General features: G+C 64.8%; 57 protein-coding genes (2 of these 57 cut by a window edge). 32 read left to right on the top strand and 25 right to left on the bottom strand.

Annotated elements, in window-relative coordinates; all coding sequences use genetic code 11:
- The 7 genes in view from VE26_RS02040 to VE26_RS02010 are tightly spaced (at most 35 nt apart) and all read left to right on the top strand, a layout consistent with a single transcriptional unit that may run on beyond the window.
- A protein-coding gene (locus VE26_RS02040) for an aldo/keto reductase (RefSeq protein ID WP_046103552.1) crosses the window boundary here: on the top strand, positions 1-774 show its 3' portion. It extends 42 nt beyond the left edge of the window; the window shows 774 of its 816 coding nt (coding positions 43-816); its start codon lies off the left edge, out of view; the stop codon is at positions 772-774.
- 24 nt (positions 775-798) lie between these two features.
- On the top strand, positions 799-1860 hold the full coding sequence (locus tag VE26_RS02035; RefSeq protein ID WP_046103551.1) for an ABC transporter ATP-binding protein: 1062 nt from the start codon (positions 799-801) through the stop codon (positions 1858-1860).
- A 10-nt stretch (positions 1861-1870) separates the two neighbouring features.
- Positions 1871-2626 carry an SDR family NAD(P)-dependent oxidoreductase gene (locus VE26_RS02030; RefSeq protein ID WP_046103550.1) on the top strand — a complete coding sequence of 252 codons (756 nt, stop codon included), beginning with the start codon at positions 1871-1873 and terminating at the stop codon, positions 2624-2626.
- Between the two features lie 35 nt (positions 2627-2661).
- The gene (locus VE26_RS02025; protein ID WP_046103549.1) at positions 2662-3414 is read left to right on the top strand and encodes an RraA family protein; all 753 of its coding nucleotides are present in this window, start codon (positions 2662-2664) and stop codon (positions 3412-3414) included.
- A 9-nt stretch (positions 3415-3423) separates the two neighbouring features.
- Positions 3424-3921, top strand: a complete 498-nt coding sequence (locus VE26_RS02020) for a 2,4'-dihydroxyacetophenone dioxygenase family protein (protein ID WP_046103548.1) — start codon at positions 3424-3426, stop codon at positions 3919-3921.
- The gene (locus VE26_RS02015) at positions 3899-4660 is read left to right on the top strand and encodes an SDR family NAD(P)-dependent oxidoreductase (protein ID WP_046103547.1); all 762 of its coding nucleotides are present in this window, start codon (positions 3899-3901) and stop codon (positions 4658-4660) included. Before VE26_RS02020 ends, VE26_RS02015 begins: the two co-directional genes overlap by 23 nt.
- Before the next feature lie 25 nt (positions 4661-4685).
- Positions 4686-5156, top strand: a complete 471-nt coding sequence (locus VE26_RS02010) for a heme-degrading domain-containing protein (RefSeq protein WP_244465605.1) — start codon at positions 4686-4688, stop codon at positions 5154-5156.
- Positions 5157-5222: 66 nt separating this feature from the next.
- Here the strand turns inward: VE26_RS02010 and VE26_RS02005 are convergent, their stop codons facing one another.
- Positions 5223-5837, bottom strand: a complete 615-nt coding sequence (locus tag VE26_RS02005) for a biotin transporter BioY (RefSeq protein WP_046103545.1) — start codon at positions 5835-5837, stop codon at positions 5223-5225.
- Positions 5838-5995: 158 nt separating this feature from the next.
- Between VE26_RS02005 and VE26_RS02000 the strand changes: the two genes are divergently transcribed.
- Positions 5996-6871, top strand: a complete 876-nt coding sequence (locus VE26_RS02000; RefSeq protein ID WP_160297782.1) for an MBL fold metallo-hydrolase — start codon at positions 5996-5998, stop codon at positions 6869-6871.
- 28 nt (positions 6872-6899) lie between these two features.
- Here the strand turns inward: VE26_RS02000 and aroC are convergent, their stop codons facing one another.
- Positions 6900-8015: a chorismate synthase gene (gene aroC, locus VE26_RS01995; protein WP_046103544.1), complete on the bottom strand. Its 1116-nt coding sequence runs from the start codon at positions 8013-8015 to the stop codon at positions 6900-6902.
- A 53-nt stretch (positions 8016-8068) separates the two neighbouring features.
- Entirely contained in the window at positions 8069-8689 is a 621-nt protein-coding gene (locus VE26_RS01990; RefSeq protein WP_160297781.1) for a histidine phosphatase family protein, read from the bottom strand.
- A 121-nt stretch (positions 8690-8810) separates the two neighbouring features.
- Between VE26_RS01990 and VE26_RS01985 the strand changes: the two genes are divergently transcribed.
- Both VE26_RS01985 and VE26_RS01980 read left to right on the top strand, forming a co-directional pair.
- Complete coding sequence (locus VE26_RS01985) at positions 8811-10235, top strand: FAD-binding oxidoreductase (protein WP_046103543.1); 1425 nt, start codon at positions 8811-8813, stop codon at positions 10233-10235.
- An 83-nt stretch (positions 10236-10318) separates the two neighbouring features.
- Positions 10319-10882 carry a hemerythrin domain-containing protein gene (locus tag VE26_RS01980; protein WP_046103542.1) on the top strand — a complete coding sequence of 188 codons (564 nt, stop codon included), beginning with the start codon at positions 10319-10321 and terminating at the stop codon, positions 10880-10882.
- Here VE26_RS01980 and VE26_RS01975 read toward each other — a convergent pair.
- Positions 10879-11628, bottom strand: a complete 750-nt coding sequence (locus VE26_RS01975) for an SOS response-associated peptidase (protein ID WP_046103541.1) — start codon at positions 11626-11628, stop codon at positions 10879-10881. The two genes, VE26_RS01980 and VE26_RS01975, sit on opposite strands and share 4 nt — an antisense overlap.
- Positions 11629-11696: 68 nt before the next feature.
- On the opposite strand from VE26_RS01975, the gene VE26_RS01970 reads away from it, so the two are divergent.
- From VE26_RS01970 to VE26_RS01955, 4 genes are all read left to right on the top strand, one after another.
- Positions 11697-12098, top strand: a complete 402-nt coding sequence (locus VE26_RS01970) for an NUDIX hydrolase (protein WP_046103540.1) — start codon at positions 11697-11699, stop codon at positions 12096-12098.
- An 8-nt stretch (positions 12099-12106) separates the two neighbouring features.
- Positions 12107-12499 carry a TIGR02301 family protein gene (locus VE26_RS01965; protein WP_046103539.1) on the top strand — a complete coding sequence of 131 codons (393 nt, stop codon included), beginning with the start codon at positions 12107-12109 and terminating at the stop codon, positions 12497-12499.
- 93 nt (positions 12500-12592) lie between these two features.
- Entirely contained in the window at positions 12593-12868 is a 276-nt protein-coding gene (locus VE26_RS01960; protein ID WP_046103538.1) for a hypothetical protein, read from the top strand.
- 62 nt (positions 12869-12930) lie between these two features.
- Complete coding sequence (locus tag VE26_RS01955) at positions 12931-13482, top strand: hypothetical protein (protein WP_052715605.1); 552 nt, start codon at positions 12931-12933, stop codon at positions 13480-13482.
- A gap of 19 nt (positions 13483-13501) precedes the next feature.
- On the opposite strand, the gene VE26_RS01950 is transcribed toward VE26_RS01955, so the two are convergent.
- Together VE26_RS01950 and VE26_RS01945 are read right to left on the bottom strand one after the other, a co-directional pair.
- Positions 13502-14356 (bottom strand): GGDEF domain-containing protein, encoded by an 855-nt coding sequence (locus VE26_RS01950; protein WP_046103537.1) that lies wholly within the window; start codon positions 14354-14356, stop codon positions 13502-13504.
- Between the two features lie 106 nt (positions 14357-14462).
- Positions 14463-15788: a dihydroorotase gene (locus VE26_RS01945; protein WP_046103536.1), complete on the bottom strand. Its 1326-nt coding sequence runs from the start codon at positions 15786-15788 to the stop codon at positions 14463-14465.
- Between the two features lie 66 nt (positions 15789-15854).
- Between VE26_RS01945 and ygfZ the strand changes: the two genes are divergently transcribed.
- The 3 genes from ygfZ to VE26_RS01930 all read left to right on the top strand — a co-directional run bounded on the left by ygfZ (position 15855) and on the right by VE26_RS01930 (position 17912).
- Positions 15855-16679: a CAF17-like 4Fe-4S cluster assembly/insertion protein YgfZ gene (ygfZ, locus tag VE26_RS01940; RefSeq protein WP_046103535.1), complete on the top strand. Its 825-nt coding sequence runs from the start codon at positions 15855-15857 to the stop codon at positions 16677-16679.
- A gap of 69 nt (positions 16680-16748) precedes the next feature.
- Complete coding sequence (locus VE26_RS01935; RefSeq protein WP_046103534.1) at positions 16749-17366, top strand: HD domain-containing protein; 618 nt, start codon at positions 16749-16751, stop codon at positions 17364-17366.
- A 99-nt stretch (positions 17367-17465) separates the two neighbouring features.
- Positions 17466-17912, top strand: coding sequence for a hypothetical protein (locus VE26_RS01930; protein WP_046103533.1), 447 nt, complete (start codon positions 17466-17468; stop codon positions 17910-17912).
- Here the strand turns inward: VE26_RS01930 and VE26_RS16945 are convergent.
- From VE26_RS16945 to VE26_RS01915, 3 genes are all read right to left on the bottom strand, one after another.
- The gene (locus tag VE26_RS16945; RefSeq protein ID WP_084619856.1) at positions 17909-18970 is read right to left on the bottom strand and encodes a cell wall hydrolase; all 1062 of its coding nucleotides are present in this window, start codon (positions 18968-18970) and stop codon (positions 17909-17911) included. The genes VE26_RS01930 and VE26_RS16945 overlap by 4 nt on opposite strands.
- A gap of 259 nt (positions 18971-19229) precedes the next feature.
- Positions 19230-19775 carry a hypothetical protein gene (locus VE26_RS01920; protein WP_152658681.1) on the bottom strand — a complete coding sequence of 182 codons (546 nt, stop codon included), beginning with the start codon at positions 19773-19775 and terminating at the stop codon, positions 19230-19232.
- A 72-nt stretch (positions 19776-19847) separates the two neighbouring features.
- Positions 19848-22118, bottom strand: a complete 2271-nt coding sequence (locus VE26_RS01915) for a putative PEP-binding protein (RefSeq protein ID WP_052715603.1) — start codon at positions 22116-22118, stop codon at positions 19848-19850.
- A gap of 117 nt (positions 22119-22235) precedes the next feature.
- Between VE26_RS01915 and ispH the strand changes: the two genes are divergently transcribed.
- Entirely contained in the window at positions 22236-23207 is a 972-nt protein-coding gene (gene ispH / locus VE26_RS01910) for a 4-hydroxy-3-methylbut-2-enyl diphosphate reductase (RefSeq protein WP_046103531.1), read from the top strand.
- Positions 23204-23674, top strand: coding sequence for a ribonuclease HI (gene rnhA, locus VE26_RS01905; RefSeq protein WP_046103530.1), 471 nt, complete (start codon positions 23204-23206; stop codon positions 23672-23674). The genes ispH and rnhA overlap by 4 nt, the downstream gene beginning before the upstream one ends.
- A 37-nt stretch (positions 23675-23711) precedes the next feature.
- Here rnhA and VE26_RS01900 read toward each other — a convergent pair whose 3' ends face one another.
- From VE26_RS01900 to VE26_RS01885, 4 genes are all read right to left on the bottom strand, one after another.
- A complete protein-coding gene (locus VE26_RS01900; protein ID WP_046103529.1) occupies positions 23712-24692 on the bottom strand; it encodes a DUF808 domain-containing protein in 981 nt (326 codons plus the stop codon).
- A 58-nt stretch (positions 24693-24750) separates the two neighbouring features.
- Positions 24751-26775 carry a glycine--tRNA ligase subunit beta gene (gene glyS / locus VE26_RS01895; protein WP_046103528.1) on the bottom strand — a complete coding sequence of 675 codons (2025 nt, stop codon included), beginning with the start codon at positions 26773-26775 and terminating at the stop codon, positions 24751-24753.
- Positions 26776-26808: 33 nt separating this feature from the next.
- On the bottom strand, positions 26809-28662 hold the full coding sequence (locus VE26_RS01890; protein WP_046103527.1) for a DUF2207 domain-containing protein: 1854 nt from the start codon (positions 28660-28662) through the stop codon (positions 26809-26811).
- A gap of 146 nt (positions 28663-28808) precedes the next feature.
- Positions 28809-29363, bottom strand: coding sequence for a LemA family protein (locus tag VE26_RS01885; RefSeq protein WP_046103526.1), 555 nt, complete (start codon positions 29361-29363; stop codon positions 28809-28811).
- Between the two features lie 311 nt (positions 29364-29674).
- On the opposite strand from VE26_RS01885, the gene rnk reads away from it, so the two are divergent.
- Complete coding sequence (rnk, locus tag VE26_RS01880) at positions 29675-30091, top strand: nucleoside diphosphate kinase regulator (RefSeq protein WP_046103525.1); 417 nt, start codon at positions 29675-29677, stop codon at positions 30089-30091.
- 83 nt (positions 30092-30174) lie between these two features.
- Here rnk and VE26_RS01875 read toward each other — a convergent pair whose 3' ends face one another.
- From VE26_RS01875 to VE26_RS01860, 4 genes are all read right to left on the bottom strand, one after another.
- Entirely contained in the window at positions 30175-31098 is a 924-nt protein-coding gene (locus tag VE26_RS01875; protein WP_046103524.1) for a glycine--tRNA ligase subunit alpha, read from the bottom strand.
- Positions 31099-31179: 81 nt separating this feature from the next.
- The gene (locus VE26_RS01870; RefSeq protein ID WP_046103523.1) at positions 31180-31416 is read right to left on the bottom strand and encodes a hypothetical protein; all 237 of its coding nucleotides are present in this window, start codon (positions 31414-31416) and stop codon (positions 31180-31182) included.
- 9 nt (positions 31417-31425) lie between these two features.
- A complete protein-coding gene (locus VE26_RS01865; RefSeq protein ID WP_244465604.1) occupies positions 31426-32268 on the bottom strand; it encodes a S49 family peptidase in 843 nt (280 codons plus the stop codon).
- A gap of 47 nt (positions 32269-32315) precedes the next feature.
- A complete protein-coding gene (locus tag VE26_RS01860; RefSeq protein WP_052715602.1) occupies positions 32316-33041 on the bottom strand; it encodes a tRNA1(Val) (adenine(37)-N6)-methyltransferase in 726 nt (241 codons plus the stop codon).
- A 148-nt stretch (positions 33042-33189) separates the two neighbouring features.
- Here VE26_RS01860 and VE26_RS01855 point away from each other — a divergent pair, with 148 nt between their 5' ends.
- On the top strand, positions 33190-34209 hold the full coding sequence (locus tag VE26_RS01855; RefSeq protein WP_046103521.1) for a polyprenyl synthetase family protein: 1020 nt from the start codon (positions 33190-33192) through the stop codon (positions 34207-34209).
- Position 34210: 1 nt separating this feature from the next.
- On the opposite strand, the gene VE26_RS01850 is transcribed toward VE26_RS01855, so the two are convergent.
- The 3 genes from VE26_RS01850 to VE26_RS01840 form a co-directional block, all read right to left on the bottom strand.
- Positions 34211-35092 carry a 4-(cytidine 5'-diphospho)-2-C-methyl-D-erythritol kinase gene (locus VE26_RS01850; RefSeq protein ID WP_046103520.1) on the bottom strand — a complete coding sequence of 294 codons (882 nt, stop codon included), beginning with the start codon at positions 35090-35092 and terminating at the stop codon, positions 34211-34213.
- 6 nt (positions 35093-35098) lie between these two features.
- On the bottom strand, positions 35099-36832 hold the full coding sequence (locus tag VE26_RS01845; RefSeq protein ID WP_152658679.1) for a tetratricopeptide repeat protein: 1734 nt from the start codon (positions 36830-36832) through the stop codon (positions 35099-35101).
- 130 nt (positions 36833-36962) lie between these two features.
- Complete coding sequence (locus VE26_RS01840) at positions 36963-38615, bottom strand: electron transfer flavoprotein-ubiquinone oxidoreductase (protein WP_046103519.1); 1653 nt, start codon at positions 38613-38615, stop codon at positions 36963-36965.
- 66 nt (positions 38616-38681) lie between these two features.
- Between VE26_RS01840 and VE26_RS01835 the strand changes: the two genes are divergently transcribed.
- From VE26_RS01835 to VE26_RS01820, 4 genes are all read left to right on the top strand, one after another.
- A complete protein-coding gene (locus VE26_RS01835; protein ID WP_046103518.1) occupies positions 38682-39488 on the top strand; it encodes a uracil-DNA glycosylase in 807 nt (268 codons plus the stop codon).
- A gap of 108 nt (positions 39489-39596) precedes the next feature.
- Positions 39597-40925 (top strand): MFS transporter, encoded by a 1329-nt coding sequence (locus tag VE26_RS01830; RefSeq protein ID WP_046103517.1) that lies wholly within the window; start codon positions 39597-39599, stop codon positions 40923-40925.
- The gene (gene moaB, locus VE26_RS01825) at positions 40903-41439 is read left to right on the top strand and encodes a molybdenum cofactor biosynthesis protein B (protein ID WP_046103516.1); all 537 of its coding nucleotides are present in this window, start codon (positions 40903-40905) and stop codon (positions 41437-41439) included. The genes VE26_RS01830 and moaB overlap by 23 nt, the downstream gene beginning before the upstream one ends.
- 104 nt (positions 41440-41543) lie before the next feature.
- Positions 41544-42368 carry a VOC family protein gene (locus tag VE26_RS01820; RefSeq protein ID WP_046103515.1) on the top strand — a complete coding sequence of 275 codons (825 nt, stop codon included), beginning with the start codon at positions 41544-41546 and terminating at the stop codon, positions 42366-42368.
- Between the two features lie 74 nt (positions 42369-42442).
- On the opposite strand, the gene VE26_RS01815 is transcribed toward VE26_RS01820, so the two are convergent.
- Positions 42443-43918, bottom strand: coding sequence for an MDR family MFS transporter (locus VE26_RS01815; RefSeq protein WP_152658678.1), 1476 nt, complete (start codon positions 43916-43918; stop codon positions 42443-42445).
- 356 nt (positions 43919-44274) lie between these two features.
- On the opposite strand from VE26_RS01815, the gene VE26_RS01810 reads away from it, so the two are divergent.
- A complete protein-coding gene (locus tag VE26_RS01810; protein ID WP_052715601.1) occupies positions 44275-45414 on the top strand; it encodes a PA0069 family radical SAM protein in 1140 nt (379 codons plus the stop codon).
- Positions 45415-45426: 12 nt separating this feature from the next.
- On the opposite strand, the gene VE26_RS01805 is transcribed toward VE26_RS01810, so the two are convergent.
- Positions 45427-46101, bottom strand: a complete 675-nt coding sequence (locus tag VE26_RS01805) for an HAD family hydrolase (RefSeq protein WP_046104903.1) — start codon at positions 46099-46101, stop codon at positions 45427-45429.
- Between the two features lie 52 nt (positions 46102-46153).
- A complete protein-coding gene (locus VE26_RS01800) occupies positions 46154-46732 on the bottom strand; it encodes a hypothetical protein (RefSeq protein WP_046103513.1) in 579 nt (192 codons plus the stop codon).
- A 62-nt stretch (positions 46733-46794) separates the two neighbouring features.
- On the opposite strand from VE26_RS01800, the gene VE26_RS01795 reads away from it, so the two are divergent.
- The 3 genes from VE26_RS01795 (at position 46795) to VE26_RS01785 (ending at position 49086) form a co-directional block, all read left to right on the top strand.
- Positions 46795-47172 (top strand): DUF4180 domain-containing protein, encoded by a 378-nt coding sequence (locus VE26_RS01795; protein WP_084619852.1) that lies wholly within the window; start codon positions 46795-46797, stop codon positions 47170-47172.
- Between the two features lie 2 nt (positions 47173-47174).
- Positions 47175-47867, top strand: coding sequence for a ribonuclease HII (locus VE26_RS01790; protein ID WP_046103512.1), 693 nt, complete (start codon positions 47175-47177; stop codon positions 47865-47867).
- A gap of 82 nt (positions 47868-47949) precedes the next feature.
- Positions 47950-49086 carry a site-specific DNA-methyltransferase gene (locus tag VE26_RS01785; protein ID WP_084619850.1) on the top strand — a complete coding sequence of 379 codons (1137 nt, stop codon included), beginning with the start codon at positions 47950-47952 and terminating at the stop codon, positions 49084-49086.
- A gap of 110 nt (positions 49087-49196) precedes the next feature.
- On the opposite strand, the gene VE26_RS01780 is transcribed toward VE26_RS01785, so the two are convergent.
- Together VE26_RS01780 and VE26_RS01775 are read right to left on the bottom strand one after the other, a co-directional pair.
- Positions 49197-50249, bottom strand: a complete 1053-nt coding sequence (locus VE26_RS01780) for an A/G-specific adenine glycosylase (RefSeq protein WP_046103511.1) — start codon at positions 50247-50249, stop codon at positions 49197-49199.
- Between the two features lie 25 nt (positions 50250-50274).
- Positions 50275-51069 (bottom strand): alpha/beta fold hydrolase, encoded by a 795-nt coding sequence (locus tag VE26_RS01775; protein ID WP_046103510.1) that lies wholly within the window; start codon positions 51067-51069, stop codon positions 50275-50277.
- A gap of 103 nt (positions 51070-51172) precedes the next feature.
- Between VE26_RS01775 and VE26_RS01770 the strand changes: the two genes are divergently transcribed.
- From VE26_RS01770 to VE26_RS01760, 3 genes are all read left to right on the top strand, one after another.
- Positions 51173-51688: a DUF721 domain-containing protein gene (locus VE26_RS01770; protein WP_160297780.1), complete on the top strand. Its 516-nt coding sequence runs from the start codon at positions 51173-51175 to the stop codon at positions 51686-51688.
- An 89-nt stretch (positions 51689-51777) separates the two neighbouring features.
- Complete coding sequence (locus VE26_RS01765) at positions 51778-52551, top strand: DsbA family protein (protein WP_052715599.1); 774 nt, start codon at positions 51778-51780, stop codon at positions 52549-52551.
- Positions 52552-52710: 159 nt separating this feature from the next.
- Positions 52711-55571 carry the 5' portion of a chromosome segregation SMC family protein gene (locus tag VE26_RS01760; protein ID WP_046104899.1) on the top strand. It continues 604 nt past the right edge of the window, so only the first 2861 of its 3465 coding nucleotides appear in the window; it begins with the start codon at positions 52711-52713; its stop codon lies beyond the right edge, outside the window.

The following is a 55571-nucleotide window of genomic DNA, read 5'->3' as shown; positions in this document are numbered from 1 at the left end:
TTCGGCCGCACCGGCGACGCTGGCATCGCCGCCATCGAGACGGCGCTCGATATCGGCTACCGCCATCTCGATACTGCGCAGAGCTACGACACCGAACGCACCGTGGGCGAAGCGTTCCGCCGCTCGGGGCTGGCCCGCGACGCGGTGTTCATCACCACCAAGGTCGCCGACACCAACCTTGCTGCCGCCGACTTCATGCCCAGCGTGCGCAGGAGTCTCGACACGATCGGCGTCGACCAGGTCGATCTGCTTTTGATCCACTGGCCCGTCCCCGAAGACGTCGTCGCCTTCGAAAGCTACATGCAGGCCCTCAAGCAGGCACAGGACGACGGCCATGCCCGTCTGATCGGCGTTTCCAATTTCACCATCGAGCATCTCGAACGCGCCGCAAAGCTGCTGGGTCAGGGTGCGCTCGCCACCAATCAGGTGGAAATCCATCCCTGGCTGCAGGTGCCGATCCTGCGCGATTATGCCCGATCGGCCGGATTGCAGCTCACCGCCTACCAGCCGCTGGTCAAGGGTCAGGTGGCCGAGGACGAGGTGCTCAAGGCCATTGCCGCGACGCTCGGGACGACGCCCGCCGCCGTCGCGCTCGCCTTCCTCATGGCCGAAGGGCACATCGTCATTCCCGCCTCCAGCAGCCGCGGCAATCTCGAGAACAATTTCAGGGCGACCGCGGTGAGCCTGTCGGGTGAACAGATGGACGCCATCCGCGGCCGCAATCGCGGTTATCGCCACATCAATCCGGCCAAGTCCCCCCGCTGGGACGATTGAGCGGCATTTCGAAAGGAAATTCAGATGGGTTCGGTCTCTATTCGTAATGTCCGCAAGTCCTATGGCGCCGTCGAAATCCTGCATGGGGTGTCCATCGACATTGCCGACGGGGAATTCGTGGTCCTGGTCGGCCCATCGGGCTGCGGCAAGTCCACCCTGCTGCGTATGCTGGCAGGGCTCGAGGAAATCAGCGGCGGCGAAGTGGCCATCGATGGCCGCGTGGTCAATGCGCTCCACCCCAAGGAGCGCGACATCGCCATGGTGTTCCAGTCCTATGCGCTCTATCCGCATATGACGGTTGCGCAGAACATGGGCTTTTCGCTCAAGCTCGGACGCGCGCCCAGGGAAGAAATCCAGCGGCGCGTGGCCATCGCGGCCGACATGCTCAGCCTTAAACCCTACCTCGACCGCTATCCGCGCCAATTGTCGGGCGGACAGCGCCAGCGCGTCGCCATGGGTCGCGCCATGGTGCGCGACCCCAAGGTCTTCCTGTTCGACGAGCCGCTGTCCAATCTCGATGCCAAGCTGCGCGTGCAGATGCGGTCCGAGATCAAGCAGAACCACCAGCGCCTCAAGACCACCACCGTCTATGTGACGCATGACCAGATCGAGGCCATGACCATGGCCGACCGCATCGTGGTCATGCATGACGGTATCGTCGAGCAGATCGGCACGCCGCTCGAACTCTACGACTTCCCCAACAACCTGTTTGTTGCCGCCTTTATCGGTTCGCCGTCCATGAACCTGCTGGGGGGCAAGCTTTCGGGCACAGGCTTCGTCGCGGCGGACGGCAGCACCATTCCCCTGCCTTTCGCGCCGGCAGCCCATGCCGGCAAGATGATGACGCTTGGCATCCGCCCGGAACATTTCGTCCTCGATCCGCAGGGCATCGGCGCCGAGATCATCACCGTCGAGCCCACCGGCTCGGAGACGCAGGTGGCCATGCGCCTGGGCGGCCATGACGTGGTCGGCGTCTTCCGCGAGCGCATCACCCAGCAACCGGGCGAGATGCTGCACGTGACCCTCGACCCCCAGCGCATCCACCTCTTCGACGAGAACGGTCTGCGCGTCAGCCGGGACCAGTAGGAGCGCGCCCATGGCCATCTATCCCGATCTGGCCGGCAAGGTCGTGCTCATCACCGGGGGTGCCAGCGGTATCGGCGAGGCCATCGTGCGCGCCTTCGCCCAGCAGGACGCCAGGGTGGGCTTCGTCGACATCGATGCTGCTGCCGGTACGGCACTGGCAGCCGAGCTGACGGCCTCCGGCCGGACGGTGCATTTCCAGTCGCTCGACCTGCGCGACATTCCCGCGCTCGAGGCCGGCATCGAGGCGATCCGGGAGGCCCTGGGCCCGATCAACGTCCTCGTCAACAATGCCGCCCACGATGAGCGCCATCCGGCCCAGGACGTGACGCCGGACTATTTCGACGACCGGATCGCGGTCAATCTGCGCCATCAGTTCTTCGCCAGCCAGGCCGTCCTGCCCGACATGAAGGCGGCCGGGGGCGGCGCGATCCTGTGCATGAGCTCGATTTCCTGGATGGCCGGTTTCGGCGGCATGCCGATCTATACCGCCTCGAAATCGGCAATCATCGGCATGGTGCGCTCGCTGGCCCGCGATTTCGGCCCCGACAATATCCGGGTCAACGCCATCACCCCGGGCTGGATCGTCACCCAGCGCCAGCTCGACCTCTGGCTGACGCCCGAGGCCGACGCGGAGCGCAATGCCCGCCAGTCGCTCAAGCGCCGTCTCTATCCGGATGATGTCGCAAGGCTTGCCCTGTTTCTCGCCTCCGAGGATGCGAGCGCCCTTACCGCACAGAACTACATCGCCGATGGCGGCTGGGTCTGAGCCCATTTCCTTTTCCTATTGAAAGGCCCTTGCAAGTGCAGTCCCCTTCCGACATCCGCGACATCAACCGTCCCCCCCGCGCCCAGTGCGATGCCCTGGCGATCATCGGCACCGCCACCGCCAGCAGCGAATTGAGCCTCATGGGCATTCGCGACGCACAGATCCATGGGCCCCGGCCGCTCAGGACCGGTCGCTCGGTCGCCGGCCCCGCGCTGACGCTGCAGATGATGCCCAAGCGCGAGGACCTTTACGGCTCCAACGAATACGACAATCCCGAGCGGCAGCTGCACCGGCATGTGCTCTATCCCGCCCAGGCCGGCGACATGGTCGTGGTCGATGCGCGCGGCGACATGGCCAGCGGCATTTTCGGCGAGATGATGCTGACCTATCTGGCCGGACGCGGCGGCGCGGGCGTTGTGGTCGATGGCTGCATCCGCGATTCCGCCAAGGCTGCCGAGCTCGACCTGGGCATCTGGGTCAAGGGCGTCACCCCCAATTATCATGCCCAGACCAATCTCATTCCCTTTGCCGTCAACGTACCGGTCGCATGCGGCGGCGCCCTGGTCATGCCGGGCGACATCATCGTGGCCGATGACGACGGCGTGGTGGTCGTGCCTGTCGCCATGGCCGACGCGCTGATCGAGCAAGCCAGCAAGCACGCCGATTGGGAGGAATTTGCGCGCTTCCGCCTCTCCCAGGGCGCGGACCTGCGCAAATATTATCCGCTGACCGCCGAGGTCGAGGACGAGTACCAGGCCTGGCGCGCAGCCCAGTCCGCACGCAGCTGAGGGCGCGCCATGTATGCGAACATGACCGGATCGGCCCATCCCCTCGCTCCGCCGGAAATTGCCGTCAAGGCGATACCGGAGGATGAGCGGGTCTGGGTCCCCCAGGCCGAGGGCGTGTGGTTCCGGCCGCTCATGCTCAATACGCTGGTCGGGCAATGGTGCAATCTGCTGCGGGTGCGACGCTCCGGCGTGCTCTCGCGGCACCTGCACCCCAATCCCGTGCATGGCTATGTCATCAAGGGCCGCTGGCATTATCGCGAGCACGACTGGGTGGCCGAGACCGGCTCCTATGTCTTCGAGCCGCCGGGGGAAATCCACACCCTCCTCGTGCCGGAAGATGTCGAGGAGATGATCACCTTCTTCAACATTACCGGCTCGATGGTCTATCTCGACGAAGACAACGCCCATATCGGCTACGAAGACGTCTTCACCAAGATCGACATGTGCCGCGCCCATTACCAGCGCGTCGGGCTCGGAGCCGATTATGTCGACCAGCTCATCCGCTGATTACGGCTGGGCGAGGGACTGGTTCGCCGGCAGGAGCGTGCTCGTCACCGGCGGCACGTCCGGCATCGGGCAGGCGGTCAGCCGGGCCTTCCTCCGCGCCGGTGCACAGGTGAGCGCCACTGGCATTGCCCAGCGCGAACTCGATGCGCTGGCCGATGATGCCGACTTCGCCGCGGCGAGCCTCTCCGTCCTCGATGTCCGGGACAATTCCGCCATTGCCGCAGACCTTGGCGGACGCGCGCGGCTCGATATCCTCGTCAATTGCGCCGGCATGATCCGCCGTGGCGAGGAACTCGATCCGGCCGTGTTCGAACAGGTGCTCGATGTCAATCTCAACGGCACGATGCGCATGTGCGCTGCGGCGCGCCCCCTGCTCGCGGCCAGTTCGGGAAGCATCGTCAATCTGGCGTCGATGCTGTCGTTTTTCGGCGGCGGCCTCGTGCCGGCCTATTCGGCCAGCAAGGGCGGGATCGCGCAATTGACCAAGTCGCTGGCCATCGCCTATGCGCCCGAAGCCATCCGCGTCAATGCCGTCGCCCCGGGCTGGATCGAGACGCCGCTGACGCAGCCGCTGCGCGACGATGAGAGCCGCGCCGGTCTCATCCTCGCCCGCACTCCGCTCAAGCGCTGGGGAGGCCCAGACGAGGTGGCCAATGCCGTGCTCTTCCTCTGCTCGCCGGCGGCCTCCTTCATTACGGGCTCCACCCTGGTCGTCGATGGCGGCTATTCGATCACCTGAACCCACTGTCGCAAGGACACCTATCGTGCATCCCACGCCCAGCATGGACGCCCTTCTCGAAGAACAATCCCGCCTCGTGCTGAAACGGTTCGACTATGCCCTCGCCTGGCAGATCGGCGCTTCGATCCAGTCGATGGCCGCCGAGCGCAACCTGCCCATCGGCATCGAGGTCGCCCATGGCGCGAGCCCGGTCTTTCTCGCCATCATGCCCGGAGCCACGCCCGACAATGTCGACTGGGTGCGCCGCAAGCGCGCCGTGGCGCTGCGCTTCCACCAAAGCTCGCTCTACATGCGGCTCTTGTGCGAGAGCAAGGACGTCAATTTCCACACCCGCTATCGCCTGCCGGAGGCCGATTTCGCCGCCAGCGGCGGCAGCGTTCCGATCGTGGTCGGGACGGTGGGCGTGGTCGGCGCGGTGTCGGTCAGCGGCCTGCCCGATGTCGAAGATCATCGCCTTGTTATCTCGGCCATCAGCGCATTGCGCGACGCGGCCTGAACGCCGTCCAGACAAAAAAGGGCCGGTGTTTCCACCGGCCCTTTGTCATGTGTGGTGTCGGATCGATCAGCGCTTGGCGCCGAACAGGCCCCAGAGACCGGTCACGGTCAGCGCCGCAAAGGCCATCTTGAGCGCGTCCCAGACCAGGAAGGGTTGCACGGCCTTGGCAAAGGCGGAGGCCAGCACATTGGACTGGTCCACCCACTGGGCGGCGCCGGCCATGGCGACCAGCCAGGCAAAGCCGAAGGCATAGAGCACAGCCGTGCCCGCCAGCATCGCGCCGAACAGGGCGAAGGGCCGTCCGGAAGCGCCACGATCGGCGGCGAAGCCGACAATGGCGGCCTGTGCCAGGAAGCCGAGCAGGAAACCGCCGGTCGGGCCGACGAGATAGGGCAGACCGCCGCCGGTGGCAAAGACCGGCAGGCCGAACGCGCCCTGGGCCAGGTAGAGCGCCACCGTGGCCACGGCGATGCGCATGCCGAAGGTAGCGGCCAGCGCGGCAATGGCAAAGCTTTGCAGCGTCACCGGCACCGGCCAGACCGGCACGTTGATCTTGGCGGCGGCGGTGATGAGCAGGGTGCCCAGAACGACGATTGCGCCATTGATCGCCAGCTTGGCGACATTGCCCTTGGGCTGGAATGCGCCGAGCAGTGTATTCGGCGTGGTCAAAGTCACGGCCATTTCGTACCTTCCATGCTTAGTGGAAATGTCCGCGCCCCTCGTGACGCCGGATCATTCCGTCCCTCGCTTCATACTTTCTCGTGACATCCTGCGCAATGGCAAGCTCCGCCCCAGCCCCCCGCTTTGACACAGACTTTCGCCCCGAGGTCGGCACGCCCGTGGCCCAGGCGCCGGGCATCGTGCGGATCACCGCGCCCAATGCATCGGCCTATACCTTCACCGGCACCAACAGCTTTCTCCTCGGCGAGGAGCGGCTCGCTCTGGTCGATCCGGGCCCGGTCGACGTCATGCATGCGGCGGCGCTCGAAAAGGCCATTGCCGGCCGTCCCGTCGATTGCATCCTCCTCACCCATACCCATCGCGACCACAGCGCCTCGGCGTCGCGCTGGGCCAAAGGACTTGGAGCGCCGCTCTGGTTCGGCGGCCCGCATCGTCTCTCCCGCCCCCTGCGGCGATTCGAGTGCAATCCGATCCGGCGCTCCTGCGACTGGGATCTCGTGCCCGACCGGACCTTGCAGGATGGTCAATCCATCATGGCCGGCGACATGGAGATCGTGGTGCATGCCACGCCCGGTCATTGCGCCAATCACCTGGCCTTCGGCATTGCCGGAACGCCGATCCTGCTCTCGGGCGATCACGTGATGGGCTGGAATTCGACGCTGGTTTCGGTGCCTGATGGCGCAATGGCCGATTATCTGGCTTCGCTCGATAAGGTCGTCGCCCTGCCCTACGAGACCTATCTGCCGGCCCATGGCGGCCCGATTGCCGATGGTCCCGCCTATGCACGTGCCCTCAAGGCCCACCGGCAGATGCGCAACGGGCAGGTGCTGGAAGCCATTGGGCGCGGCGAACAGACCCTGGGCGCCATTGTCGATGTCATCTATCCCACCCAGCCCGCCAAGGTGCGGCTGGCGGCCCGGATGACCATGATGGCCCATGTCGAATATCTCGAAGGCCTGGGCCTGCTCGAAGTCCGGCGCGGGTTTTTCGGCATGCGCCTGGCGCTGACGCCGACAGGGCGAAACCAAGTCTAGGCACCTGTCGCCGGCGAGGCGAACGGGGCTAGTTGCGCTGGAAACCCACGCCGGCTTCCCGGCCCGTCTGGCCGCGATGGCGCAGCATGTGGTCGGCCAGCACCAGCGCCATCATTGCCTCGCCGACCGGCACGGCACGGATGCCGACGCAAGGGTCGTGCCGACCCTTGGTGATGATGTCGGCGTCCTCGTTGGCGCTCGTCACCGTCTGGCGCGGCGTCAGGATCGAGGAGGTCGGCTTGACCGCAAAGCGGCACACCACCGGGTCGCCATTGGAAATGCCGCCCAGAATGCCGCCGGCCTTGTTCGACAGGAAATAGGGCGCCTCCGGTCCGGCGCGCATTTCATCGGCATTCTCGACCCCGGTGAGGCTGGCGGCCTCGAAGCCGGCGCCGATTTCCACCGCCTTGACCGCGTTGATGCTCATCATGGCCGAAGCGAGATCGGCGCTGAGCTTGCCATAGACCGGCGCGCCCCAGCCGGGCGGCACGCCCTCGGCCACCACCTCGATTACCGCCCCCACCGAATTGCCGTCCTTCCGGATGCCGTCGAGGTAATCCGCCCAGAGCGCGGCTGCCTTGGCATCGGCACAGAAGAAGGGGTTTTCGCCCACCTGCGCCCAGTCGAAATTGTCGTAGTCGATCTTGTGCGGACCCACCTGCACGAGGCTGGCGCGGATGGTGATGCCGGACAGTACCTGCCGCGCCACCGCGCCCGCTGCGACCCGCGCCGCCGTTTCGCGCGCCGAGGTGCGACCGCCGCCCCGATAATCGCGGATGCCGTATTTCTGGTCATAGGTGAAGTCGGCATGGCCCGGGCGATACTTGTCCCGGATTTCCGAATAATCCTTGGAGCGCTGGTCGGTGTTCTCGATCATCAGCGAAATGGGCGTGCCGGTGGTGCGCGGCCCGTCGGTACGCTCGTCCTCGAACACGCCCGAAAGGATGCGCACTTCGTCGGGCTCGCGTCGCTGGGTCGTGTATTTGCTCTGGCCCGGCTTGCGGCGGTCGAGGTCGCGCTGGATGATTTCGGGGGTCAGCAGAATGCCCGGCGGGCAGCCATCGACCACGACGCCCAGCGCCGGCCCATGACTTTCGCCCCAGGTGGTGAACCGGAAAAGATGCCCGAACGTGTTGAAAGACATGGCGCTGCCCCCTGGCTTAGCGGCTTTCTAGGCAGGCGCGGCCCGCAGGTCAATCAGAGGTCGGCGGCCCCGAGCAGTTCCAGGCGACCGGGCGTGAAGTGCATGATCACGTCCTGGGGCGGCGCCCAGTTGATGACCTCGGCGATTGGCGCCCGCTCGATCAGGACGCGCAAGGCCCGGGCGATGCCGCCATGCGCCACCACCACCGACGGGCCCTTGAGCACGCCGGCAAATTCGGTCAGCCGCGCTTCCACGTCGCGGTAATTCTCGCCGTTTTCGGGCCGGAATTCCCAATAGGTTTCATCGCGCGCGCCGGGCGCCACGGCCATGTTGGCGGGCAATTCGTCGTGCAGGCTGCCTTCGAGCACACCGAAGCTGATTTCCATCAGCCGCACGTCATATTGCACATCGGGCAGGTGCTGGGAAAATCCCAGCCGTACCCTGTCCATGGTTTCGCGCGTGCGCCCCAGCGGGGAGGCGTGCCATTCAAAGCTGGTGGGGTCGATGCCGCGCGCCGCGAACAGGGCCGCCAAGGTCTTGCCGTTCTGGCTAGCCTGGCCTCTGCCCTTGTCGTTGAGGGGAATATCCTTGCGCCCCTGATAGCGGCGCTCGGCGTTCCAGGGCGTTTCACCATGCCGGATGAAGTAAATTTCCGGCCAGACAAGGGTGGTCATGGCATCTCGCGCGGCGTCGTCGCGCGTCCTCATGCTGGAGTCGACCTGTTGCTTGTGGCACATGGTGTTACGGGCGAACAAGGTCGCCGCCCGCATATCTGTCCAGCTTTCCGGATTTGTCATGCCCCTCAGCACCGCCGAAATCGCTTCCGCCCTTGCCGACCTTGTCGGCAGCGACAATCTGGTGACGGATGCGACCCATATGGGGGCCTGGCTCAACGAGCCGCGCAAGCGCTTTCATGTGCCCGCCGCTGCCGTGGTCACCCCGCCCGATCTTGCCGCCGTGCAGGCCGTGATGGCCTGGGCGCATGCGCATGGCGTTGCCATCATCCCCCAGGGAGGCAATACCGGCCTCGTCGGCGCACAGGTGCCCCGCTCGGGCGGCGAGGTGATCCTCAGCCTGCAAAAGCTCGACCGCATCCGCTCGCTCGACCTGGCCGCCGGGGTGATGGTTGCCGAGGCCGGCGTCATTCTCGAAACCGCCCACAAGGCAGCCGAGGACGCCGGGGCCATGTTCCCGCTCTGGCTGGCCTCGCAGGGCTCGGCCCGTATCGGGGGCGTGCTGTCCTCCAATGCCGGGGGCGTCAATGTCCTGGCCTATGGCAATGCGCGCGAACTCACCCTCGGCGTCGAGGCGGTGCTGGCCGATGGGCGGCTTTATCGCGGGCTCAACGCCCTCAAGAAGGACAATACCGGCTACGATCTCAAGGACCTCCTGGTCGGTGCCGAGGGCACGCTCGGCATCATCACCGCCGCGAGCCTCAAGCTTTATCCGCTCCCCGAGGATTATGAGACCGCGCTCGTCAACGTCGCCTCGCCGCAGGCGGCGCTCGAGATGTTCCAGCTCATGCGCCAGCGCGCCGGCGCGCGCCTCAATGCCTTCGAGCTGATCCCCTGGATCGGGCTCGATTTCCAGCTGCGCCACAACATGCTCGACCGCGACCCGACCGCCAGCGCCTCACCCTGGTACGCGCTGATCGAGCTTACCCGCATGGCCGGCACCGCGCCCGGCGCCTTGCAATCGAGCCTCGAAGCCGCGTTCGAGGCCGGCCTCATCTCCGACGCCGTGCTCGCCGAAAGTCTTGCCGACCGCACCCGCATGTGGGCCTTTCGAGAACAGATGAGCGAGTGCCAGTCCCGCGAAGGCGCCTCGATCAAGCACGACGTTTCCGTGCCCATCGCCGCCATCCCGGCCCTCATCGCCGAAGGTTCGGCTGCCGCCGAAAAGCTCGTGCCGGGCATTCGCCCCGTGCCTTTCGGCCACATGGGCGACGGCAATATCCATTTCAATTTCTCCATGCCGCTGGGCGCCGATCCGAAGGCCTTCATGGCCGAGTTCGACGAGGCCATGCACGAAGCCATCTACGAGGTCGTGCTGCGCCATGGCGGCTCGGTCTCGGCCGAGCACGGCATCGGTCAGCTCAAGGTGGACCTGCTGGAGCGGGTCAAGGACCCGGTGGCGCTCGAGATGATGCGCGCCATCAAGACCGCGCTCGATCCCAAGGGCATTCTCAATCCGGGCAAGATGCTTCGCGCCGCGCCATAAGACTGACGGCAGCGCTTGTCCGCACCCGGTCACTCCCCTGTGCCTTCTTGATCGCGGGCGCACATCGCCCCATCTGTTGGCCCATGCTGCTCAAAGACATACAATTTCTCGACGACGCCACCCGTCCCGCCATTCCGGCCCTTCCCGGTATAACCGAGGCGCAGAAGCGTCCCGGCCAGCACCTGCGCATGATCCACGATCACCTGCGCGAGAACATGGAGGTGCTCGGGCGCCTGATCGAGCGCGCCGCGGCCGGCGAGGCGACACCCGACCAGGTCCGCGCCGAGACCGCCGATCTGGTCATGGTTTCCAATTATCGCCGGTTCGGCACCCTGTGCGGGCAATATTGCCAGTTCGTGCATGGCCACCACTCGATCGAAGACCAGATGATCTTCCCGTCGATCGCGGCGAAAGGCCCGGCCTTCAAGGCCATTGCCGATCGGCTCCAGGCCGAGCACGTCATCGTGCACCAATTGCTCGAACAGCTGATCGACGCGCTGATCCGGCTCTCCGAGGCCCCAGGTCGCAGCAATTTCGACGACGCGGTCAGCGTGTTCCGTGCGCTCGAAAAGGTGCTGCTCAGCCATCTCGGCTACGAAGAAGAGGCCATCGGCGACGCGCTGGGCTATTTCGACATCGGCGTCTAGAACAGATCCATCTGTCCGCCGCCGCCGGCAACCTTTTTCGTCCGCGCCGGCTTGGCCTCCGGCATCGGCGCCTCGTCGCTCACCGGCTCGATCAGCCCCGGATCATCGTCGCGCGCCGAATTGACCCGCGTCGAAACGGGATGGAATTTCAGCACGCCATCGGCAAGCGGCAGCGCCAGTTGCGCCGCCTCCCTTGCCCGCACCTCTCGTACATTGAGCCAGGCATCCTGACTCTCCGCGTCGAGCAGGATGGCCGGCATGCGATCGTGCACGACCGACAATTGCGCGTTGGCCGGAACGGTGATGGTGGCCACCGAATCCACCTCTTCCCCCTCCGGCCCGCTCCAGGTGGCATATAAACCCGCCAGGGCCAGGGGCTGACCGTCGGCGCGGGTGATGTAATAGGGCCGCTTCTGCTTGTCGGGCCCCGTATGCCATTCGTAATAGCCGCTGGCCGGCACGATGCAGCGACCATGCTTGAGCGGGTCGCGAAAGGCGGGCTTGTCGGCCATGGTCTCGGCCCTGGCATTGACCAGCAGCGGGAATTCGCGCGGATCCTTGACCCAGGACGGCACGAGGCCCCAGCGGGCAAAATGCGGCTCCCGCCGCCCCTCGCCTTCCCAGATGGCCACGATGGGCTGGGTGGGGGCGATGTTGAAGCGCGGCACCATGTCGATCGACTTGAGCAGCTTGAACAGCGCGACCATCATTTCGGGCGGCAGGGTCGAGGCATAGCGTCCGCACATGACGTGTCTCCTTTACCAATGCAGAGGTAATCTCTTGCAGGACGAATCGCAAACCCGGCTCCCCCGCCATGAATGACCAACCCAATGCAGCCAGTGTCGGCATCGTGCGCCACGGCAAGATCCTGCTGATCAAGCGGGCGCTCGCCCCCTACCAGAACCTGTGGACCTTTCCTGGCGGCCGCATGGACCCGGGCGAAACCATCGAGCAATGCGCCATCCGCGAAGTCCAGGAAGAACTCGCCCTGACGGTGCGCAATCCGCGCCATGTCGTCACCCAGGCGCTGGGCCGGGACGGCACCTATCGGCTGGCCGTCTACACCACCACCGATTATATCGGCACGATTCGCCCCAGCGACGAGATCGCCGACCACAAATGGGCCGATCCGGGCATGCTGCTGGCCCTGCGCACCACGTCCCGCCTCGATGACGTGATCACGCAATGCTTTCGCGTCCTCGGCCAGAACTGGTAGAAGGCGACATGACCGTCGCTGCCCGACCCCTTTTCCAGTTCTGCCGCCCGCTTCTTGCGCTGGGGCTCGCCCTTGCCTTTTCGGCTCCAAGTCTGGCGGTGGACCCGCCCTATCAGCGGCAGATGGAACGACTGTCCGAAATCATGGGCAGTCTCTATTTCCTGCAGCCGCTCTGCAAGGCCGGCACCGAGGACTGGCGGGCGCAGATGGCGGACCTGATCGAGCTGGACGAGCCCGACGAGGATCGCCGCCAGCGTCTCGCCGGGGCCTTCAACGGCGGCTACACCGCCTTTTCGCGCTTCCATCGCAATTGCACGCCGGCCTCGCGCGAAGCGCTGACACGGCTATTGTTCGAGGCGCAAAAGCTCTCCCGCGAGATCCATACGCGCTTTGCCGAATGAAGCGTTAACGCCCTGGTAGAATTGCCTACAGCGCATTAACCTTTGCATTACTTCTGCCGCGCCCGCCCCGGATACGCATGTTATGCGGGAGCCATGAGCACCACCAAATCCATCTTCTCGCCCGCATCCGGCCTTGGTCCGTTCGACCATCAGGCCGAGCGTCAACTGGCGCTCGAATATCTCGCCGAGGCCTGGAACAGCGCGGAAGAAGATGGCCTGGAAAGCGCGTCGCTGGCCCATGCTTCGCTTTTTGCGGCCCTTGCCACCTTCGTGCGCCTGCATGGCGACGAGGCCACTGCCGATCTTATGGAGCAATTGCCCGAGCGGATCCGCAATGGCGAGTACAATCTCGAGCGCATCCTGCAATAGGCTTTCGCCTTATCCTCGACGCATGCCCGCCCTAGCGTTTCCTCCACACAGGAGAATCGCCCATGCGCAAAACCCTCGTCCTCGCAGCCAGCCTTGCTCTTTGCCTGCCCGCCCTCGCGCAGGAGACAGCGGAGACCCCGCAATGGCCCGAGCCGGAAATCAGCGATGACATTTCCGCCCTACCCGAGCCCGTTCGCGCCAAGCGGCAGGCTTTGATCGATGCGGCGCGCAGCGGCGATATCGAAGAGCTTCGCGCTTTGGTCGAGGCGCAGGCATCGCCTCCCAATGTGAGCTTCGGGAACCCCGAGGACGCCGTCGATTATCTCAAGGACGCGTCCGAGGACGATGATGGTCGCCAGATCCTGGGCCTGCTGATCGACCTCTTCGATCAGCCCTATGCCTTCTATCCCGACAGCGGCGGGCAGACCAATTACATCTGGCCGTACCTCGCCGAACTTCCTCCCGATTCCCTGACGCCAGAGCAGCAGGTCGACGCCTATCGCCTGCTCGACAGCGCCCAGATCGAGGAGCTCAAGCAATTCGGCGCCTGGTATTACTGGCGCACCGTGATCAACGAGGCCGGTGACTGGTCCGCCTTCGTGGCTGGCGATTGAGCCTGCGGCGCCTGCACGCCTAGAGACTGGCGCCCACGACCTGGTTCCGGCCACGCGTCTTGGCGTCGTAGAGGTTCTTGTCGGCGGCGCGGAGCATTTCGGCAAATGTTTCCACGGCCGGGTCGCCGCGATGCACGCCAAAGCTGGCCGTTATCGTGTGCGGCTCGCCCCCCAGGCTCGGCCGCCAGCCCTCGATGGCGCTGCGGATGCGTTCGGCGGCCAATAGTCCGAATTCGAGACTGTCGTCCGTGGCCACCACGCAGAACTCCTCGCCGCCGATCCTGGCGATGAGGTCATAGGGCCGCAACTGGCGCTGCGTCACCTCGGCCACGATCATCAGCACTTCGTCGCCCGCAGCATGGCCGAAGCGGTCGTTGATGTCCTTGAAATGGTCGAGGTCGAAAGCGATCACCCAGACCGCCTGGCCACGTCGCGTGGCGCGGTTGATTTCGATGGAAACCGCATTCTGCAGCCAGCGTCGATTGCCCAGCCCGGTGAGGGAATCGCTGTTGGCCTGCCGCTTGAGCACGGCGAGCGAGCGCTCGTGGGATCGCACCAGCCCCAGCACCTTTTCGGCCAGCCGCTTGATCCCGTCGCTGCCGCGCACTTCGACGAAGGGCTCGATCCCGTCCTGTTGGTAGCGATCCACCGCCCGGATCAGCCGGTCGATCGGACTGACCAATTGATAGACCGCCAGGAACGAAAGTACCGCTCCCAACAGCGTCGCCAGCAGCGCCACCACGAGGATCGGCAGCGGGTCGGATGGCCGCCCCAGCCCCAGATAGACGATGAGCGCGATCAGCGGCAGGTGGATGGTCAGGAAACAGACCAGGAAAACCTTGGCGGCCAGGGAATTGCGGATGATTGACGGCATGGGAACGACATTGCTTGCGCTGGTGTTGGCGCGAAGCTACCCCCGCCCGGTTAGGTCGATCCTTCCCCTTACGATAAAATTGTATCCATTGCGCCGCGCCGGGGGTCTACCCGGCCAGAGCCTCGAGGAAGCGCATGGGCTGGCCCTTGTTGGGGGTCAGCAATTCGCCCTGCCACATCACTTTGTGGCCGCGCACCACCGTGCCCACCGGCCAGCCGGTCACCGTCACCCCATCATAGGGCGTCCAGCCGGCGCGGCTTTCGATCCAGTCATTGGTGATGGTTTCGCGCCGCTTCATGTCGACGATGGTGAGGTCGGCGTCGTAGCCCACGGCGATCCGGCCCTTGTTGGCGATGCCGAACAGGCGATTGGGCCCGTGACTGGTCATGTCGACGAAACGCTGCAGGCTCAGCCGCCCGGCATTGACGTGGTCGAGCATGGTCGGCACCAGCGTCTGCACCCCGGTCATGCCCGAATGGCTCTGCGGATAGGGATGATCCTTTTCCTCGCGCGTATGCGGCGCATGGTCGGAGCCAAGGATGTCAGCAACGCCATTGGCGACACCCTTCCAGATGCCCTCGCGATGATCCCGGTCGCGCACGGGCGGGTTCATCTGCGCATAGGTGCCCAGCCGGGTATAGGCCGTTTCATCCAGCGTCAGGTGGTGCGGGGTCACCTCGACGCTCGCCACGTCCTTGTGGTCGGCCAGATAGACCATCTCTTCCTTGGTCGAAATATGCAGCACATGGATGCGCTTGCCGGTCTTGCGCGCCAAGTTCACCAGCCGCGTCGTGCAGCTCATCGCCACTTCCGGCGAGCGCCAGACCGGATGGCTGGACGGATCGCCCTCGACACGCAGGCCCTTGCGGTCTTCGAGCATGTATTCGTCTTCCGAGTGGAAGGCGGCGCGGCGTGAAATCGCCCGCAGGATCGCCTCCACCCCCGCATCGTCCTGTACCAGTAGCGAGCCGGTGGACGAGCCCATGAACACCTTGACGCCCGCGCAGCCCGGGAGCTTTTCCAGAACGGCAAGCTCGCCGACATTTTCGTGGGTGCCGCCGATATAAAAGGCGAAGTCGCAATGCATGCGATCGGTACCGGCGGCGATCTTGGCCTCGAAGGTTTCGCGCGTCGTGGTCAGCGGATTGGTATTGGGCATTTCGAACACGCCCGTCACCCCGCCCATGACCGCGCCGCGCGAGCCGCTTTCGAGGTCTTCCTTGTGCGTCAGGCCGGGCTCCCGAAAATGCACCTGAGTATCGATCACGCCGGGCAGGATGTGGAGGCCGCTGCAATCGACGATCTCGGCGGCGCTGCCCTCGATGGTGCCGAGCGCGGCGATCCGTCCATCCTTGACCGCAATGTCGGCCAGGCCCTCGCCATCATGGTTGACCAGCGTGGCGTTCTTGAAAATCACGTCGTACTGGGCCATGTCTCGGTTCCTGCTGCTGGTCATGTCCGGCCGGTTTAGCATGGGTGCTCCGAGAGGCAAGCCACCATGATTGTTCATCTGCGCGCCGACCGCGCCCTGTTCCGGTTTTCCGGCCCCGATGCTCACAAGCTGGTCAACGACGTGGTGACCGGCCATGTACCCCATCAGGATGAGGAAAGCGCCGCCGCTTGGGCGCTGCTCTCCCCGCAGGGCAAGATTCTCGCCGAAGGCCTTTCCATTTGGCGTGAGGACGCGCTCTGGCTGGACACCCACATGTCGGTCGCCGACGACTTCTTCAAACGCATGCGCATGTACAGGCTGCGCGCCAAGGCCGAGATCGAGGATCTTCGCGAGAGCCACCGCGTCGGCTTTTCCGCCAAAGCCGTGCCCGGCGCGGCGCGCAACCGGCTTGGCCCGGTCGAGCTTGGCCACCATGTCATCGCCCCTCTCTCGGATACGACCGACTGGTCGAGCGATGAGCGCCCCTACAACGCCGCACGGATCGAGGCGGGCATCCTGCATCAGGGCAATGACTTTCCGGCCAATGATACATTCGCCCACGATATTGGCCTGGACATCCTCGAGGGCATCGACTTCGTCAAAGGCTGCTATGTCGGCCAGGAGGTCGTGTCGCGCATGAAGCATCGCGGCACTGCTCGCCGCCGACCCGTCCTCGTCACCGGCATCGATGCCCCCTCGGGCAGTCCGATCCTTGCCGGCGGGCGCGAGGCCGGCACGACCGGTCAGGTGCTCGATGGCAAGGCTGTCGCCATCGTCCGCCTCGACCGGGTTACCGATCCGGCCGACGTCACAATCGCTGAAAAGCCGGTCAGCCTGGCCTTGCCCTCATGGGCCACGTACCAGTTCGGTGAAACAGTCGCGGAAGAATAGCGCCGCATTCTCGAATCGACCGCATCTGCTAGTGTCGGCGCTCACAGTCTGCTAACCAAGTCGCCTCAGATGTCACGTCAAAGCTCCCGCGCCTGGCAGCGCATGCTGTCGGGCCGCCGTCTCGACATTCTCGATCCCTCTCCGGTCGATGTCGAGCTCAGCGACATTGCCCATGGCCTGGCGCGCGTCGCCCGCTGGAACGGCCAAACCCTTGGCGATTATCCGTTTTCCGTCGCGCAGCACTCGGTTCTCGTGCTCGAATTGTTCCGCGCCACCCAGCCCGCCGCGACCCCGGTGGCGCAATTGCAGGCGCTTTTGCACGATGCACCCGAATATGTGATGGGTGACATCATCTCGCCGTTCAAGGCGGCCATGGGCGGCAATTACAAGGATGTTGAAAATCGTTTGTTGTCAGCGATTTACCTGCGCTTCTCCTTGCCCGCCACCATGCCCGCTATACTGGTGAAACAGGTCAAGAAGGCCGACCAGGAGGCCGCCTATTTCGAAGCCACCCACCTTGCCGGGTTCGAGCCGGCCGAGGCGCGGAAATTCTTCGGCGAACCGGGCCAGCCAGCCTTTGACGTCGAGGCCTTCGACCGGCTGATCCGGCCCTGGCCGACGCATCAGGCACATGATCGATTTATCCAGGTTTTCGAGGACATTACGCGATCTATCCCCGGCCGCTGAATTAACCATAACAAGGGATTAAGGTCGCGGCGCAGGAGCGGTATGGTTACTGATCCATTAAGGCCTATGTGCCGAATTGGAACAGATCGGATCGCCGAAATGAACCTGCCGACCCGCCAAATGCTCATGGGCATGACCCTGGGCGCGCTCTGCGCCACCGGCCTTGCCGCCATCGGTCCGGGCTATGTTCTGGAAGCTTTTGCCGACGAAATGCCGGCCGGCTTCAATGCCGACAAGCTCGTCCGCTTCGGCGACCGCGACTACGAAGTGGCCTATGCCGACTGGGTGTCCACCGACCCCTTGTCTACCGCAACGGTCAAGAAGATCGAGGCCGGAAAGGTGAGCTATGTCAGCATTACCACTACCGCCACCGGCACCTACTCGACCGACGCCCTGACCTCGCCGCACGTGCTTTATCCCGGCATCGACGTGCGGGAAGCCAATCCAACCGGCAATTTCTTCGCCTTCTGGTCCGGCGGCAGCTGGCAAGGATTTGCCAGCCAGCGCGGCAATTCCTTCATCTCCATATCGGGCCCGGCTCGCTAGCCAAACAGCCAGCCGCGCTTGAACTTGTAGAAGACGTGCAGGCCGATCTGGGTGACCTTGTCCATGCGGGGTGCCCAGGCGGGGCGAACGTAAGTGGCATGGTAATGGGTCGCGTCGCCGACTTCGGTCAGGTAGAGCTCGCCGGTCGTCACCTTGCTGGCAATATCCTCGGCCTGATCCCAGGGCTTGCGCTCGTTGACCACTTCGGGAATGCCGTCACAGGCAAAGGAGAACTGGCAGGCATTCTTGCGGTGCTGGTTCTGGAAAACCACGCCGCAGATCGTGTCGGGATAGCGATGGTCCTTGGTCCGGTTCATCACCACCTGCGCCACGGCAACCTGGCCGCGATAGCTTTCGCCACGCGCTTCGAAGTAGATGGCCGTCGCCAGGCACCAGAGCTCCCGATCGGAGACCTTGAGCTCTTCGGGCTCGAGCGACCGGGCCGTGACCGGCTCGTTGGCACGGGCATAGGCAAGCTGCTCCGGCATGGTTTCGGGCATGGTCACCTGCCCCAGATTGTCGCGGCTGCCCGGAGCGATGCCGGCAATGGCGTCGAGCGCGGCGGCGGCATTGGGATGAAGCGAGGCCACCGACATGCGTGGCCCTTCGTCCTCGGCTGTCGCGCCAGCATCGGCGAGGCTGGACTGGCCGAGCGCGGCGGCATCAGCCGGACTGCGCAGGGCCGCAAGACGCGTCCGGGCATTCTCGAAGCTCTTGGCAATGGTGAGGGCGTCAACGACCGGGCGGACGCGATCACCCTTTTGGGCGCGATTGGGTCCGGCAAATATCTCCGAGGCGAAGAGATGGTCGACCGAACCGGTAATGACCGGATCGACGCCCGAGAAAGTGAGGCTGGCCAGGGCCAGGTCGGGTGCGGGCTGTCCCGGCACACCATACTCGCCGAGGGGACCGGAACCGGGGCCGAACGCGCCAGTGGCGAGGCCCAGATAGGCAAGGGACGCGACACCGCCCAATGTCAGAGTCCTGACAAGGGCTAGTCCCAGGCGAACCGCTCTAGCCCGGTGCACATGCACCTGGGGCCGGTGGGAAAGGGCCATAAAAGCTACTCAACGCTACAAAACACAACTCAAGCGCGGCAATTGTGACGCTCAAATGCCGCTGAGCGTGATCATCTCTTATTAGGGTTAGCGGGGAGTAAATGCTGTTCCGGGCCGCGAAAGGGCGTCGATGTGGCAAGGATTGGGCAAGCGGCCAATAGAACTGGTGCGACGGGCCCTCGGCGCACAAAACCCCGCGTTGACAGCACTTTGCATGTTACAACGCGAGGAGATGACAATCCCGTTATGTCGGGAACGATTAGGAGCAGGCCGCCAGGACCGGTGCGACGCTCTGGGCAAAATCGGCGACGCGGAAGCGTACGGACAGCGTTCGCGTGCTGGCCGGCGTCACCCGCACAGTCAGGTTGGTGACCCCAGCCAGGTTGTTGATGAACGCCAGGGCATCGCGGCTGCTGTCGATGAGGACGGCCGTGTTTTCCGAATTCACGGGCAAGGTGCTGCTGCGCCGGGTCAGATCGTATTGCAGCGTCAGCCCCACATCATTGCCAAGAGACGACAGGATATTGCCGGCGAAGCCGAAGGCGACCTGCAGGCCATTTGGCTCGCAGGAGACCGTAATCGTCGCCGGTGCCCGCCCACTGGGACGGGCCGGGATCAATTGCTCGGATTCGAGCACCACCGCATCGCCAGTCGTTCCTTCGGCACCCATGAAGAGATCGTCATAACAGGCCAGTCGCGCCGTATCATCGGCTATGGCGGAGCATTGCGCTCCAGTTTGCCCCAGGGCCGGAGCAGACACGGCCAGCAGGCCCGGCAAAACCAAGACAGCGATTAATCTCTTCACGAACGCTATGCCCCCTTCGATCGGCCCTTCGGCCTTGTTGGTGGATTCTATATGGGTATTTGTTCTGCCATTTTAAGCCGAAGCCTGCGCCAGGGTCAGCCGGGCAACCGGAACACGATAGGGTGAGCACGACACGTAATCGATGCCCAGCCCTGCAAAGAACCGTAGCGAAGCAGGGTCGCCAGCATGCTCCCCACATATGCCGACCTTGAGCTTGGGATTGGCGGCACGCCCCCGTGCGACGGCGATCTCGATCATCTCGCCCACGCCCTTTTCGTCAATGGTGACGAAGGGATCGCGTTCATAAACGCCCTTGCGCTGATAGGCAGCAAGGAAGGTGGGCGCGTCGTCTCTGGAAATGCCGAACGTGGTTTGCGTCAGGTCATTGGTCCCGAAGGAAATGAAATCGACCATGGACGCGATATCGCCGGCCCTGAGGCAGGCGCGCGGCAATTCGATCATGGTGCCGAAGGAAAAGCGGACCCGATCCGAGCGATTGAGCCCGGAATTGTCGAGAATGGCCATCGCCCTGTCGCGCACCCAGGAAACTTCGGTGGCCGTCGACACGAAAGGCACCATGACCTCGACTGCCACCGGCTCGGATTGACGTTCGCTGGCGGCGCGCGCGCCGGCCAGCACGGCCTGCATCTGCATCTGCAGAATTTCGGGATAGGTGATGGCGAGGCGCACGCCGCGATGGCCCAGCATCGGATTGACCTCGGCGATCCGTTCCAGCCGCAGCCGCAGCGCCCGCACGGCGACGCCAAGCGAGGCCGCTGTTTCCTCGATTTCCTCGTCCGTCCGCGGCAGGAATTCGTGCAGCGGCGGATCGAACAGGCGCACGTTGACGGGCAGGCCCTTCATGGCGGTGAACAGGGCCGAGTAATCGCCGGTCTGATAATCGACCAGCCCGGCAATGGCGCGCGAACGGGCATCCTCGTCTTCGGAGAGGATCATGCGGCGCAGCGCGATCATGCGTTCGGGCGAAAAGAACATGTGTTCGGAGCGGGCAAGGCCCACGCCCTCGGCGCCGAAGCTGAGCGCGGTCTGCGCCGCCTCGATGGTTTCGGCATTGGTACGCACGGCAATGGTGCGGCTGGCATCGGACCAGCCCAGGAGTTTGCCGATGGCGCCGCCGATCTGGGGCTGCGCCAGAGGCAGGATGCCCGGGTAGACCGCCCCGTCGGTCCCGTCGATGGTCAGCCGGTCTCCGGCGCGCAATTCTCGCTCGCCGATATGGCAGATCATTTCACCGGCATTGACGGACAGGTTGCGCACGCCGGCAACGCAGGGCTTGCCGGTAATGCGGGCGATGACGCCAGCATGGCTCGACATGCCGCCGCGCGCCGTCAGGATGCCGGTGGCCGCCTTCATGCCTTCGATATCGGCAGGGCCGGTTTCGTTGACCACGAGGATGCAATGCTTGCCCCGCGCTCGCATCCGCGCTGCGTCTTCGGCGGTAAAGACGATGGCGCCGCTCGCCGCGCCGGGAGACACGCCCAGTCCCATGGCTATCGGCGCTACACCGTCGGCCGATTTGAGCCGCGGATGCAGCATCAGGGCCAATCGGGTGGGATCGACGCGTGTCACTGCGTTATGCGGCGTCCAGACCTTGCGCTGGACCCTATCCACCGCAGCCTCGAGATCGGCGCCGGCGCTGGCCTGCGCGGCACGGGCCGAGAGGAACTGCACCTGCCCCTTGTGGATCGAGACCAGGCAATTCATGTGGCGCCCGGCCTTGGCATCGAGCAGCGCCACCAGCGCGCTGACACTTTCGGGCAGGCGCGGCAATTGACTGCCGGCCAGAGGCGCGGGACCAAGCGCGCCGGTCTGGGTATTGCGGGTGACGAATTGCTCGATCGCCCCCTCGGCAAAGGCCTGTACCAGCACGATCTGGCGGGCCCGGTCCTCGTCCTGCCGCGCGCCGGTCCAGCTGCGGCCGGAAAAACCATAGCTTTCGAAAGCCTGCTTGATCGCCCGTGCCAGCGGCCTGGCCGGATCGACCGCGTCCTCGGGGGCGGAGGGCGCCGCGATCCCGATCCGGGCCGGCATCAGCCCGCCATTGTGGCCGGACGCGGATGTGCGCACCACCAGCATGGGGGGCTTGCCGTCCTTGTCGACGAGCTTGAACAGGCAGGCGACCCAATGGGTGCGCAGGCGCACGTCGCGCCGGCCGCGTTCAGCCTGCAATTCGTCCCAGGCGGCGCGACTGATGGCGATGGTCGGAACTGTGGGAAAACCGGCCTCGCAGACGCGGAAGATCCAGCGCGCCTTGCCCGCGAGCAGCTTGAGCTGGCTGGCGCTCAGGTTCGCTTTCCCCATCGCCGGGGCAATCGCAAACATTTCCTGCGCCAAACTCACGGCCTGTTCCCTTCCCAAGCATTCAACACATATTGCCCATGCCCCGCGCGGCTGCAACAGCACTTGACTTGCCGGGGCAGTGAAAGCATCTGATCTGGCATGGAAAAAAGGCCGCACCTCGACATTCTGCTCTGCGCACCGCGCGGATTCTGCGCCGGCGTTGACCGCGCGATCCAGATCGTGGAGCTGGCGCTCCAGAAATATGGGGCGCCGGTCTATGTGCGCCACGCCATCGTGCACAACAAATATGTCGTGGAAGGCCTGAAGGCCAAGGGCGCCGTCTTTGTCGAGGAACTCGAGGAGATCCCCGACACCGAGGCCCCGGTGGTCTTTTCAGCCCATGGCGTGCCCAAGAGCGTGCCGGCCGCGGCGCGTACGCGCAACATGTTCTTTCTCGACGCCACCTGCCCTCTCGTTTCCAAGGTGCATGTCGAAGCCTCGCGTCATTTCGAGGAGGGGCACGAGATTGTCCTGATCGGCCATGCCGGTCACCCCGAAGTGATCGGCACGATGGGCCAGTTGCCGCCGGGCGCCGTCACGCTGATCGAAACGGTGGCGGACGCGCACAAATTCAGCCCGCGCGATCCCGACGCCCTGGCCTTCGTCACCCAGACCACGCTCTCGGTCGACGACACCCGAGAAATCGTCGCGGCGCTCAGGTCGCGTTTTCCAGCCATCAATGGGCCGCACAAGGAAGACATCTGCTACGCCACGACCAATCGGCAGGAGGCCATCAAGGCCGTGGCGCCGCGCGTGGACGCGATGATCGTGGTCGGTTCTCCCCATTCGTCCAATTCGCAGCGTCTCGTGGAAGTCGCGCTGCGTTCGGGATGCCGGGTCGCAACCCTGGTGGACCGGGCCAGCGATATCGACTGGACGCTTTATGGCGACCTGACTTCGCTGGGCGTTAGCGCCGGGGCGTCGGCCCCCGAAAGCCTGGTCGAAGAAGTGATCGATGCCTTTGCCGCCCGCTATGCGGTGCAGGTCGAGACCGTCACCACTGCCGAAGAGCACATTGCCTTCAACATCCCCAAAGTGCTGCGCAATCTGGAAGTGGCATCGGGGCGGTGAGCGAAAAGGTCATCATCCATACCGATGGGGCCTGCTCGGGCAATCCGGGTCCGGGGGGCTGGGGTGCCATCCTGCAATTCGGCCCGCACACCAAGGAATTGAAGGGTGGCGAGGCGCTGACCACCAATAACAAGATGGAGCTGACAGCTGCCATCGAGGCGCTGAGTGCGCTCACTCGCCCCTGCGCGGTCGAGCTCCATACCGACAGCCAATATGTCAAGAACGGCGTCCAGAGCTGGATCCATGGCTGGAAGCGCAATGGCTGGAAGACCGCCGACAAGAAGCCGGTCAAGAATGTCGAGCTTTGGCAGGCGCTGGACGAGGCCACCAAGCGTCATGATGTCGAATGGCATTGGGTCAAGGGCCATGCCGGGCATGACCTCAACGAGCGTGCGGACGAGCTGGCGCGCGAAGGCATGGCGCCGTTCAAGGGCAAGCGTACACCGAGCCTGACGCCGCCGGTGTAATAGTTCGTTCTCTCCGTCAGTCAGAGGCAGAACCGTTTCACGCCCGCCGGGGCAGTATGGTCTTCACGCCTTTCCAGGCGGGGCTGATGACATATCCGGCAATCGGGATCAGCAGGGCGCCCAGCGCCAGGCCAATGACGAAGTCGACCAGCGCCGTCGCCAGCCAGCCGGCAATGTCGGCGATCGCGGGGAAAGTCTGTTCGGCCCAATGGGCCGCAGCTTCGATGACATGTTCGGGACCGGTAATGCCGAACTGATACAATCCGTGAGCAATGATGCTGCCGCCGACCCAGGTCATGGCCGCAGTTCCCACGAGGCTCAGTCCCTGCATGAAGGTGGGCATGGCCTGCACCACCCCGCGCCCGAAACCCCGTCCGGCGCCGGTGCGGCCATTCCTGGCGAGCCAGAGACCCATGTCGTCGGCCTTCACGATCAGCGCCACCGCGCCATAGACGGCAATGGTGATGCCCACTCCGGCCACGGCCAGGATACCGGCGCGGGTCCAGAAGTCGGGCACTTCGATCGCCGCCAGGATGATGGTCATGATTTCGGCGGAGAGGATGAAGTCGGTCTTGATGGCGCCGGCGACCTTCTGGTCTTCGAGGGTGGCCGGAGATATCGCAGTGTGCTCGATGCTGGCTTCGTGATGCTCGGCCTGATGGGGCGCAAAGAGATGGAAGACCTTCTCGGCACCCTCATAGCAGAGATAGGCGCCGCCGATCATCAGGAGCGGGGTGATCAGCCAAGGCACGAAGAGCGACAGCAGCAGAGCCGCGGGCAAGAGAAACAGCAGCTTGTTGCGCACGGAGCCCCAGGCGATCCGGGCGATCATCGGCAATTCGCGGTCGGCGTTGAAGCCGGTCATATAGCTCGGCGTCACGGCGGCGTCATCGATGACCGCGCCTGCGGCCTTGACCCCCGCCTTGGCTGCCTGCCCGGCAATGTCGTCGAGGGACGCGGCTGCAACCTTGGCGAGGCTCACGACGTCATCGAGAAGCGCGATCAGTCCGACAGCCATGTCTTACATCCGAAACGTTGGTGCAGTGACAAAGCGCGCGAGCCCTTGCGGTTCCGTCTTAGCCGGCAACCTTCCCGAAATCGGCCACCAGGTGCATCGTATCGCGCAGCCGCGCCAGAAGGTTCAGACGATTTGTCCGTACTGCCGGATCGGCATCGTTGACGAGCACTGCCGTAAAGAAGGCATCGACCGGAGCGCGCAGGGTGGCCAGCTCGGCCATGGCGACCTTGTAATCGTCCCGGGCCACGTGAGAGGCCACGGCGGCATGCACGCCATCCACGGCAAAGGCCAGCGCTTCTTCCTCGGGCAGCTTCAACGCCGACTGGTCGATGGCCCCGGCATAGGTCCTGCCGTCCTTTTTCTCTTCGGCGGCCAGAATATTGGCGGCGCGCTTATAGCCGGCGAGCAGGTTGGCGCCATCTTCGGTCGCCAGCAGCGAGGACAGGGCCTCGGCGCGCTGGGTGATCTGCAGGATGTCGGTGCTGTCGCCCGAGATCACGGCATCCACGAGGTCGTGGCGCGCGCCGGCATCGCGCAGCGAAACCTTCAGACGATCGTGGAAGAAGGCGAGCAGATCGCCATCGACCGCGAGCGGGAACTTGAGCCCGTTCTCGGTGATGATGCGGATCACGCCCAAAGCCGCGCGACGCAGGGCGAAGGGATCACGCGAACCGGTCGGCTTTTCGTCGATCGACCAGAAGCCGGTCAGCACGTTGAGCTTGTCGGCAAGGGCGACGGCGATGGAAACGGGCTCGGTCGGCACACGGTCGGAGGGGCCGACCGGCTTGTAGTGCATTTCGAGCGCATTGGCGATTTCCGCCGGCTCGCCCTGCGCGCTGGCATAATAGCGCCCCATCAGGCCCTGCAGCTCCGGAAATTCGCCGACCATGCCGGTCACGAGATCGGCCTTTGCCAGCATGGCGGCACGCTTGGTCATCTCGACATCGGCACCGACCTGGGGCGCGATCTCGGCGGCGAGATTGACGAGGCGCTGCACCATCGCAAACTGGCTGCCCAGCTTGGCGTGGAACACCATGTCTTCGAGCTTGGGCAGGCCGTGTTCCAGCGGAATGGCCAGGTCGCCCTGATAGAAGAAGGCAGCATCCGAGAGGCGCGCGCGGATGACGCGTTCATTGCCGGCCACCACCACTGCGCCGCCATCGGCGGGGATGGTGTTGGACGTGATGATGAAATTGGGCGCCAGCTTGCCGGCGCTGTCGCGCAGGCAGAAGCATTTCTGGTTGGCGCGGATGGTGGCGATGATCACCTCTTCGGGCAGCTTTAGGAATTCGGCATCGAAGGCGCCCATCATCACATTGGGCCATTCCACGAGCCCCGCCACTTCCTCGAGCAGGCCTTCGTCATGAATGACGCTGAGGCCCTGTGCGAAGGCGAGATTATCCGCGTCGGTGCGGATGATGTCCTTGCGCCGGTCGATATCGAGCACGACCTTGGCGCGTTCCAGTGCCACGAGATAATCGTCGAAGCGCTTGACGCGGATCGCATCGGGCGAGAGGAAACGGTGCCCGAAGGTGGTCTGCCCCGATTGCAGCCCCGCAGCGGCAAACGGCACGACCACCGGCTCGTCGTTTTCAGTGCCGAACGTGGCCGTGATGGCGCGCAGCGGGCGCACCCAGTTGAACGTGCCCGAGCCCCAGCGCATGGACTTGGCCCAGGGGAAGTCGCTCATCACCTTGGGGAGGATGGCCGAGAGCAGGTCGACCGCGTCCGCGCCGGGCTTGTCGATCTGCGCCACGTAGAAATCACCCTTCTTGGGATCGCTTTCCACCTTGGCCTGGTCGATGGAGCTGAGGCCGGCCGCGCGCAGGAAGCCGTCGATGGCCGGCTGCGGCGCTCCCACCTTGGGACCCTTTTTTTCTTCGCGCGTGTCGGGCGAGCGCACCGGCAGGCCCGAGACGGTCAGCGCCAGCCGGCGCGGCGTGGCGAAGGCCTTGGCGCCCTCATAGACCAGGCCCGCATCCACCAGCGCATTGGTGACGGCCTTCCTCAGGTCCTCTGCGGCGCGCCGCTGGAAGCGGGCGGGGATTTCCTCGGAGAAGAGTTCGAGCAGAAGTTCGGGCATGAGAAAGTACCGGATTTTGAGGCGTGTGCGTGATTAGCGCGGGGGCGTTTGATTGTCCATGGCGCGCAGCTTTTCACCAGCCGCCGCCATGCCCGAGGAGGCCGTGGCAATGGCGCTCGAAAGGTTGCCGGGGGAGAAGCCCCGCCCACCCCGGTAAAAGCCCGGGCTGTAATCGGGTGCCGCATCGTCGACGGCATTACGCGCCAACTCCGCCTCGAAATGCTCCGACCAGGGCCGCTCGACGCCCAGCGCAATGGCATAGGGCAGGATGCGTTCGAAGCGCTCGACGGTCATGGGCGGCTCGGCCACCATGTTCAGCCGGTTCTTTTCGGCCGTCTCGAGATAGAGCCGGAAGCCCTCGATATCGTCCATCACCTTGCGGCCCTGCACGGTCGGCGCCCGCATGAGGATGGAGAAGACGACACTGATGAGCACGAGCGAGCCGGCCGCGAGCGCGGCATTGTTGATGTTGAGCCCGGTAAAGATATCGAGCGCGCCACCCGCGAAATTGAACCCGAAGATGACCACCCAGACGAGCACGAAAAGCCGGCTGAACCAGTTCCCGGAGGTGATGGCCCCATAGGCGACCGACCCGATAATGCCCATCAGGATGCCCGCAACGACGGCCACGATGAGCCAGAGCGGTTCGAGCACGTCGAAGACCACCATGGCGCCGATCATGGCCGCTGCCAGAACGAAGCTGAACACGGCAAAGCCGGTATTGTTGTTGAACCAGACCGCGCGGTTTTCCCTCTCGATCGCCGCGGTGAATTCGCCGCGCTTGGTCGCAAGCTCGACGCCATTGGCCTTGTCGAAGGTAACGGCCTTTCGGGATGCGAAATAGTTGAACAGCACCTGCTCGCCCACCGGCAGCTTCTCGGCCGGTTCGCGGCCGGTGGCAGTCACCGTCAGTTCCTTGTCCGGGTTGTCGATCCGCACCAGTCCCTTGACGCCCAGGCTGAAAATGGCCGCCGTCATCGCCGTCCAACCGGAATTGGCAAAGCCCCATTTGCTCACATAATGCGTCAAGGCCGGCGAGAAGTCCTTGGGCGGATGAAAGAGGGGAATAATGGTGCCCTTTGGCGGGTCTCGCCCGACGCGCAGCCATGCCGTGAAATTATAAAGCAGCAGGATCAGCACCGAGCCGACGGCGAGCAATGTCTCGCGCTGGTCGGAGAGCGCCTGGATCCAGGCATGCGTCCCTTCCGGATAGGCAATTATGCCTTTCTGGAAGGACACGGCAAAGGTCATGCCCTCGGCCGGTGCCAGTTCTGCCTGGGTCCGGAATATCGCACTATTGGCGCTCTGCCGCGTGATGGTCACGGCCGCTTCGCGCGATCCGGCCGGCCCGGCATAGGCCGCCAGATTGTCGATGACCGCGCCATCGGGCAGCTGCACGCGCGCCACTGCCGTGACGATCGGAAAATCCCAGTAATTGCCGGTGGCGTTCCAATAGAGCTCATCGCCGCCATCGGCGCTGGGGCGCACCATGCGGTCCATAGTGTAGCGGATCGTGTATGTGTGCACGCCCGGCCGCAGCAGGCGGTCCGCATCTCCGATCCAGATCCGCTGGAAATCCCCCATGCGCTCGACACGAAAGGGCTCGGGATCGCCGTCCCGGGTCACCGCCTGCACGTCGAGCGCGATGCGGATCTTGTTGCCGCTCTCGCTCAGCATGGTGACGGGAATGTCCCGATAGATACCGCGCCGGATCGCGATGCCCTCGGCATTGACGTCGAGCGTCTCGATGACCGCGACCGAGCCGTCGGTCCGCAGCGTGACATCGGAGGCATACGCGCGGAATTCTTCTCGCGCGGCAACCGGAAGGACCAGGGCCAGCAGCAGGGCGAGAGCGGCGAAAATTCCGGTAAAGATGGGCTTTGACATTTGGGCTCCGTCGCCTCCCTCCCCTTCGAGGGGAGGGAATGAGGGTGGGGTCCATCCAACGATCCGCTGCGCCGCCCCCTCCCCAGTCTCTTCTCCAGGGCGAGGAAGCACAGTCTGGCAATAGGGGTTTGAAAAAACCTCAGCGCCTAGAACTTGACCTGCGGCACGGCGCGCTCGGCTTCGTTCTCCAACTCGAAATATTCGGCCTGGCTGAACTTGAAGACATTGGCGACCACGTTCGAGGGGAAGCTTTCCACCTGGATATTGTAGTTGCGCACTGCGCCGTTGTAATAGCGCCGGGCCATCTGGATTTCGTCCTCCACGCCCTGCAACGCTGCCTGGAATTCGAGAAAGGTCGTATTGGCCTTGAGGTCGGGATAGGCCTCCGCCACCGCCAGCAGGCGGCCGAGCGCCGAGGACAATTCGCCTTCCGCCTCGGCGCGCGCTTCGGGACCGGCAGCAGCCGTGCTCGTCGCCCGGGCACGGGCATTGACCACCGCGTCGAGCGTTTCGCGCTCATGGGCCATGTAGCCCTTCACCGTCTCCATCAGGTTGGGAATGAGATCGGTGCGGCGCTTGAGCTGCACGTCGATCCCCGACCAGCCTTCCCGCACCATCTGCCGGTTGGACACCAGGCTGTTGTAGATGACGATGGCATAGACGACCGCGCCTGCCAAAAGGGCAAGGATGACCCATTCCATTTCCCAAGACTCCCTGTCGATGGATGGCGGGAACACTGGCAGGTCATGACCGCGGTTGCAACGGCCCGATCAGTGCTGCACTTGACCTTGCCTGCCCCAATCCCTAGCTTTGTCGCCATGAGAACGCGCCTGCACCATTGCTGCACGATCCTGCTCGCAGGATAGACGCCCTAGGCACGCTCACGCCGGAGCCTGTTTAGGGCTCCAGGGCATTTTTGCTTTTCCGGCGCACCCTCATTCCCGTTTCAAAAAAAACCATCAAGGCTTCGTCGCTGCGCCCTATTGCGCGCCGAAGCTTCAGGAGAATCAGCATGACTGAAATTCGCCGCGACCTGTCGCCCGCCATCCTCATCGGCAAGGCCGATCATGCCAAGCTGCACGCCCTGGGCGAGGCCGGCCTCGATCGTAATCCGGCCCTGGCCGAAACCCTGCTCACCGAGCTCGACCGTGCCAAGGTCGTTGCCGACGGGAAAGTCCCCGAGGACGTCGTGCGCATGGGCTCGGCCGTCACCTACCAGACCAATTCCGGGCAGGAGCAGACCGTGACGCTGGTCTATCCAGCCGAGGCCGACATCGATGCGGGGCGGATATCGGTGATGACGCCGATCGGCACTGCGCTGGTGGGTCTCAAGACCGGCCAGTCGATCACCTGGCGCGACCGCGCCGACAAGCGGCACAAGCTGACGGTGCTCGAGGTCAAGGCGCCAATCATGGCCCGCGCCGAGTAGCACCCCAGGCGCGTGGCGCCCTTGTCCATTGGGCAAGGGCAAGCCTGGCCTGTGGCTGAGGGGGCAGAGTGTGAAAGGTCGGCCTAGGCCGCTCCGCCGCCTTCGGTCTGCAACCAGGCTTCGCCGCAGCTCTTGGCCAGTTCGCGAATACGCAGGATATAGCTCTGCCGCTCGGTCACCGAGATGACGCCACGCGCGTCGAGCAGGTTGAAATTGTGCGCGGCCTTGAGCACCTGCTCATAGGCGGGAATGGCCATGGTCTGCCGATTGCCGATGACGCCTTTTTCCAGCACGGCGCGGCATTCCTTTTCCGCGTCCGCGAAATGGCGGAACAGCATGTCCGTATCGGCGGCCTCGAAATTGTAGCGGCTCGATTCCTGCTCGTTCTGCAGGAACACGTCGGCATAGGTCACCTTGTCGGCGCCGGCACCGCCGTTGAAATTGAGCTCCATGATGGAGTCCACGTTCTGCAGGTAGCAGGCCAGGCGCTCCAGCCCATAGGTCAGCTCCCCCGCGACCGGATTGCATTCGAAGCCGGCAACCTGCTGGAAATAGGTGAACTGGCTGACTTCCATGCCGTCGCACCAGACTTCCCATCCTAGTCCCCAGGCGCCCAGCGTGGGGTTCTCCCAATCGTCCTCGACGAAGCGCAGGTCATGCACCGATGGATCGATGCCGATGGCGTAAAGCGACTTGAGGTAAAGGTCCTGAATGTTTTCGGGCGACGGCTTCAGGATCACCTGGAACTGGTAATAATGCTGCAGGCGATTGGGGTTCTCGCCATAGCGACCATCCTTGGGACGGCGCGAGGGCTGCGCATAGGCCGCATTCCAGGGCTTCGGCCCTAGGGCGCGCAGCACCGTGGCGGTGTGGGACGTGCCCGCGCCCATGGGCATGTCATAGGGCTGGAGAATGACGCAGCCCTGCTCCGCCCAAAACTGCTGCAGGGTCAAAATCAGACCCTGGAAGGAGTTCTTCGGATCCATATGGGCGGGGCGAGAGGTCATGGCTAAGGTCCTGCAAACATGCGGGACAAACCTCTAGTTTGGCCGCCCCTTTGGGTCAATGGCACAGAACGGCCGAGGGTCTTAACGGTCGTCTGCGTCCCTGCCAGTGCGGTCCTTGGGACGATAGGTACCGTCGTCGTCGCGCTTGAGATCGATGACATCGGGACGCTGGCGCTCTGCCAGGTCGCGCTCACGGCGCGCCAGACGCGCCTTCTCATCGTCGCTCTTGAACTTCTTGGACCAGTCCAGCCAGATGCGGCGGATACCGAAATAAATGAGCAGGCCGAGGCCGACGATAAGCAGGATGCGCAGGAGCATGGCGAAGTTCTAAAGTCCCAGCCGCGCCCACCAGGCGCGGTCCTCGATCGAATGGGTAACGTCTTCTACCATCGCTCCGGCGGATAGTCCCAGCCGTGGCAGGGCGAAGAGAGGGCGTTTTGGTGCGATATGTTTCAGAACGATCTGCTTGCCGAAGCGCTCCCTCAAGGTGCCCTGCAAATCACCGACCCCGTCGACGAGGCCCAGCTCGATCCCCCGCAGCCCGGTCCACCACTGGCCGGTGAACAGGATATCGTCCTCGGCCTTGAGGCGGCCGCGGCGCCCATCCTTGACATGGTCGATGAACACCTCGTGGATATCGAGCTCGAATTGCTTGATGCGCTCCACGTCCTCGGCCTTTTCGGGCAGGAAGGGATCGAGGGTCGATTTGTTGCGCCCGGCCGTATGCACGCGTCGCTCGATGCCCAGCTTCTCGATGGCGCCGACAAAGCCGAAGCCGGCCATGATCACGCCGATCGAGCCGACGATCGAGGAGGGATCGACCAGGATCTCATCGCCGGCCACGGCAATGAAATAGCCGCCCGATGCCGCAGCATCCTCCACGAACACCAGGACGGGCTTGCCGTTCTCGTCGGCCAGGTCGCGAATGCGCTTGGAAATCAAACGGCTCTGGACCGGCGAACCGCCGGGGGAATTGACGACGATAGCGACGGCCGGCGCCGATTTCATCGCAAAGGCCCGAGCAAGGAGCGGTTCGACCGACGCGATATTGAGCCTGCCCGGCCGCTGATCGGCAGCGATGACGCCCTGCAGGCGCACGACCGGGATTGTCGTCGGACGCTTGAACACCCGGCTCAGCCAGTTGCGTTTGGGCATCGGCGTCTGGCTCATGTCTACTCCCTTGGATTTTCACAGCATTTAGGCATGCCTGGGCGCAATTACCAGTCCAGGGCCGCTCTTCCCCGAAAGATGGCATCGAATTCGCCGGCAAAGTCGTTCCCGCTTGCCCCATGCAGAAAGCGGGTGGCGCGCAGAGTCAGAGGCGCTCTCGACCCCTTGGTCCCGCGCACTATGATGCGCGTCGCTGCCTGGCCGGGGCGTGGCGCCAGCGGCAGGATGGTCAGCCCGCCGAACCTGGGCGCGAAGGCCGCCATGACCTCTCCAAGTCCCTCGGCAGGATAGATCACAATGGCCTGCCCGCCTGCCGCAGCGCTGGCAGCGGCGCAGCGCAGCCAGAGGTCGAGGCTGCCCGCCTGCATGTGCCGGGCATTGGCCCGGTACCGGCCCTGGGCCGGTGTTCCCTGGCCGGCGGCAAAAAACGGTGGATTGGCAATCACCACGTCATGGGCATTGTCTTCCAGTCCAGCCTGCCGGCGGTCCTCCGCCCTCGCCTCGATATCCACCTCTATCACCCGCGCCCGCCCGGCCCAGCCATTGCCCGCAACATTGTCGCGGGCGAGGGCCAGGGCCTCCGCGTCCCTTTCGGCCAGGACAGCGCCTTCGGCACGTCCCAAGGCCAGCGCCACCAGCGCGGCAGCCCCGATTCCGGCCCCCAGATCGAGCAGCCGGATGCTGGAGGCCGGCACCGCCGCACCCAGAAGAACGCTGTCGAGACCGGCCCTGAAGCCCTTGGGCGGCTGCGACAGAGTGAGCCTTCCCCCCAAAAAGGCATCGCGCGTTGGGTTTTGGTGTTTTACAAGATCGGCTGGCTGGTCTAGGGACATCGCATCCGGACGGCTGGTTTGATGCGATCCTATATGGGTCGCCGCTAAGGTCTCAACCCGATTTGCCGCGTGTGGCAACAAGGACGTTATGGCGGTGTCTGTTCTGCCCCAGATGAAGCAAGCCCCTGCAAGCAACCCCGTGGAACGGCTGATGGCCGCGACTGCGGCGGATATGGCGCGCGTCAACGACCTCATTCTGCAGCGTGCCCAGTCGCATGTGGACATGGTGCCCGAGCTGGCCCGTTACCTCATCGACAGCGGCGGCAAGCGCCTGCGTCCCATGCTGACGGTTGCCGCAGCCATCCTGTTCGGGGGCGGCAAGGGCCACGCGGTCAATTTCGCGGCGGCCGTCGAATTCATGCATAATGCCACCCTGCTCCATGACGATGTCGTCGACGACAGCGACATGCGCCGGGGCAAGCCTGCCGCCCGCATGGTCTGGGGCAACAAGGCTTCGATCCTGGTCGGGGACTTCCTTCTGGGCCAGGCCTTCATGATGATGGTGGAAACCGGCGATATCGATGCCTTGGGGGTTCTCTCGGCCGCCTCCGCCGTCATGGCCGAGGGCGAGGTGTTCCAGCTGGCCAAGACCGGCGACCTCGACACCAGCGCCGCCGACTATGCCGAAGTGATCCGCGCCAAGACAGCCGTGCTTTTCGAAGCCGCCTGCAAGGTGGGTGCGATGTCCGGCGGCGCCGACCAGGCCGGCTGCGCAGCGCTGGCTCTTTACGGGCTTGAGCTGGGCAATGCCTTCCAATTGGTGGACGACGCGCTCGATTACGGCGGCGAGGCCGGCACTTTGGGCAAGAATGTCGGCGATGACCTGCGCGAGGGCAAGATGACCCTGCCGGTGATTCTGGCGCTGCAATCGGCCAGCGAGAGCGAACGCGCCATCATCGCGTCGGCCCTGGGCAAGCCGGATGCCAGCGACCTCGAGGTGCACCAGGTTGTCGCGATCTTCAACCGCTACGACACGCTCAAGCGCACGCTGGACAAGGCGCGCGAGCATGCCCGGTCCGCTATCGACGCGCTGTCCGGCCTGCCCGACAGCGAGATGAAGACCATTCTTGCCGAAGTCGTCGAGCACAGCGTCGGCCGCGCCAGCTGAACTAGTTCCCTGCGCCAAGCAGCGGCGCGGTACCAACCCAGTAATCGGGATGCAGTCGGCGGATCTGTGCCGCCGCGTCATGAGCCTGCCCCTCGGCGCCGAACAGGCCGAACACCGTCGCTCCCGACCCTGACATGCGCGCCAGAATGCAACCGGCCGTCTGCGCCATTTCCTCGATGACGATGCCGATTTCGGGCACGAGCTTGATCGCGGGCGGTTCGAGATCGTTGCGCGTCTCGGCCAGCCAGAGGCCAAGCTGGGCCGGCCGTGTCAGCGGATCGGGCAAGGCCGGCAGGGGGTAATTGTCATGGGCCCGCAGGCGGCGGAAAATGTCAGCCGTCGCTACCGCCACACCCGGATTGACCAGCGTGACGAAGAGCCCGGGAAAGTGCTGCAGCGGCGACAGTATCTCTCCCACGCCCCGTGCCAGGAGGGGGCGGGAAAGCAGGCAGGCCGGCACATCCGCACCCAGCCCTGCCGCCAGGTCCGACAGATCGCTGACGGCGATGGGAACGGGAGAGAGACCCGCCAGCATGCGCAGGGCCGCCGCAGCGTCGGCCGAACCGCCACCGATGCCCGCCGCGACCGGCAGGTTCTTGGTCAGCGAGAGGGCAAGGCCCCTGGGCGCCAGCTCTGGCCAGCGCGCCCGGAAGGCCGATACGGCGCGAAGCACGAGGTTGTTGGGCTCGGCATTGAGCTTGCCCCCGAAAGGGCCCGAAATGATCAGGCTATCGGAACCTGCCAGGCTGGCCTCGAGCTCGTCGCACAGGTCGGCGAAGACGATGAGGCTTTCGAGGTCGTGATAGCCGTCTTCGCGCCGGCGCGTGACATGCAGCGCCAGGTTGATCTTGGCTGGCGCCGCTTGCGTGACGATATCGGCCATGGGTGACTATTCGGTCTCGTTTTCCGGTGTCAGCCCCTCGGCCAGCTTGGGCAGGACGCGCTCGGTCACCGTGCCGATCGTGTCGACGGACCGGGCAATGTTCCACTGGAACTGCGCTTCGAGCCGGCGCCCCACCTTCCAATAGGCGTCGCCAAGATGGTCGTTGATCTCCGGGTCGCTGGGCAGCAGCATCACCGCGCGTTCAAGCGTTTCCACCGCCTCGTCCAGCCGGTCGAGCTTGTAGAAGGCCCAGCCCAGCGAATCGATGATATAGCCGTCCTGCGGCTGCGCCTCGACGGCCTTCTCGATCATGGCCAGCGCTTCCTCGAGATGCATGTCCATGTCGATCCAGCTATAGCCGAGATAGTTCAGCACCTGGGGCTGGTCGGGATTGAGTTCGAGGGCACGCTTGAAATCGGCCTCGGCCTTGGGCCACTCCTTGGCCCGCTCATAGGAAATGCCGCGCACGTAGAAGAAGCGCCAATCGGCGGGTGCATCCCCGCCGGCAATCTCGATGGCCGCGCTATAGGCATCGGCTGCCTCGAGATATTGCTCGTCGTAACGCAGCAGGTCGCCCAGGACCGACACGGCATCGAGGTCTTCGGGGCTCGTGGCCACGATATTGCGCAGCCGGCGGATGGCTTCCTCGCGGTCGCCCATGGAATCGAGGTTCTGGGCGATGCGCACCACTGCCGTGGGCTTCAGCGCCGACTTGGCCGGCACGGCGTCATAGATCGAATTGGCCATGTCATGCTGGCCGACTTCGTCCAGCAACTGGCCCAGCGCCAAGGCTACCACGTCCGATCCCGGATCGAGATAGACGCCCAGCCGCAGGAAAACCAGCGCCAGGTCGGCACTGCCGTCGCGGGACAGCGCGACGCCGATGCCATGGAACATTTCGGCCGCGCCCACCTGAACGCTGGTGGTGAATACGCCCGGGCGGCGTCCGGCTTCGATGGCCTCGCGCACATTGCGGATGATGGGATGGCTCAGCCCTTGTGCCTCGAAGGCGTCGAGCACGTCGGTGGCGGCTTCGGTGTCGCCGGAATTGGCCAGAAGGCGGGCATAAACCTCGGCGATGCGCGCCACATAGGGCTCGACGTCATAGGCGCGCTGCGCCAGCGTCAGGGCAAGTTCGGTATTGCCGGCGGCCTCGGCCATCAGGGCGCGGTGAAAGACGAGGAAATCCTCGAGCCCCCGCACGCCCAGCCGGTTCATCATGGCTTCGGCCTCGTCGGCCTTGCTCTCGCCCACCAGCGACCAGGCGCGCAGGATGCCCGCGGTGATGCCGCTGAACGAATCGTCGGAGACATTTTCGAGCCGACGCAGGGCGGCACCATAACGACGTTCCTTGAGCGCCTCGGTGGCGACGACGAGCGAAGCAAGCTGATTGTTGGGGTCGATTTCAAGCATGCGCCGGGCCGTATTGGCCGCGCTCTCGATCTGTCCATCGGCCGCCAGCGCCACGAAGGCGCGCTCGACCAGAACCGGATTGTCCCAGTCGGCTTCGGCGGCGCTCTTGAAATAGCGGGCAGCTTCGTCGGTGCGCAGGTCCTTTACCGCCTGCTGCCCGGCCAGGTACGAGCCCGAAACGCTCGGACGAAACAGCTTGAGGATATCCCGCGCGACATCCTGGACGGCCATGCCCGCATCGAATTGCGCCGCCGCCGGGAGAGCCATCAGCGCGATACAGGCCGCCGTGAAAACGGGCAAAGCCCGACGAATGGAAAACAGGGTCACGAGGCTCAATTCTCCCTAGAGCTGCGATTCGGCCGCTTGGCGAACCGGGCTGAACCGATCTTGCAGCAAATCGGCGCAAACATTGTCCGTTTTGGGACCGCGCCGCAAGGCCGCGGCGCCGGATGGGGCGTCACATTCCGCTGTAGTTCGGGCCGCTCCCGCCTTCGGGCGGCACCCAGGTGATGTTACGGGCCGGGTCCTTGATGTCGCACGTCTTGCAATGCACGCAATTGGCGGCATGGATGCGAAAGACCGGAGCGCCGTTTTCCTGGGCGAGTTCATAGACACCCGCAGGGCAGTAAAGTGGCGCCGGTTCCCCGAAACGGGGGAGATTGTCTCGGATCGGCACGGCGGGATCGGCCAGTTTCAGATGCACTGGCTGGTCTTCGTCATGGGCAATATTGGCCAGGTAAACCGAGGAGGCACGATCGAACGTGGTCCTGCCATCGGGCTTTTCGTAGTGGCGCGGGCTGACCTCGGAGATCGGCTTCAATTTTGCGGCATCCGGGCGCGTCCAGGCCTGCGTGCCGAAGGGTGAAAAGCGCAGCACCGCCTGGCACCACATGTCGAACCCACCCAAGCCGGTGCCCAAAAGCGTACCGAAGCGCGACCAGAGCGGCTTGAGATTGCGGACGCCGGACAATTCGGTGCGGATGCCGGTGTCCATGATCCGGTGTTCGAAGTCCTCGATCACGTCCTGGGCGCGCCCGGCCGCAATGGCCGCGCCGACAGCGTCTGCCGCCCCGATGCCGGAGAGGATGGCATTATGGATGGCCTTGAGCCGCGGTGCGTTCATGAACCCGGCCGAACAGCCGATCAGCCCGCCACCAGGGAAAGCCAGATGCGGGATAGCCTGGAGCCCTCCTGCCGCGAGGGCCCGCGCCCCGTAACTGATCCGCGTTGCGCCCTCGAGCAGCGGCGCGATGGCCTTGTGCGTCTTGAAGCGCTGGAATTCTCCGAAGGGCGAGAGCGTCGGGTCGGCGTAGTCGAGGTGGACGACATAGCCCAGATAGAGCTTGCGGTCTTGAGCGTGATAGACAAAGCCGCCGCCATTGGTGCCGTTGTCCAGCGGAAAGCCGAGATAGTGATCGACCTGGCCGGGGCGATGCCGTTCCGCCGGGATTTCCCAGACCTCCTTGATGCCCAGGCCATATTTCTGCGGGCTGGAGTCCCGGTCGAGCGCGAAATCGCCGACGATGGTTTTGCCCAGCGATCCCCGGGCGCCTTCGGCGATCAGGGTGTATTTTGCTTCGAGCGCGATACCCTCGGCAAAGCCGGGCTTGGGCTGGCCCTGCCGGTCGCGGCCCAGATCGCCGGTAATGATGCCGCGCACGGGGCCCTGACCCTCGCGCAGCACGTCGACTGCCGCGGTCATCGGGAAAATATCGACGCCCAGCGCGGCTGCCTCTTCGCCCAGCCAGCGCACCAGGTCTCCGAGGCTGACGATCACTCCGTTCTTGGTCCGCATCTGCGGTGGGATCAGAGCATGCGGAAAGCTGAACTGTCCCTTGGCCGTCAGGAAGTGATAGCGGTCCGACACCACGTCGGGGCCCACCGGGGCGTTCTTGAGCCGCCAGTCGGGGATCAGTGCATCGAGGCCAACGGGGTCCATCACCGCGCCCGAAAGGATGTGGCCGCCGATCTCGGCGGCCTTCTCGACCACGGTCACGGCAATCTCGGGATGACGCTGCTTCAGCCGGATGGCCGCCGCGAGCCCTGCGGGGCCCGCGCCGACGATCAGCACATCTGTGGACAGCACTTCACGATTGCCGGCATCTGCCATCTGAAATTACCTTTGCGGCCGGGGCGCGACTTTCCGCCCGTTCCGGGGTGTGACATAACGGGCCCGATGTCTCAAGATCGCGCCCTCAATAACGCCGAAATGCTCTCGGTGCTCGACTGGTATCGGGCTGCCGGTGTCGACCTGGCCGTGGGCGAGGAGCCGGTGGACCGGTTTGCGCAAAAGCCGCCGGCCGCGAGCATCATGCCGCCCCGCGCCAGCGCCCCCCAGGCTGCCCCGCTGCCCCAGCCCACCGGACCCGTCGGCGGCGATCCCGGTGAGGCGCGTCAGCTTGCCGCTTCGGCCCAGACGCTCGATGCGCTCCAGGCCATGCTCAATGATTACAATGGCTGCGGTCTCAAGTTCCGCGCCACCCAGCTGGTCTTTGCCGATGGCAATCCGGAGGCCAGGATCATGCTGATCGGGGAGGCGCCCGGTGCAGAGGAAGATCGTCAGGGCAAGCCCTTTGTGGGGCGATCCGGGCAATTGCTCGATCGAATGCTGGCCGCGATCGGCCTCGACAGGACAAAGGTCTATATCGCCAATACCGTGCCTTGGCGGCCGCCGGGCAACCGTACGCCGACGCCCGAGGAAATGGAATTGTGCCTGCCTTTCCTCAACCGGCAGGTGGAGCTGGTCGCCCCTCAGCTGGTCCTGACTTTGGGCGGACCGGCCATGCAGACCGTGTTCAAGACCACCAATGGCATTATCAAGATGCGCGGCAAGTGGCAGGACGTGACCATCGGGTCGCACGCGGTCGCCGCCTTGCCGACGCTGCATCCGGCCTATCTCCTGCGCAATCCGCCCGCCAAGCAGCAGGCCTGGAAAGATCTTCTCAGCCTGCGCGCCCGCATGGAAAGCCTGGGGCTGGTCTAAACCTGCCCGGATGCCAAATTCGGGGTGTCGCCAGCGCAACTTGCCACGTTATGGTCGCGTTCGACTGATTTGCAGCGTCACGCACACTATCGAAGGCCCGCCCGCGTCATGGCTTCCGTTATCAAGATCTACGCCCTTTTCCTCGGTTCTGCCCTGCTGATGTTCGGCGGCGGCCTGCAGGGCCTGCTGCTCTCGGTGCGCGGGGCCGAGGAGAACTTCTCCCTTCTGGCCCTTGGCCTGATCGGCACGGGCTGGTCGATCGGCTTCGTCGCCGGCTCGCTGACCGTTCCGCTTGTCGTGCGCAAGGTCGGTCATATCCGAGCCTTCTCGGTCATGGCCGCTATCGGCACGATCACGATCCTGCTCAACCTGCTCTGGATCAACGATGTCAGCTGGATCGTGCTGCGGGCCTTGTCCGGGTTCTGCTTTGCCGGTGCCGCCATGATCGTGGAAAGCTGGCTCAACGAAGTCGCGGACAACAAAAGCCGCGGCACCATCTTCTCGATCTACACCACCATCAATATGGGCGCCTCCACCCTAGGCCAGGTGGCCATGTCGATCACCGGCACGGCCGGCTACATCCCGTTCGTCATCGGTGCCATCAGCTTCATCTGCGCCGTCCTGCCCACGGCACTGACCTCGAGCCCGCAACCCAAGCCGCTGAAATCGGCCAGGCTCGACATCGGCTTGCTCTACAGGACCTCACCCGTCGCGGCCATCGCCGCCTTCTCGGTGGGCATGGCCAACGGCGCCTTCGGCACGCTGGCGCCTGTCTATGGATACGAACAGGGGCTCGACGCCTCCGGTATCGCGCTGCTCTTTGCCATCGCCGCCATTCTGGGTGCGGTGGCGCAGGTGCCGTTCGGCCGCCTGTCGGACCGGATCGACCGGCGCATCGTGCTGATCGGCCTCTCGGGTTTCGCCGCTATTGTGGGCGCGCTGACGACGCTCATCAATCCCAGTGCGGGGTGGCTGATGTATGTGCTGTTCGCCGCCTATGGTTTTGCGGCCAATCCCATCTATGCGGTGGCCGTCGCCCATGCCAACGACTTCGCCAAGGATGGCGATTTCGCCACCATTGCCGGCGGCATGCTCCTTATTCTGGGCGTGGGCCTCGCGCTTGGGCCGGCGGTCGCCTCGATGATCATGGGTGCCTGGAGCCCGGTGGGGCTGTTCGTCGTCACCACCACCTTCCATGGTGCCCTGGCCGGCGCGGCCTATCTGCGCATGCGGGTGCGCAAGAGCGTCGATGCGGAAGGCCGCGCGCCCTTCCAGCCGATGAGCGATCGCCAGATCACCCCGGAAACCTTCGTGCTTGACCCGCGCGGTGAAAGCATGGAGGACGACGATATCGTGGTCCGGCATGAGCCTTCCGTGCCCGAAGAGCTGATCGAAACCCTGGGGAGCGAGCGCGATGTTCAAGACAAGCCGGTTTGAGGATCGGGCCTTCAAGCCTCTCTCCATCGCCGTCATAGCAGTGTCCGACACGCGTGACCTCGAAACCGATACGGGCGGCGCCCTGCTCAAGTCGCTGCTCGAAGCCGATGGTCATGCCTGCCATAGCCGGCAGGTGGTGCGCGACGATATCCAGCTGATCCGTGCTGCCGTGCAGGCGCTGGTGGCCGATCCTGGCGTCGATGTCGTTCTCACCACCGGCGGCACCGGCTTTTCCGGCCGCGACGTCACACCTGAGGCCGTCGAGCCGCTGTTCGACAAGCGCATGGAAGGGTTTTCCGTGCTCTTCCATCAATATTCGGCCGGCACCGTCGGCACGTCCTCGCTGCAATCGCGCGCCACGGCGGGCCTCATCGGCACCACGTTCGTCTTCTGCCTGCCCGGTTCGCGCGGCGCCTGTCGCGACGCCTGGGAAGGCATCCTCACCCACCAACTCGATTACCGCCACAAGCCGTGCAATTTCGTCGAGCTGATGCCGCGGCTGGCCGAACGGTAACAAACGACGAACAACACGTTCGCCGCCCCTCGCTTTAAACCGGGGCGGTTCGGGCGCATGTTCCGGGCAACAGCGCGCCCAGCCGCGCGCGCCAGGAGATTGCCATGCCCGCTTCGGCCACCGCCCCCATGCAGATCGGCCTCGTGACGCTCAATGTGCGTCAGCTCGACGTCGTCGCCGATTATTACCGCCACCTGCTCGGCCTCGAGACGATCGGCCGCGACGGCAAGACGCTGCGCCTGGGCGTCGGCGACACGGCGCTGCTCGAATTGCGTGGCGATGACAGCCTCGCCCAGCGCGACCCCCGCTCCGCCGGTCTGTTCCACACTGCCTTTCTGATGCCGGATCGGGAAAGCCTCGCGGCGTGGCTGCGCCATATCGCCAATGCCCGCATTGCGGTCGACGGCGCGTCCGACCACCTGGTCAGCGAGGCGGTTTATCTGCACGATCCGGAAGGCAATGGCATCGAGGTCTATGCCGACCGGCCCCGCGCAGTGTGGAGCGATGACAACGGTCGTATCGCCATGGCCACCGAAAAGCTCGATATTCCCACGCTTCTCGCCCTTGCGCCCGAACGGGAATGGCAAGGGGCGCCCGCCGGGCTGATCGTGGGCCATATGCACCTGCAGGTCGGCGACAACGCAGTGGCCGAGCCCTTCTATTCGGGCGTCTTGGGCACAGAGATCACCGCGCATTATCCGGGCGCCAGTTTCTACGGAGCGGGCGGCTATCATCATCAATTGGCGAGCAATGTCTGGTCGAGCCGCGGTGCCGGCCCCATTGCACAAGGCCGAACCGGCCTCTCGGCGTTCGAGCTCATCCTCGACACGCCCGCCCAGCGCGACGCCATTCTCGGCCGGGCACAGGTCAAGAACACGACGATCACCGATCCCTGGGGCCTTGCTCTCTCGCTCTCCGTACGGGCCTGAGCCAGCCCGTCCCGGAATGAAAAAGGGCGCCGGTCGAACCGGCGCCCTTTGTGTCTTTGGCGGTGTGACCAGCCTTAGTGGCCGGCAGGCATCGCGCCCGGCGTCGCCATGGTGGGTCGACGCACGAAGGTTGCCGCCACCACCATCAGCACCGACACCACTGCCCCGCAGAGGAACCCGGCCCGGATACCGGCGGCGAGAGCCTCGACACCGTCAAGACCTTCGGCTGCGCTGGCCGCCGTGCGCAGGCTCATCACGGCCACGAACAGCGCGATGCCCGCGGCGCCGGCCACCTGCTGCACCGATCCGAGAATGGCGCTGGCATGGGAATAGAGCGGCATTGGCACCGAGCCCATTGACGAGGTGAAAAGCGGGGTGAAAGTCAATGCCAGCCCCAGGCTCAGGGTGACATGGCCCGCAACGACGGCCCAGACCGGCGTGTCGGTGCCCACCATGGTCAGCGCCCACATCACGGCCGAGACCAGGATCACGCCCGGAACCAGGAGCGGTCGCGGTCCGACGCGGTCGAACAGGCGCCCCACGATCGGTCCCATCAGGCCCATGAGCAGCCCGCCCGGCAACAGGATCATGCCGGTCTGCAGCGTATCGAGACCCAGCACGTTCTGCGTATAGATCGGCAGCAGGATGGAGGACCCCAGCAGCGCCACCATGGCGATGGCCATGGTCACCAGCGCAAAGGTGTAATTGCGGTGCTGCAATGTGCGCAGATCGAGCAGCGCCTTGTTTTCCGAGGCGAGACGCATCTGGCGCCAGACGAAGATCGCCATGGCCACGACACCGACCAGGATCGGCACGAAGGCCGGGATGGGTGAGGGGTGCTCGGCACCCTCGCCCAGGCTCGACAGGCCATAGACCAGGCCGCCAAAGGCCAGCGCAGACAGGATCACGGAGACGATGTCGAGCGGCGCAAAGCGGGGCGTCGAGACATTGCGAATGCGCGTTGCACCCAGGATCAGCGCGCCAATGGCGATGGGCAGGGTGAAATAGAACATGAAGCGCCAGTCGAAATGGCCCAGGATGAAGCCGCCGATCGTGGGGCCGATAGCCGGGGCAACGGCCATGACGATGGAGATATTGCCCATGGTCTTGCCGCGCCCTTCGGGCGGCACCAGCGTCATCACCGTGGTCATCAGGAGCGGCATCATGATCGCCGTGCCGATGGCCTGAACAACGCGGCCGGTCACCAGCAGCTCAAGGCCCGGCGCCAGCGCGCAAACCAGTGTCCCGACCGAAAACACCGACATGGCCAGAAGAAAGATCGGTCGCGTATTGATGCGCTGCAGGAGGAAACCGGTGATCGGAATGACCACCGCCATCGTCAGCAGGAACGCGGTGGTCAGCCATTGAGCCGCGCCGGCCGTCACGCCCAGATCAACCATCAGGTGGGGAATGGCCACGCTCATGATGGTTTCGTTGAGAAACACCACGAAGGTCGACACCAGAAGGATGGCGATGACCAGCCGGTTTCGTGCGGTGTGGTCGGGCGTTTCCGCCAAACTTTCCGGCAGCTCCTGAGCTGCTGCATCCATTGTCATCTCGTGTCCCTTTCGCGGTGGTTGCGGCCATGCGACGCTGCAGGCCGCCCAGTTTCGACATCCGTTCCGAACTTTGTGTGACAAGCCCTGTCAGCAGCGCGCCGCAGCCGTAAATCGGGCGTGGACAGCCCTTGGGATAGCGACGATGCGGAACCGGATGAAGGCCGGTTGTCTACGTCACGCGCCCTCTTGCGTCCAGTCTTGTAATGCATGGCGGCCCTGCCGATATATGCTTCAGGCGGACATCGGCCCAAATTGATGTTCTTGTTTTGTTCTCATTAACCTGCTAGCGTTCTGTCCTGTCGGACACAGCTCGATTCTGTGGCCGCAGCAGGCAGGAGACCACGACCATGGCCCTTTATCAGGCCCCTTCCTTTGAAGCTCTGGAGCGCTTGAGCCGCAGCCGCGACGCCGATCTGGCACGGCGCGAGCTGGTGCAGGCGCGGGGTCGCGGTGCGCAGTCCAACCGCTCGGGCCGTTTCGAGCCGCATCAGCGCGACAGCTTCGACGATGGCTGGGGTAGCGTCGAGCCAATGCCCCTGTTCGAAACGGTCGAACATATGGAGCGCGCCAAGTCGATCATCACCAGCAATGACAGTCCCGATATCGGCTTCGAGCGCTCGATCAATGCCTATCGCGGCTGCGAGCATGGCTGCTCTTACTGCTTCGCCCGGCCCAGCCATGCCTTTCTCGGTCATTCGGCGGGCATCGATTTCGAGCGCGACATCTACGTCAAGACCAATGCGGTCGAGGCGCTGAAATCCGAATTTGCTGCCCGGAACTATCGCCCCAAGCCCATTGCCATGGGCACCAATACCGATCCCTACCAGCCGGCCGAACGCAAGCACAAGCTGACGCGAGGCATTCTCGAAGTCATGCTGGAGACGCGCCATCCGGTGATGATCACCACGAAGTCGGCGCTGATCGCGCGCGATCTGGACATTCTGACCGAGCTGGCAGGGCTGGGCCTGGTCAAGGTCGCGATGTCGGTCACCTCGATGGACCACAAGCTCAGCCGCAAGATGGAGCCGCGCGCCTCCTCGCCCGCCCGGCGGCTTGAAGCCATTCGCCTGCTTTCCGAGGCCGGCATCCCCACCGCGATTTTCGCCTCGCCGATGATCCCGGCGATCAACGACATGGAGCTCGAGCGCATTCTCGATGCGGGCAAGGCCCAGGGCGCGATCAGTGCGCAGATGATCCTGTTGCGCCTGCCGGGCGAGGTGCGCGACGTGTTCCGCGAATGGCTCCTGCGGCACTTCCCGGACCGCGTCCGCCACGTCCTTTCGCTCGTGCGCGACACGCGCGGCGGCAAGGACTACGATTCGCGCTGGGGCACCCGCATGACCGGCGAAGGTCCCTATGCCACGCTTTTGCGCCAGCGCTTCGAAAAGGCCCGCGACCGCTATGGGCTGGAGGCCAAGCTTGCGGGCCTGCGCACCGATCTGTTCGAGGCGCCGAAGCTGGAAAGCAAGCAGATGAGCCTGTTCTAGGACGGGCCGCTGTCAGGCGAGCAACCGTGCCTTGATGAAATCGATCACGGCTTTTTCCCGATAATCGGGGACGCCCATGATGGCGCCCGCCGTCACCAGCTGTTCCGGCTTCAGTCCGGTTGCCATGCCGATGGTGGCAATACCGGCGGCAACGGCCGACGCGATCCCGGTCCGGGAATCCTCGAAGGCGACGCTGTGGGCCGCATCGGCGCCCAGCAGGCGCAGGCCCTCCAGATAGGGCAAGGGATGCGGCTTGCCATGGGCAAGGTCCTCGGCCACCACCACAGCCCGGAAGCGGTCCCGCACGGCTATGGCATCGAGCAATTGATCGGCATTGGCGCGCGGTGCATTGGTCACCGCCACCATCGGCACGCCCTCCCCGTCCGCCCAGTCGAGCAGCGCGCCCAGTCCCGGGACCGGCTCGATCCCCGCGCCGGCAAGCCGGCGGAAGGTGGCTTCCTTCTCGTTCATCACCGCAATGCGCTGCTCGGGCGTTTCCTCGGGCAGGAAGCGCGCCGCGATAGCCTCGTTGGCAAGGCCCTGCAGATGCTGGCCGAACCGTTCGCGATCGAAATGATGCCCACGCGGACCAAAGACCCGGTTGAAGGCCTCAAGATGCAGTGGATCGCTTTCCACCAGCGTGCCATCGATATCGAAAAGCAGCGCGGCGCCGGGCTTGAGAGGCATGTCGGTCCATTCCTTTGGAGTGGGGCGAACCGACACCATAGCGGCTAGGACGTCAATACTCGGCGACGCGCCGCGCATAGGTGGACATGAAGTCGAGCGAGGCCAGCACGCCGCGCAGCGACATTCGGCTTTCCACCGGCCTGTCCACACCGAGGAGCGGCACCGAGAGGGTCAGCGCATTGCGGTCACCCATCTTGTCGAGCACCTTCTGGCGGTCGTCGCCCAGAAGGAAGAACTGGTTCACGGTATTGTGCCGGGTCTCGATATCGGCGCCGAAGGAGAGGGCCAGCGGCGGCTCACCGCCGAAGCGCAAGACGATTGGTCGGCTCGTATCGTATTCGCCCTCATCGGGAGACACCGTGATCGCCAGGTCGATGTCGCCATTGAGCCGGTTATGAATCAGCGTCAGCTTGTAGGCCGGCAGGCCCGCGCCGTTCAATTCCTGGCTACCGGTGCTGGCAAAGCAGGAATAACCGTAATAATCGGTGGCATCTTCCTCGATGCTGTCGGGGCAGGCGGCCAGCCAGTCGCGGTGATATTCTCGCCATTCTCCAAAGGGATGATGGAAGGGCTCCGCCGCAGCCGGGCCGGCAAAAGCCAGCAGGGCGGCAAGCCAAATTGCATTGCGCATGGGTCTCTCTCACCTTTGCCCCCCGGCGCGACTCCTATATCAGCAGAGGACCGGATTGCGAAATGGACATCGGGATGCAGACCGAGATCGTCAACGGCGTTCATCTGTTTTTCGTCGCCGACCAGGGCCCTGCCCTGGGCAGCGAAGACGATGCGCTCGACCTGATCGGGCAGACCTATGGCAGCGCGGCGGAAATGCTCGTCGTGCCCGCGGCGCGTTTCGCTCCCCACTTTTTCGAGCTGGCCAACAAGCAGGCGGGACACTTCTTCCAGAAGCTGCAGAATTACCGGATGCGCCTCGCCATTGTGGGGGACATTTCCGCGCCCCTCGCCGCCAGCGGTGCGCTTCGCGACTTCGTGGGTGAAACCAACCGCATCGGGCATCATCTTTTCGTGGCGGACCGGGCCGCGCTCGACGCCGCCCTCGGCAGCAAAGCCTGATCATGGCCGCTCGCAGCAAGCCGGCACCGGATGCAAAAGCGCTCTTTGCGCCCGAGGCTGATTTTCCCGATTACAGCCACGAGCAGATGCTGATGGCGCGCGGCGCCCGCCTCGTTGCCGGCGTGGACGAAGCCGGCCGTGGCCCGCTGGCCGGTCCGGTCGTGGTCGCCGCCGTGCGGCTCGATCCGGACCGCATTCCCGCGGGGCTCAACGATTCCAAGAAACTGACGCCCGAGCGCCGCGACGCGCTCTATGACGAGATCATGGCCCATGCCGATGTCGCCATCGTGTCCGCGCCGCCGCTCGACATTCTCACCCGCAATATTCGCGGGGCCACGCTTGCCGCCATGGCCCGTGCCGTTCGCGCCCTGCCCCAGCCGGTCGATCGTGTGCTCGTCGATGGCCGCGACTTACCGCCCGACCTGCCCTGCCCGGGCCTGGCGCTGATCGGCGGCGACGGGCGCAGCGTCTCGATTGCGGCAGCCTCGATCATCGCCAAGGTAACGCGCGACCGCATGTGCGAAATCATGGATTGCGACGCGCCCCATTTCGGCTTTGCCGGCCACAAGGGCTATGGCACGGCCGCCCATCTCTCGGCGCTCGACCGGCATGGCCCCTGTCGCCACCATCGCGAGGCCTTTGCGCCGGTGGCGGCGCTCCTCGTGCGGCGGACCACGATCGCGGCGGCCGGTTAACCCCCTGCTAACCCCTTGCGAACGCTCCATTAACCTCGACGGTCTATAACGGGATCGTTAGTACTGCGTTAGGGTTAAGAGCATGTTGCGTACCGCGCGTACGGCCGCCAAGGCCGATGCGGAAAGGGAGGCCACGCGCCTTCCGATCGATACTATCCTTGTGGGCGATTGCATCGACCACATGAATAGCTTGCCGGCCGGCTCCATCGATCTCATCTTCGCCGATCCGCCTTACAACCTCCAGCTCGAGCAGGGGTTGACCCGTCCCGACCAGTCAAAGGTCGACGCCGTCGACGATGACTGGGACAAGTTCGACAGCTTCGCCCATTACGATGCCTTCACGCGCGGCTGGCTGGCTGCCGCCCGACGGCTGCTCAAGCCCGATGGCGCGCTCTGGGTCATCGGGTCCTATCACAACATTTTCCGCGTCGGCGCGGCGCTCCAGGATCTCGATTTCTGGATGCTCAACGACATCGTCTGGCGCAAGGCCAATCCGATGCCCAATTTCCGCGGCACGCGCTTTACCAATGCGCATGAGACGCTGATCTGGGCCGCCAAGAGCCAGAAGAGCCGCGTCACCTTCAATTATGAAGCCATGAAGCTGGCCAATGACGACACGCAGATGCGCAGCGACTGGCTGTTTCCCATCTGCACGGGCGCCGAACGCCTCAGGGGCGAGGACGACAACAAGCTTCACCCCACCCAGAAGCCTGAAGCGCTGCTGTTCCGGATTCTCAACGCCACCACCAAGCCCGGCGACATCGTGCTCGATCCCTTTTTCGGCACCGGAACGACCGGCGCCGTTGCGCGCAAGCTGGGCCGTCACTTCATCGGCATCGACCGCGAGGCCAGCTATATCGAGGGCGCGCGCCAGCGCATCGCCAGCATCCGGCCCGGCGTGTTCGAGGCGCTGCAATCCGTCACGCCCAAGCGCAAGGAAACCCGCATTCCCTTCGGTTCGCTGGTCGAACAGGGATTGATCGAAGTGGGTGCGCAACTTTTCGACTTAACGAAACGTTACTCTGCCATGGTTCGTGCAGACGGCTCGCTCGTCTCGGGTCCACACCAGGGATCGATCCACAAGGTCGGCGCTCTGGTTCAGGGATCTGAGTCATGCAACGGGTGGACCTTCTGGCACCACGAACGTTCCGGCAATGTCGAACCGATCGACTCCCTTCGGGCAGACATTCGCCAAAAACTTGATTTGCTTTCTGCCTGATCCTGACCTCCAATCTCCCTATCAGGCTCTACTCACTGGCCGCCGGTTTGCCCCGGCGGCCTTTTTCTTTGCGTCATCCGGCCGAAGCGAGCGGGTGACAAGGCTGGTGTTCAGCTGAGGCCGGCCTCGGCCAGCACCTTGCGGAACAAGGTCGGCAAAGCCTCTCTTCCGAGCGTCGCCGGCTCCGCCCACCAGCCATGCTCGAGCCCCTCGGGCGCAACCACGGCCGACCACACGTCCAGCTCCAGCCGGAAATGGGTGAAGACATGCACGATGCTGCCGCAGCGCCGCCATTCAGCGGTGAGGGGAAAGTCCGGCTCTGCCGGCTCGGCGACCCAGGGCGAGGTCGGCACCTCGGTCATGCTGGCCAGAAGCCCCTTGGCGGGGCGCGTCTGGAGATAGACGTCGCCGGCCGCATCCCGCATCACATAGGCATGGCCGCGCCGCACCGGCTTTTCCGCCTTGGCCGGCTTGACCGGATAGAGCAGAGGCGTGCCCTCGCGCGCGGCGATGCAGCCCGGCTGGAGCGGGCAGATGAGGCAGCTGGCATTGCGCGGGGCGCAGATCGTGGCGCCCAGATCCATCATGGCCTGGGCGAAATCCCCGGCCCTTTTTGGCACCGAAGCCTGAAGGGCAGCGCGCAGATCGTCCTTTACCTCCCGCACTGGCACGGGCACGGCATAAAAACGCGCCAGCACCCGGTCGAGATTGCCGTCGAGCACGGCAATGGGCTCGTCAAAACAGATCGCCGCAATGGCAGCGCTGGTATAGGCGCCGATCCCCGGCAGGGCCTGCAGGCCTGCCGAGCTTTGCGGAAAGACCCCGCCATGCTCTTTCACCACCGCCTGGGCGCAGGCATGCAGATTTCGCGCCCGGGCGTAATAGCCAAGGCCGGCCCATTCGCGCAGCACCGCATCGAGCGGGGCGGCGGCCAGGTCGAAGACTGTGGGCCAGAGACCGGTGAAACGCAGGAAATAGGCTTTTACAGCCGCCACCGTGGTCTGTTGCAGCATGACCTCGCTCAGCCAGACGCGATAAGGATCGGGGCTGATGCCGGCACGCCGGTCGCCCGGTGACACCCGCCAGGGCAGGTCGCGGGCGTGCAGATCGTACCAGTCAAGGACGGCGGACGAATCGACGGGATGATGATGGCTGAGAGGCATGGCCCCTCATACAATGCCAAAACGATCAATTCGCGCCAAAAAACGCCATCATGACCGGCGCGAGAGCCTCCTCGCTGACATCATGGCCCTGGCCTGGAAGAATGCGCCGGCTTGCGCCCGGCACTCCCGCCGCCACCCAGGCTGCGCCGGCATCGATGAAGTCAAAGCTGCTGTCTCCATTGACCACGAGTACAGGCACGGCAACGTCCCGCCAGCGCGCGGGCTGGCTGTCGCCATCGCGCGCCTCGGCCATCACCCGGTAGTCGTGCTCGATCGTGGCGCCGACGGCAGCGAATGCCGGCCAGGCCGGTGACCGCCTGAAAGCCTCCAGCTCCTCGGGCGACATGAATGCCCCCATGAAATGGCACATCATGCCTTCGCCATCGCCCTTCTCGGCCAGCGCCGCCACTTCCCCATGCTGCTTCCAGAGATCCTCGGTGGGCTGGCCGACATCCACCGGCGGCTCATAGAGGAACAACGAGGTCACTTTTCCGGGCAGCGCCGCAGCGGCTTCCAGCGCCAGCACGGCCCCCGACGACATGCCATATAGTCCTGCACGCCCACCCATGGCGTCGATCAGCGCTTCGATGTCCTCTATTTCACGCGCCACGGCATAAGGCAGTGTGTCGGTAGAGGCGCCGCGGCCGCGACGGTCGAAATTGACCATCGTGAAGTGCGATGCGAGATGGTCTATGAGCCGTGGCGTGGCATGGTCTATGGCGCGATACTGGGTAGCCCCTGCGACCAATATAATGACCGGGCCGCTCCCCCTGACGTCATATCCAATGGTGGTGCCGTCCCGGGATATCAATGTCGGCATCTGTGCCTCCTGCGAACAAAATCAGTACCGCGACGGATGACGGACGACAGTCTCGACAATCCAAGGCACTTGTATCTGCGCCTGAGCGGGCGATATGTGGATCATGCCCGAGGATAAACTGCCAGAATACAAGCGCCGCAACCGAGCCGTTTCCGTCGCCGATGCGCTGGCAGGCGCGATCGACCCGGTGCTGCGCAAACGCGGCTTTGCCAGCCGGGACATCATTTCGCACTGGTCGCTGATCGCGCCGGCGCCCTTTAACGAAACCACCCTGCCCGAAAAGCTGAGCTGGCCGCGCGCCAGCAACAATGCCGATGGGGCAACGCTGGTGCTGCGCTGCGCGCCCGGCCAGGCTCTCTTTGCCCAGCACGAGGCGCCCGCGATCGCGGCGGCGGTGAACCGCTATTTCGGCTATGTGCTCGTGCGTGACGTGCGCCTCTCCGCCGAGCCGTTCACGCCCGGTTCAGGCCGCAAGGTGCAGAAACAGCACAAGCCCAGCCCGGACGCCATTGCCAGGGTGGGCGCACAGACCGAAAGGGTCGAGGATGAGACTTTGCGGGAAGCGTTGCGGGTCCTGGGCCTGGCACTGTCCAGCAAAACGGAACGAAACAACGGATAGACTGTTCACCGCGTGTTGATATCTGTGCCCACTTGCCGACACCTTCACGCGGTGTAGTGTCGCCCAGCCAATTATTAGGAGCCTTCGACGTGAAATTCAATCGCCGCGAAACCATCATTCTTGCTGCTGCCGCTTCGGCGCTGAGCCTTTCGGGGGTCGGGCTGGCGCAGGGCGCTGAGGGTGACGTGATCGATACCGCCAGGTTGATGGCGCCCGCCGGCGGCCTGGTCGATCACGCCGAGGGCAATCCGGACGCTCCGGTCACGGTGATCGAATATGCTTCGCCCACCTGCCCGCACTGCGCCACCTTCCACAATTCGGTCTACGAGCCTTTCAAGGCCCAGTATATCGACACCGGCAAGGTGCTGTTCATCGTGCGCCCGTTCGCGCGCAACGCGCTGGACGCCGCCATCTTCATGCTGGCCGAAGCCGCTGGCCCGGAAAACTACCACAACGTCGTGGCCACCTATTTCCGCACCCAGAATGACTGGGGCATGTCGGAAACGCCGCGCGACGCCCTCTATAACATTGCCCTGCAGCTCGGCTTTACAGAGGAAAGCTTCAACGCTGCCTTGACGAATCAGGACGTGCTGACCGGGATTGAAGCGCAGAAGAACCAGGCTCTCGACGAGTTCGGCCTGACGGGGACGCCGACATTCTATGTCAATGGCAAGACACTTTCCGGTGGCAAGACGCTCGAGCAGCTCGCTGCCGAGATCGACCCCCTCGTGCCTGCCGATTTCGTCGCTCCGACCACGACGAGCGAGACCCCTGCGGCGCCCGCACCGGCTGCCGATGCAACGGCTCCAGCGGCCGACGCCATGGCTCCTGCCGCCGAAGCTCCCGCTCCCGCTGCGCAGTAAGTATCGAGACGGAGCTCCGGCTCCGTCGCGTCCCTCCCCCTTGAGGGGAGGGAATGAGGGATGGGGTCCAGCACCGGATTACTGGACCACCTCGACCTTCGTCTTGATCCTGAGAGGACCAGAGGTCGAAAATCCGGGCTCTGACATGGGTGGATGCCCATGAAATTCTCCCGCCTGCACCTTCATGGCTTCAAGTCCTTTTCCGATGAAACCGTGCTCGTCATGGAGCCTGGGCTGACCGGCATTGTCGGACCCAATGGCTGTGGCAAGTCCAATCTTGTCGAGGCCATGCGCTGGGTCATGGGCGAAAGCTCTTACAAGGCCATGCGCGCCTCGGGCATGGACGATGTCATCTTTTCGGGCTCCGGCAATCGCCCGGCGCGCAACACGGCCGAGGTTACGCTCGTCCTCGACAATGCCGACCGCACGGCGCCCGCCGCCCTCAATACGGCCGACATCCTCGAAGTCACTCGCCGCATCGAGCGCGAGGCCGGCTCCGTCTATAAGGTCAACGGCAAGGAAACCCGCGCCCGCGACGTGCAGCTCCTCTTTGCCGATGCCTCGACGGGTTCGCGTTCTCCCTCGATGGTGCGGCAGGGACAGATTGGCGAACTCATCGCTGCCAAGCCCACCGCCCGGCGCGCCCTGCTCGAAGAAGCCGCCGGAATTTCGGGCCTTCATTCCCGGCGGCACGAGGCGGAATTGCGCCTGCGCGCAGCCGAGGGCAATCTCGAGCGCGTCGACGACATCATCGCCCAGGTCGGCTCCCAGCTCGAAACCCTCAAGCGCCAGGCGCGCCTTGCCACCCGTTATCGCAGCCTTTCGGGGGACATCCGCCGCATCGAGGCGACCCTCTTCCATCTGCGCTGGGTGGCGAGCCGCGTCGCGGAAAAAGAAAATGAGGCCAGCCAGGCGGTGCTGATCCGCGCACTGGCAGACGCCAATCACGCCCATCACCTGACGCTCCAGGCCGCCGAGACCGCTGAGGGCGCGCTGACCCCGCTGCGCGAGCGCGAAGCGGTCACCGGGGCGGTGCTGCAACGCTACACGATCCTGGCCGAACAGCTCGCCGACGAGGCGCGCCGGCTTGGCCAGCGCCGCGTCGAGCTCGAGGGACGCCTGCACCAGATCGCAGCAGACGGGACGCGCGAACGCGACCTGATCGCCGAGAGCGAGACGACCCTTTCGGCCTATCATGACGAGATCGCGCAGCTGACCGCCGAGCAGGAAGAGGCCCAGGCCGCATTCGATGCCGCGCGCGAACTGGCCGACGCTGCCCGAGCCGCCGCCAATGCGGCCGAAGCCGAGACCCGCGAGGCCGCCGATGCGCTGGCGCAGATGCGGGCCCGCCGCGCCCAGGCCGAGCGATCGGTACTCGATGCCCGCAGCCGCCAGACGCGCCTTGCCCAGCAATTGGCCGATATCGAAACCGAGCGAGGCGAACTCGTCGCCCGGCTCGATGCCGATGAGACGCTGGGGCTCAGCCGGGCCGCACTCGAGGCCGCGCAGGAACACGCCGCCCAGGCCGAACAGCGCGCCATCGCCGCCGAAGAACAGGCCGGGTCGGCACAGGACGCGCTCGACGAGGCCCGGCCGCGCCTTGCCGAGCTCGAGGCGCTCGTCACCCGGCTCGACGCCGAAGCCTCGACCCTGGCCCGCATGCTCAATACCGGCGCCAGCCTCTGGCCTGCCGTCATGGACGAGTTGCAGGTTGCGCCCGGCTACGAAACCGCGCTCGGCGCCGCCCTGGGCGATGATCTCGAAGCGTCCTCGGATGCCGGCGCGCCGATGCACTGGTCGATCGCCATCGATCGCTATGACGATCCGCCTTTGCCGCAGGGCGCCGAGCCCCTGTCGCGCCATGTCAGGGGGCTCAATCTGCTCGAACGCCGCCTGGCCCAGATTGGGCTCGTTGACGCGGTGGACGGCCCGGCGCTGATGGCCGCTCTCAAGCCCGGCCAGCGCCTCGTGACGCTGGATGGTGCGATGTGGCGCTGGGACGGTTTCGTCGCCGCTGCCGATGCGCCCAGCCCGGCCGCGCAGCGCCTGGCCCAGCGCAACCGGCTGGCCGAGCTGGACGAGGAACTCACCCGAGCCAAGGCCGAGCGCAATGCCTGGAAGCGCGATGTCGAGGCCCGCGCCAAAGGGCTCGATGAAGCCCGTCATGCCGAGCGCCAGGCGCGCGAGGACTGGCGTGCCGCCCAGCATGCCATCGGTGCTGCCCAGGCCGGCCATGACAAAGCCCAACGCGCCGCTGGCGATCTCGCCACGCGTCGCTCCACCCTCGAAGAGGCGCAGGCCCGGCTCACTGCCAGCCTTGTCGAAGCCGAGGCGATGCAGGCCGAGGCCGAGGACTTGCTGTTCGAGGCGGGCGACGAGACGACGATGGCCGATGCTGTCGAAGCCGGGCAGCAACGCCTTCTGGCCCTGCGTGACCGTGCCGATCAGGCCCGCGTCACGCTCGGCAATGTCGAGGCCGGCGCGCGTATGCGCCAGGCCCGTATCGATCAGCTGGCCCGCGACAGCGCAGCCTGGCAACGCCGTCGTGACGCCGCCCGCGCCCAGATCGATATCCTCGACCAGCGCCTGGGCGAGGTCAATGCGCAGCTCGCCGAGCTCAGCGAAGCGCCGGACGGCTTTGCCAGCCGCCGCGCCCAGCTCGAAGACCAGATCGAAACAGCGCGAGACGAACACCAGGCCGCCGGTGACAGCCTCAGCCGCGCCCAGACCGAATGGCGCGATGCCGACCGGGCGCTGAAAGCCGCCGGCGATACGCTCAATTCGGTGCGCATCGAGCTGACCCGCATCGAGGAGCGGCTCAAGGGCAGCATGGCCCAGCGCCAGCAGATCGAGCGGCAGATCGAGGAGACACTGGGCATTCCGGCCAGCCGCACGCTCGAAGCGTCCGGCATCCGCCCCGAACAGGCTTTGCCCGCCGAGCCGGCCATCGAGCAGAAGCTCGACCGGCTGAGGGCCGAGCGCGAGCGGCTGGGCGGGGTCAATCTGGGTGCCGAGAAGGA

Source organism: Devosia chinhatensis (assembly GCF_000969445.1).
In the GTDB taxonomy this organism is placed as follows: domain Bacteria; phylum Pseudomonadota; class Alphaproteobacteria; order Rhizobiales; family Devosiaceae; genus Devosia; species Devosia chinhatensis.
The sequence above is the reverse complement of the archived record's forward strand: the minus strand, read 5'-3'. Positions and strand labels throughout refer to the sequence as shown.

Excerpts from the sequence above, each read along its gene's own strand:
- VE26_RS02035 (WP_046103551.1), top strand. The coding sequence starts at position 799 with ATGGGTTCGGTCTCTATTCGTAATGTCCGCAAGTCCTATGGCGCCGTC.
- VE26_RS02030 (WP_046103550.1), top strand. The coding sequence starts at position 1,871 with ATGGCCATCTATCCCGATCTGGCCGGCAAGGTCGTGCTCATCACCGGG.
- VE26_RS02020 (WP_046103548.1), top strand. The coding sequence starts at position 3,424 with ATGTATGCGAACATGACCGGATCGGCCCATCCCCTCGCTCCGCCGGAA.
- VE26_RS02015 (WP_046103547.1), top strand. The coding sequence starts at position 3,899 with ATGTCGACCAGCTCATCCGCTGATTACGGCTGGGCGAGGGACTGGTTC.
- VE26_RS02005 (WP_046103545.1), bottom strand. The coding sequence starts at position 5,837 with ATGGCCGTGACTTTGACCACGCCGAATACACTGCTCGGCGCATTCCAG.
- aroC (WP_046103544.1), bottom strand. The coding sequence starts at position 8,015 with ATGTCTTTCAACACGTTCGGGCATCTTTTCCGGTTCACCACCTGGGGC.
- VE26_RS01990 (WP_160297781.1), bottom strand. The coding sequence starts at position 8,689 with ATGACCACCCTTGTCTGGCCGGAAATTTACTTCATCCGGCATGGTGAA.
- VE26_RS01985 (WP_046103543.1), top strand. The coding sequence starts at position 8,811 with ATGCCCCTCAGCACCGCCGAAATCGCTTCCGCCCTTGCCGACCTTGTC.
- VE26_RS01980 (WP_046103542.1), top strand. The coding sequence starts at position 10,319 with ATGCTGCTCAAAGACATACAATTTCTCGACGACGCCACCCGTCCCGCC.
- VE26_RS01975 (WP_046103541.1), bottom strand. The coding sequence starts at position 11,628 with ATGTGCGGACGCTATGCCTCGACCCTGCCGCCCGAAATGATGGTCGCG.
- VE26_RS01970 (WP_046103540.1), top strand. The coding sequence starts at position 11,697 with ATGAATGACCAACCCAATGCAGCCAGTGTCGGCATCGTGCGCCACGGC.
- VE26_RS01965 (WP_046103539.1), top strand. The coding sequence starts at position 12,107 with ATGACCGTCGCTGCCCGACCCCTTTTCCAGTTCTGCCGCCCGCTTCTT.
- VE26_RS01960 (WP_046103538.1), top strand. The coding sequence starts at position 12,593 with ATGAGCACCACCAAATCCATCTTCTCGCCCGCATCCGGCCTTGGTCCG.
- VE26_RS01955 (WP_052715605.1), top strand. The coding sequence starts at position 12,931 with ATGCGCAAAACCCTCGTCCTCGCAGCCAGCCTTGCTCTTTGCCTGCCC.
- VE26_RS01950 (WP_046103537.1), bottom strand. The coding sequence starts at position 14,356 with ATGCCGTCAATCATCCGCAATTCCCTGGCCGCCAAGGTTTTCCTGGTC.
- VE26_RS01945 (WP_046103536.1), bottom strand. The coding sequence starts at position 15,788 with ATGGCCCAGTACGACGTGATTTTCAAGAACGCCACGCTGGTCAACCAT.
- ygfZ (WP_046103535.1), top strand. The coding sequence starts at position 15,855 with ATGATTGTTCATCTGCGCGCCGACCGCGCCCTGTTCCGGTTTTCCGGC.
- VE26_RS01935 (WP_046103534.1), top strand. The coding sequence starts at position 16,749 with ATGTCACGTCAAAGCTCCCGCGCCTGGCAGCGCATGCTGTCGGGCCGC.
- VE26_RS01930 (WP_046103533.1), top strand. The coding sequence starts at position 17,466 with ATGAACCTGCCGACCCGCCAAATGCTCATGGGCATGACCCTGGGCGCG.
- VE26_RS16945 (WP_084619856.1), bottom strand. The coding sequence starts at position 18,970 with ATGGCCCTTTCCCACCGGCCCCAGGTGCATGTGCACCGGGCTAGAGCG.
- VE26_RS01915 (WP_052715603.1), bottom strand. The coding sequence starts at position 22,118 with ATGTTTGCGATTGCCCCGGCGATGGGGAAAGCGAACCTGAGCGCCAGC.
- ispH (WP_046103531.1), top strand. The coding sequence starts at position 22,236 with ATGGAAAAAAGGCCGCACCTCGACATTCTGCTCTGCGCACCGCGCGGA.
- VE26_RS01900 (WP_046103529.1), bottom strand. The coding sequence starts at position 24,692 with ATGGCTGTCGGACTGATCGCGCTTCTCGATGACGTCGTGAGCCTCGCC.
- glyS (WP_046103528.1), bottom strand. The coding sequence starts at position 26,775 with ATGCCCGAACTTCTGCTCGAACTCTTCTCCGAGGAAATCCCCGCCCGC.
- VE26_RS01890 (WP_046103527.1), bottom strand. The coding sequence starts at position 28,662 with ATGTCAAAGCCCATCTTTACCGGAATTTTCGCCGCTCTCGCCCTGCTG.
- VE26_RS01885 (WP_046103526.1), bottom strand. The coding sequence starts at position 29,363 with ATGGAATGGGTCATCCTTGCCCTTTTGGCAGGCGCGGTCGTCTATGCC.
- rnk (WP_046103525.1), top strand. The coding sequence starts at position 29,675 with ATGACTGAAATTCGCCGCGACCTGTCGCCCGCCATCCTCATCGGCAAG.
- VE26_RS01875 (WP_046103524.1), bottom strand. The coding sequence starts at position 31,098 with ATGACCTCTCGCCCCGCCCATATGGATCCGAAGAACTCCTTCCAGGGT.
- VE26_RS01870 (WP_046103523.1), bottom strand. The coding sequence starts at position 31,416 with ATGCTCCTGCGCATCCTGCTTATCGTCGGCCTCGGCCTGCTCATTTAT.
- VE26_RS01865 (WP_244465604.1), bottom strand. The coding sequence starts at position 32,268 with ATGAGCCAGACGCCGATGCCCAAACGCAACTGGCTGAGCCGGGTGTTC.
- VE26_RS01855 (WP_046103521.1), top strand. The coding sequence starts at position 33,190 with ATGGCGGTGTCTGTTCTGCCCCAGATGAAGCAAGCCCCTGCAAGCAAC.
- VE26_RS01850 (WP_046103520.1), bottom strand. The coding sequence starts at position 35,092 with ATGGCCGATATCGTCACGCAAGCGGCGCCAGCCAAGATCAACCTGGCG.
- VE26_RS01840 (WP_046103519.1), bottom strand. The coding sequence starts at position 38,615 with ATGGCAGATGCCGGCAATCGTGAAGTGCTGTCCACAGATGTGCTGATC.
- VE26_RS01835 (WP_046103518.1), top strand. The coding sequence starts at position 38,682 with ATGTCTCAAGATCGCGCCCTCAATAACGCCGAAATGCTCTCGGTGCTC.
- VE26_RS01830 (WP_046103517.1), top strand. The coding sequence starts at position 39,597 with ATGGCTTCCGTTATCAAGATCTACGCCCTTTTCCTCGGTTCTGCCCTG.
- moaB (WP_046103516.1), top strand. The coding sequence starts at position 40,903 with ATGTTCAAGACAAGCCGGTTTGAGGATCGGGCCTTCAAGCCTCTCTCC.
- VE26_RS01820 (WP_046103515.1), top strand. The coding sequence starts at position 41,544 with ATGCCCGCTTCGGCCACCGCCCCCATGCAGATCGGCCTCGTGACGCTC.
- VE26_RS01815 (WP_152658678.1), bottom strand. The coding sequence starts at position 43,918 with ATGGATGCAGCAGCTCAGGAGCTGCCGGAAAGTTTGGCGGAAACGCCC.
- VE26_RS01810 (WP_052715601.1), top strand. The coding sequence starts at position 44,275 with ATGGCCCTTTATCAGGCCCCTTCCTTTGAAGCTCTGGAGCGCTTGAGC.
- VE26_RS01805 (WP_046104903.1), bottom strand. The coding sequence starts at position 46,101 with ATGCCTCTCAAGCCCGGCGCCGCGCTGCTTTTCGATATCGATGGCACG.
- VE26_RS01800 (WP_046103513.1), bottom strand. The coding sequence starts at position 46,732 with ATGCGCAATGCAATTTGGCTTGCCGCCCTGCTGGCTTTTGCCGGCCCG.
- VE26_RS01795 (WP_084619852.1), top strand. The coding sequence starts at position 46,795 with ATGGACATCGGGATGCAGACCGAGATCGTCAACGGCGTTCATCTGTTT.
- VE26_RS01790 (WP_046103512.1), top strand. The coding sequence starts at position 47,175 with ATGGCCGCTCGCAGCAAGCCGGCACCGGATGCAAAAGCGCTCTTTGCG.
- VE26_RS01785 (WP_084619850.1), top strand. The coding sequence starts at position 47,950 with ATGTTGCGTACCGCGCGTACGGCCGCCAAGGCCGATGCGGAAAGGGAG.
- VE26_RS01780 (WP_046103511.1), bottom strand. The coding sequence starts at position 50,249 with ATGCCTCTCAGCCATCATCATCCCGTCGATTCGTCCGCCGTCCTTGAC.
- VE26_RS01775 (WP_046103510.1), bottom strand. The coding sequence starts at position 51,069 with ATGCCGACATTGATATCCCGGGACGGCACCACCATTGGATATGACGTC.
- VE26_RS01770 (WP_160297780.1), top strand. The coding sequence starts at position 51,173 with ATGCCCGAGGATAAACTGCCAGAATACAAGCGCCGCAACCGAGCCGTT.